Below are 54494 nucleotides of genomic sequence, written 5' to 3'. Positions count from 1 at the left end.
GCCCGCAACTCAGTTCGAGGACGGTGGATCCGGGCTCGATGTCCCAGCTCTCCACGAGTGAAGCGCGGTGGCGTGTCTGTATCAGCTGAGCATCCGGGCTGTGGTCGGCAGCGGCCATGGTCTTCACGAGCAACGGAATCCTGGCGTGGAGATCGAAGTGCTTCACACAATCCTCAGTGGCTATTCGGCGAACCGGTGAGGACGAGGGTACGAGAAGCCCCTTGGCGGCGCCTGCGATTTCTCGCTCGAGTCCTCGGCGGGGAAGAGGAGGTCCGGGCCGTCGGGGTCCTTGGAATCGCGGACGGGTGTCACGTTGGCGAAACCCTCGGCCACCTCGATGCATTCGCCGCCCTGGCCACTGTGCGGACTCTTGCGCCAGGTGGTTGCCATCGCGTTGCCTCCTGCGGGGGGAGTGGGAAGTCGATGGGGATGACTTTCCACTCCGGCGCCGGGTCAGGCTTCCCGGCCGCCGCCCCTGCGTAGGGGCGGCGGCGCGCGGGTGGTGAGTTGGGGTGCGGGGTTGGTGACTCGCGCTGGTCGGGGCGTGCGTGCGCGTAGTGTCGGGAGTATGGCGAGCGATCATCTTGGGGATCGGGTCAAGCGGCTGCGGCGCTTGGCCGGTCTGACGCAGGAGGGCCTGGCTGAGAAGTCGGGTGTGTCGGTGGATGTGGTTCGGAAGCTTGAGCAGCTGCGGAAGCATTCGGCGCGGCTTCCGACACTTCACGCGCTGGCCAAGGGGCTTGGTGTTGAGCTGACTGCGTTGCTGGGTGATCCGCCGGCGGTGCCGTCGACAGGTGATGCGGACCCGCCTGGCCTGGTCGCGGTGCGGCGGGCGATCATGCCGCCCTTGTTCACGCAGCTGCCGGTGGCGGACGGTGTGGAGAAGTTGTCGATTCCGCTGCTGCGTGGCGAGATCGCAGAGGCCTGGACCCTGTATCACGCGGCCGACTTCGGCAGGGTCATGGAGACATTGCCGACGATAATCGCGGATGCCCGCCTCGCCGCGGCCGTGGGCCGCGGTGAGGACCGCCTGGCCGGTAACCATGCGCTAGGCAAGGCTCTCCAACTGGGCGGGCATCTCGCGATCCGTCTCGGGAAGACGGATCTCGGCCTGTCCAGTCTCGAACGGGCAATAGCGGCAGCGGACTCGGCGGAAGACCCGCTGCTGGGGGCGATGATCTGCAACTCGGTGGCCTGGGCGTATCAGCGCCAGAACCGGCTCGGCGACGCGCAGACGCTGGCCATCCACGCAGCGGACGGAGTGGAGAACGAGCACTCGTCGAAGGCGGAGGGGCTCAAGGTGTGGGGCGGACTGATCATGTCCGCAGCGACCAGCGCGGCCCGAAGCGGCGACTATGACGGAGCATCCGAGATGATGCTGACCGCAGAGCAAGCGACCAGACGCCTTTCAAAGCTTCCTGCCTCGGCCGACGGCCGGATGGTCAGCGTGTTCAACAGTTCCTCGGTGCGCATCGAGCGGGTTCGGCTCGCGGTCCAATTCGCCCGGCCGGAGGAAGCCTTGGGGCTTGCGAAGGGAATCCGGCTCAGCAACGACACCCCGGTGTCCTGGCGGACCTGGCTGCTTCTGGACGTGGCACGCGCGTACACGGACATGGGGGACGCGGCGGGAGCGGTGTCGACCCTGGAGAAGCTCCAGCGAGTAGCGCCGGGCTGGGTGCGGCACCACACCCTCGCCGTGGCCATCGTCTCCGACCTCTGGGCAGGCCCGGCGCGCCCGCCCGGCCTGAAGAGGCTCGCCCGCTCCCTGGGGCTGGCTGACTAGATCCCAAAACTAGGACGTTCCGTCCCTGTTGATGTCGTGGCCGCCACGAGAACCTCTCCGTACGAATACAGAGAGGAGACGAAGGCCTGCCAGGCGTCGGCGGGGAAGACGAGGGCCGGGCCGTGGGGGTACTTGGAGTCGCGGACGGGCATGACGCTCGGGAAGCCGGGCGCGACCTCGATGCACTGACCCCCGTCGGTGCTGTGGGAGGACTTGACCCAGTGGGCAGAGGACAGGTCGGGGCGGGAGCTCATGGTGCCAGTTCCTTCCGGATGCTTGGGGTCCTGGGTTGTGCGGCGCAGCCATCCGCGATGGCTGCGCCGCATAGGTGGATCAGTTGGTGCTGAACTCCCCGGCTCGGATGGCGGTGATGAATGTCTGCCAAGCGGCTGGTGGGAAGTTGAGGCGGGGGCCGCCATCTCTCCTGGTTCCCTGCTGGCACGACCGAACTCCTGTGAGATGCGCCTGATCATCGCCCTGGGCCCCGGGGCGACAGGGCCATGGCCCTGAGGAGAGCACGACCTGCGGCAAGCGGCAACACCCTCTGCATCCTCGATGAGTTCACCGCTCCGTGCTCCTTCTTCCCATGCAAGCGAAGGGCTGCCGGATCCAGAGCGACACCGTCAGGCGCCGCCGCCCCGGCCCGGGTCGGCGGCACCATCGAGCAGCATCAGTTGGTGCCGAATTCTCCCGTGCGGACGGCGGTGACGAAGGCCTGCCAGGCGTCGGCGGGGAAGACGAGGGCCGGGCCGTGGGGGTCCTTGGAGTCGCGGACGGGCATGACGCTCGGGAAGCCGGGCGCGACCTCGATGCACTGACCCCCGTCGGAGCTGTGGGAGGACTTGACCCAGTGGGCAGAGGACAGGTCGGGGCGGGAGCTCATGGTGCCAGTTCCTTCCGGATGCTTCTGATCATGGCCAGGGACTCGGCCCTGGGCGGCGCGTCTACCTGAAGGCGATCGTATCTCCTGCGCCACGTCACGACAGTGGCCCGATCGCGTTCGAGGAAACCCCGGTGCAGTGTCTCGGTGTACCCGAACTGGGTGTTGTCCCCGACGGTCAGCAGCGTGACGGCTGAGCGGAACGACCGGTGGACCCCCATGGTGAAGGGGACGACCTGCACCAGGACGTTCGGCAGCCCTTCTGCCAGGTCTTCGAGCCGCTGGAGCTGTTCCGCCATGACGGCGGGACCACCGAGCTGCCATCGAAGAGCACTCTCGTCGAGGGCGACGAAGACCAGGGGCGGGGGCGTGCGCTCCAGGAACTTCTGCCGAGCCATCCGGAAGTTGAGACGTTCCTCGGCCTGGTCGGCGGTGACCTCGCCCAGATCCACGGCACCGGCCAACTCGGCCTCGGCATAGGCTCGGGTCTGGAACAACCCTGGGATGAGGCCGATTTCGAACAGCCTTATCTCCGTGGCCTGGGTCTCGTGCTTGGTGAACTCGGCGAATCCCTCGGCGAGACCGGCACTGTTGGAGGCCTGAAGCCACATCAGCGTCAGGGAGCCGTGGGTCCCGAGGACTTCGTCCGCCTTCTCGGCGAATCGTCTCGACACCTGCTTCGTGGCAGTTTCAGCGACCGAGATCGTGGACGGGTGGCACCCGATGCGCCTCGCAAGCTGGCCCTGGGTGAGGCCAGCCGCCACTCGTGACCTGCGAAGCAGCACTCCGAAGGGGGCCCAGCGGCTTGACTCTGGATCGATTTCCCTGATGTTCACCATGGGTGCTCCAACGTGGATGCCCTGGAAGACAAGTCCATCTTCGCTTCCGATGCTAGGTGATGTCGGGCCACCATGTGCACAGAACGTGAAACGTCGATCGCGGAGGGTTTCCTCATGGCCCATGACCAAGTGCCCCGCCTCCACGGCTACGGCGTCCGCTGGGACCCGGAGGCCCGGTGCTACCGGGTCCGCAACGAGGTCACCCGGGAGTGGCTGCGCCAACCGGACGGTGAGCTCAGCGGGTTCGGCTCCTTCTCCGACGCCTGGAGTACCTGGCGCGTCTTCGAGGTCCACAAGCGGCCGGGGGAGTGAGCGTGTCCTCGATGCTCTCCCGCGTGACCGCCGACCAGCGGCGCCAGGCGGCCGACGTCCTCGACGACCTGACGACCGTCCTCGCCCTGGGCGGCGTCACGTTGCCGTCCGTCGAGGTGGACTGGGAGCACGGCCGCAGGACGGGCTGCTACCTGATCAGCCTCGGCTGCGCCCACCCGTCCGCGCTCCTGCGGGTCGTCGACCTGCTCCGCAAGGGGCTGCGCTACGAGCGCCTGACGCATGACGACTGAACTCCTCGCCCGCCTGCTCTGGTGGGCCGGCTTCTCCCTCCTGCTCCTCGCCGCCCTCAGAAGGTGAACCGCCCGATGCAAGACCCCCGCCTCCTCGCCAAGCCGCCGGTGTGCCGGCTCGGCTGCCTCGTCCTCGTCCGAAACCCGCGCGGCGACGTCCTCCTCGTCGACCCGGACTACATGGACGGCCTGATCCTCCCGGGCGGCGCCGCCCAGCCCAACGAGTCCCCCAACCTCGCCGCCGCCCGCAACCTGCGCGCCGAGACCGGCCTCAACCTGCGCCTCGCCGACGTCCTGGCCGTCGACTTCACCCCCGCCGACCGCCACCTGGAGCGCCTCAACCTGGTCTTCGACGGCGGCACCGTGCGCGACGACACCCGCCTCACCGTCCCGCCGCAGCACCGCAGCGGCCTGTTCGGCGCCCGCTTCGTCCCCGTCCGCCGGCTCCCCGACGTCATGGCGCCCTCCCAAGCCGCCCGTGCCACCGAGGCGTTGGCGGGCCGCGCGCTGCCCGTCCTCCTCCACGGCCAGCGCGCGACCTGATCGGCACCGCCGGAAACCAGGTGGCCGACTCGGGGTCGGTGCGCACATCGGCAATGAGAAGGGGCGGGCGCCGGGGTCGGCGCCCGCCCTCCCCCGTCCGGGTGCGGTCAGCTCCAGGGGTTGGCCGACTGGTCGTTGACGGCGGTCCAGAAGCGGGTGCCGGCGGGCAGGGTGCCGTTGGCCCACAGGCCCCAGCCCGTGCCGTCGTGGAACTCGGCCATCCGGAAGCCGGTGCCGAAGTAGCCGGCGCAGAGCTGGTCGGCGGCGGCCCGGCTGGAGAGCTGGTTGCCGGAGGTGGGGACGGTGGCCTTCACCTCGCCGCCGGCCCAGCTGTGGTAGCCGCTGGTGGGCACGCCGGCGGGGGCGGGGCGGCCGTCCTGCTTGAGGCACAGCACGGGCAGCTGCGCGGAGGCGGGGGTGTCGCCGGTGTACGGGTTGCTGTTGTTGTCGTAGCCGACGTGCACGACGTTGTCGGCGCGCTGCTCAAGGGTGGCCCAGGTCATGCCGTTGTGGGTGGCGACGCGGCCGAACAGGGCCTCGTAGGTGCTGCGGTAGATGTCCCACTCCTGGTACCCGCCGTCGTTGCACGGGAACATGTAGAGCCGCCAGCCGCCGCCGCCGATCCTGTGCTCGGTGTTGTCCAGGCACTGGGAGGTGGAGATGTTCTGCAACCGTATCCCGACCAGGTCGTACCTCGACGTGCTGTCGGCCGCGGTCCACGGCGTGACCCGCCACATCTGCGAGGTTTCGTTGGCGACGCACCCGGAGCTGGAGGGGGTGTAGTCGGCGGTCAGGCAGTAGTGCTGGTCGTTGGTGTTGTTGAGGGTGTAGACGCTCGGCAGGCCCGGGACGGGCTTGAACGTCCACTGGCCCGGGCTGTCGGCCGGCGCGCAGGGGTGCAGGCGCGTGCCCGTCAGCACGCCGTCGGGACAGCGCTCGGACTTCTGGTTGAACAGGACCGTCGAGGGGGTGTCGGCCGAGGCCGCGCCGCCGGGGACCAGCACCAGGCCGGTCAGGGCGAGCGCGATGCCGAGGACGATACGCCGGACTAGCGAACGCACAGTGCTCTCCAAGGAGGGGAGACGACGAGGGGCGGCGGCCGGGCCGGAGGGCCCCCCGGGCCGCCCGGTCCGTCCGCCGCCGTCAGCCTGTCAGCGTCCGATCAATCGCCGGTATCCCAGCTTTCTGGGGGGCCGTCCGGCACCCCGCCCGGTCAGGGGCGCGGCCAGGGGCGGCCGTCGAGGTGCTCGATGTCGGTGTTGAAGCGGCGCAGGTAGGCGGCGAAGGCGGTGACGTCCTGGGCGGACCAGTCGGCCATCACCCGGTCCAGGGCCTCCACGTGGGCCTCGCGCTCCTCGTCGAGGCGGCGGTCGCCCTCGTCGGTGAGGCGGAACTTGCGGGCCATCCCGCCGTCGGGGTCGGCGATCCGCTCGACCAGGCCGGCGCGGGTCATGGCGGCGGTCTGCCGGTTGAGGGTGGAGGCGTCGAGGTTGAAGGCCTCGCTCAGCTCGCCGATGGACATCGGGCCCTGGATGCGGATGCGGCTGAGCAGGATGTACGCGCTGCGTTCCAGGGTGCTGCCGCGCGGGCGGGCGGCGGACTGGCTCAGGTAGTGGTGGCGGCCGAGCACCATGTACTCGAACTCGACCAGGTGCGTACGTTCGCCCATGCCGTCGTCCTTCGCCCTTCACCCTCATCACCGCAGCGCTGACCTGCGGGTTCGCGGGCCTTGCCCAGTATGGCAAAGGGGTGTGACCATCCGGCCATGTAGTGTGCTCGATGCACATGATGTGCACGATACACATCCCGTCCCCGAGGAGCCCCGCCATGGACGGCCCCCAGCCCGGCGGCACGACCGCCCCCGCCGCCCCCACCACCGGCATCGTCGCCACCCTCGCCTTCACCGGCACCGTGGCCGCGATCATGCAGACCCTGGTCACCCCGCTGATCGGCGAACTGCCCCGACTGCTGCACACCGCGCCGTCCAACGCCTCCTGGGCGATCACCGCGACCCTGCTCGCCGGCGCCGTCTTCGTCCCGATCAGCGGACGCCTGGGCGACCTGCTGGGCAAACGCCGCATGCTCCTGGCCTGCTGCGTACCGCTGTTCATCGGATCGGTCCTGTGCGCGCTCGCCTCCGCGGCCGTCCCGATGATCATCGGCCGCGGCCTCCAGGGCATGGGCATGGGCGTCGTCCCGCTCGGCATCAGCCTGCTGCGCGACGTCCTGCCACCCGAACGGCTCGGCTCCGCCATCGCCCTGGTCAGCGCCTCGATGGGGATCGGCGGCGGCCTCGGCCTGCCGATCGCCGCCGCCGTCGCCCAGTACGCCAGCTGGCGGGCCCTGTTCTGGGGCGCCGCCGCCCTCACCCTCGTCGTCGCCGCGATGATCGGCTTCCTCGTCCCCGCCCCCGCCCGGCGCCCAGCCGCCGGCCGCTTCGACCCCGTCGGCGCGGCCGGCCTGGGCGCCGGCCTGGTCTGCCTGCTGCTCCCCGTCTCCAAGGGCGCCGACTGGGGCTGGACCGACCCCCGCACCCTCGGCCTGTTCACCGCCGCCGCCGTCCTGCTCCTCGCCTGGGGCCGGTGGGAACTGTGCTGCGCCGAACCGCTGGTGGACCTTCGGGTCACGGCCCGCCCCCGGGTCCTGCTGACCAACGCGGCATCCGTCCTGGTCGGCTTCGGCATGTACGCGCAGGCGCTGATCATCCCGCAACTGCTCCAACTCCCCGAGGCCACCGGCTACGGCCTGGGCCGGTCGATGCTGGCGATGGGCCTGTGGATGGCGCCCTCCGGCCTGATGATGATGGCCGTCTCACCACTGGGCGCACGCCTGTCGGCCGCACGCGGCCCCAAGTTCACCCTGGTCGCCGGCGCCCTCGCGATCGCCGCCGGGTACGGACTCTCGATGGTGCTCATCGGCTCCACCTGGGGCGTCCTGGTCGTGACGCTGGTGTGCAACGGCGGCGTCGGCCTGGCCTACGGCGCGATGCCCGCACTGATCATGAGCGCGGTGCCGCTGTCCGAGACGGCGTCCGCGAACAGCTTCAACACCCTGATGCGCTCGCTCGGCACCTCCGTCTCCGCCGCCGTGGTCGGCGTGGTCCTCGCCCAGCTGACCACCACCCTCGGCGGCCACACCCTGCCCTCGGAGAGCGGCTTCAAGGTCGGCCTGCTGATCGGCTGCGGCGTGGCCCTGGCCGCTGCCGCGGTCGCCGCCACCATCCCGGCCCCACCCGCCGAGGCCGCACCCGCCGCCACCCGCCCGGCACCCGCCGTCCAGGACACCGCCACGACCTGACGACCCGCCGCCCAGGACACCGCCACGACCCGGCCACCCGCCGGGCCCGCCCCCGGCCACCCGCCGGGCCCGCCCCCGGCCACCCGCCGGGCCCGCCCCCGGCACCCGCCGGACCCGCTGCGCACCCGCCACATGACCGCCGGCGTGGTCTTCGCCCGGGGCGTGCCCGCCGGCTACCGCGGCTCCTACGCCCTCAAGCACTGACCGGCGCAGGGGCTCAACGCCCCTGCGCCCGCTCGCGCCACCACCGCACCGTCGCCTCGACCTGCTCCTCCAGCGGGGTCGCGCGCACCGCGAACGCGGCCTCGTAGGCGGCGGCGTCCACCACGAACGGGCGGTCGAACTGGTAACGGACCTCCCGCAGTTCACGCAGCAGCGGAGAGAACAGCCCCGCCGCGCCCAGCAGCGCCCGCGGCAGCCCGCGCACCGCGACCGGGCCGACGCCCGCCTGCGCGGCCAGCCGCTCCACCATCGCGCGCACCGGCAGCGCGGGGGCCGTCGGCACGTGCCAGGCCCGCCCCCAGGCCTGCTCCTCACCCGCGACCTCGGCCAACGCCCGCGCCACGTCCGGCAGGTACGTCCAGCTGTGCGGCGCGTCCGGGTCGCCGAGCACCGCGACGCTCCGGCCCTTCAGCAGGCCCGGCATCACCCGCGAGGCCAGGTGCCCGCCGTCCGTCACCCCGGGGCCGAAGAAGTCCGAGGCCCGCACCTCGACCGCCCGGATCCCTCCGACCACCTCGGGACCGTCCGAGGGCCTCGCCGGCCGCCCGGGCGCCCGGGCGGCCGGCGAGCCGGGGCTCGGCCCGTGGGTGATGCTCGGCAAGACCTTCAAGGGACTGACCGAGCGGACGCTCGCCTGGCAGACCGCCGAGTTGCTCGCCCGGGAGACTGGGCGGGACGCCCGGACGGTGCTGGTCCGGCCGGAACTGGTCGTCGAGGTCGCCTTCGACGGCCTCCAGCGCAGCCCCCGCTACCCCGCCGGGCTGGCCCTGCGGTTCGCCCGGGTGGTGCGCTACCGGCCGGACAAGAGCGCCGCCGAGGCCGACACGGTGGCCTCCGTACGGGAGTTGGCCACCGCCGAAGGCTTGTGAGGCCGTCCGCGCGGCCGGGTCCGCCGACCCGTCCGGCGAAGTACCGCTGGTTAAAACGCATTGCGCCGCAATGGGGGTTCACACACAGGGGCCGAGTCAGCCATTCTCGATCCGGCCATCGTATCCCTCCGTGAACGGACCAGCGACGGCTAGGTTGACCGTGACAACGAGAGGCGGCCGCCGGGCAGCCGGCGCCGCCCTGGCGAAAGGTGCCCGACATGCAGGTGAGCGTCGACCGGGACAGTTGCTGCAGCTCCGGCATGTGCGTGATGAACGCCCCCGCGGTCTTCGACCAGGACGACCGGGACAGTCTCGTGAGACTCCGTCAGACCGTCCTGCTGCCCGAGCAGTTCGACGACGTCAGACTCGCCTCCGAGCTCTGCCCGGGCCGGGCGATCACCGTCACCGGGGACGAGCCCGCGCGGACCGGGGCCTGACGGACCCCCGCCGCCGGCCCCGCAGGCCGCGCCGGGAACCTGCCCGGGCCCCCGAACCCCACGAGAACACCCGCGACGCGAGGAGACCCCCGCCGTGACCACCGCATCCACCACCCCCGTCCTCCCGCTGCCGGCCCGGCACTCCGGTGGCTGCCCGTTCGGCCCGCCGCCCGCGTACTCCGAGGCCGCCGCCACCGGGCCGGTGACCAGGGCCGAGCTGCCCGACGGAGACCTCTGCTGGCTGGTCACCGGCTTCGCCGAGGTCCGCACCGTGCTGTCCGACCGCCGGTTCAGTGCCGACATACGCCACCCGGCCTTCCCGCTGCTGGTCGCCGGCGCTCGCGAGCTGATCACCGACAATCCGGACTTCCTGCGGCTGGACGACCCCGAGCACGCCCGCCAGCGCCGCATGATCACCGGGGAATTCCTGGTCAAGCGGGTGGAGGCGCTGCGCCCGGAGATCCAGCGGATTGTGGACGAGGCACTGGACCGGATGACCGCGGGCCGGACCACGGCCGACCTGGTCACCGACTTCGCGCTGCCGGTGCCCTCGCTGGCGATCTGCCTGCTGCTCGGCGTGCCGTACGAGGACCACGACCGCTTCCAGGGCCTGAGCCGCACGATGCTCAGCCGGGAGAGCACCGTGGAGCAGCTCCGGGAGGCCCAGGAGGAGGTCCGGGACTACCTTCGCGACCTGACGGCCCGCAAGCGCGCACAACCGGAGGACGATGCCCTCAGCCGACTCGCGGCGCGGGACGACCTGACCCCGGACGACGTGGCCGGCATGGGCGTGCTGCTGCTGATCGCCGGGCACGAGACGACCGCGAACATGATCTCGCTGTCGACCGCGCTGCTGCTGGAGCACCCCGAGCAGATCCCCGGCCTGGCCGACCCGGCCACCCTGCCGGGCGCGGTGGAGGAGCTGTTGCGGCTGCTGACCATCGTGCACACCGGCCTGCCCCGGGTGGCGCTGGAGGACGTGGAGCTGGGCGGCGTCACCGTCCGGGCCGGGGAGGGCGTGATGGCGATGCTCTCCACCGCCAACCGGGACGAGGCGGTGTTCGGCGGCGCCGGCCATCGGGCGACGGACGAGCTGGACCTGGACCGGGACGCCCGGCGGCACCTGGCGTTCGGCTTCGGCGTACACCAGTGCCTGGGCCAGCCGCTGGCCCGCGTCGAACTCCAGATCGCCCTGGAGACGCTGTTCCGCCGGCTGCCGGGGCTGCGGCTGACCGGCGAGCGCGAGTTCCGTACCGAGTCGTTCATCTACGGGATGCGGTCACTGCCCGTGACCTGGTGAGCGGGGCCCAATGGAGAACTCTCACTGGAGTACCAAGCGGAGCTGTCCGGGCGATCATGTGCGGAGCCAGATGACGAGAGCGGCTGCGGCGACGGCGCCGAGGTAGACGTATCCGCGCTTGTCGTATCGGGTTGCGACCGCTCGGGCGTGCTTGAGCTTGTTGATGGCCCGTTCGACGGTGTTGCGCCTCTTGTACCGCTTCTCATCGAAGGCCGGTGGGCACCCGCCGCGTGAGCCTTTGCGCAGGCGGGCGGCCTGACTGTCCGCCTTCTCCGGGATCGTGTGCCGGATGCCGCGCCTGCGCAGGTAGGCGCGGCACGGGCCGCTGCTGTAGGCCTTGTCGGCGGCCACGCTGTCGGGCGTCTTCCGGGGCCTGCCCGGCCCTGTCCGCGGGACACGGATCTTCTCCAGTACCGGCTCGAACTGCGTGCAGTCCGCCCGCTGCCCCGGCGTGACGACCAGGGACAGCGGGCGGCACCGGCCGTCCGCGCTCAGGTGGACCTTGCTGGTGAACCCGCCCCGCGAGCGGCCAAGGCCCTCGCCTCCACCACCACCTTCACCAGGCGGGCGACGAGGCTCTGCCACGGCGTCTCGCCCTGGTGTTCCCCGGGCCCAGCCCCCTTTGAGGCCAGGGCCGGCGGCGGATCGGTCCGGTTCCCCATGTCCCGTCGGCCGACCACAGCCGGTGGCGTTCATGGACCGTTTTCCAGGGCCCGAACCGCTCGGGCAGATCACACCAGTGCACACCGGTCCGCGGCCGGTGCAGGATCCCGTCGATCACCTGCCGATGGTCCCGCCACCGGCCACAACGCCTGTTGCTGACCGGCAGGAACGGCCGCAGCCGTTCCCACTCGGCATCCGTCAGATCTCCCCGCCCCATGCCCGGAACAACGAGCAAAGCAGGTGCTCCTAGTCGCCGCCGTCGCCGCCCTCGCCGCTCCCCAGGCTCCGGCTCCGGCTCCGGCGCCTGCTGCGCTGGAAGCGGCGCAGCAGGGACCCCGAGGCGAGCGTCGCGGACGCCACGGCGCGCACCCAGCGGGGGCCGCCGTGTTCGGCCCACACCACGCACACGCATCCGCCGACCACGATCACCAGGACACCGACCAGTACGGTACCGACCACGCCCCACCCCTTTCCCGTCCATCCCGTTGCCGGGCCGATCCTCTCAACCCGCAGCTCCGGCCCGCACCCCCGACCCGCCCGAAACCGGGCCGATCCGCCATGCACGTGGACACCCGGCGTGTCCCGCAGGGGAGTCGGCGCCGCGCGGGATCCGTCCGACCGGCGTCCCAGGCCCGGCGCCCCGACCCGTGCCCCAGGCCCGGCGCCGGGTGCGATCGCGACCCCGCCGTGTGCCAGGATGCCGACACCGATCCCTCGACCGGAGACTTTTCTTGACGATCCGCCGCACCGCCGCACCGCCGCACCGCCGCACCGCCGCCCTGGCCGCCGCCGTGACCGTGCTCTCCCTCAGCTCGCCAGCGGGCTGCAACGACGACGACGCCGCCCCCGCCGCAACCTCAAGGGCATGGGCGTGACGTCCTTCCCGCTCGACCAGTGGATCGACGCCCAGGGCCGCATCGCGCGCTTCGACCAGCGCGTCGAGATCAGGGGCACCCCGACGCGCACCTACGGCACCTTCCGCGACTTCGGCCCCGTAGAGCCGGTTTCCGCCCCCAACTGACCATCCGAGCAAAGGAGTCCGCCATGGCCAAGGGCCTGTTCGCGACCCTGCACACCACCCTGGGCCCGATCCGGCTGGAGCTGTTCCAGTTCCACGCGCCGAAGACGGTCCGCAACTTCGTCGAACTCGCCGAGGGCTCCCGGGAGTACACCGACCCGCGCACCGGCGGGCCCGGTAGCGGCCCGTACTACGACGGCACGCTCTTCCACCGCGTGGTGGCCGGCTTCATGGTCCAGGGCGGCGACCCCACCGGCAGCGGCACCGGCGGTCCGGGCTACGCCTTCGCCGACGAGTTCCACCCCGAACTGCACTTCACCAAGCCCTACCTGCTCGCCATGGCCAACTCCGGCCCGGGCACCAACGGTTCGCAGTTCTTCATCACCGTCGGCACGCCCGCCCACCTGAACCGCCGCCACACCATCTTCGGCCAGGTCGCCGACGCCGATTCCCGGGCCGTGGTCGACGCGATCGCGGCCGTCCCCACCGACGGCGAACGCCCCCTGGAGGACGTCGTGATCACCAAGGTCACCGTCGAGCGGCTCTGACGCCCGCCTCCGGCAGCCCTGCGCCCGTCGCCCGGCGGTGTCAGAGCCAGCCGCGCTCGTCGGCGGTGCGCAGGGCCTCGGTGCGGTTGCGGGTGGCGGTCTTGGCGATGGCGGAGGAGAAGTAGTTGCGCACGGTGCCCTCCGAGAGGTAGAGCTTGCCGGCGATCTCGGCGACGCCGGCCCCGGAGCGGGAGGCGTTCAGCACGTCCCGTTCGCGGGCGGTGAGCGGGGAGGCGCCGGCGGCCAGGGTGGCCGCGGCCAGATCCGGGTCCACCACCCGTTCGCCCGCCGCGACCCGGCGGATGGCGTCGGCCAGGACCTCGGCCGGCGCGTCCTTGACGACGAAGCCCAGCGCGCCCGCCTCCATCGCCCGGCGCAGGTAGCCGGCGCGTCCGAAGGTGGTCAGGATGACGACCCGGCAGCCGGGCACCTGCTGGGCCAGGACGGCGGCGGCGGCCAGGCCGTCGAGGCCGGGCATCTCGATGTCCAGCAGGGCCACGTCGGGCCGGTGTTCGCGGGCCGCGTCGACGACCTGGTCACCGCGTCCGACGGCGGCGACCACCTCGAAGCCGTCCTCCAGGTCGAGCAGGGCGCACAGCGCGGTGCGGACCAGTTCCTGGTCCTCGGCGAGCAGCAGGCGGATCGTCATGTCGTCCCTTTCCGGGCGGGGTTGCGCCGCCCGCCGCGGGCGCCCGGCGGGACGGTGACCAGCAGCCGCCACCCGCGCGGGCCCAGCGGGCCGGCTTCGACGGTACCGCCGGCCGCCGCGACCCGTTCCCGCAGCCCCGTCAGGCCCCTCCCGACCCCGCTGCCCTCGCCGGTCCCGCCGGTCCCGCCTCCCGCTCCCACCCCGTCGTCGCGGATCTCCACCGAGGAGCCGGTGACGGTGACGGTGCAGCGGCCGGCCCGGGCGTGGCGGACCACGTTGGTCAGTCCCTCGCGCACCACCCAGCCGAACAGTTCCCCGTCCTGCGTGGCGACGGGGTCGGTGGACGTCGGCAGGTCGGCGACCACCCCGGCGGCGCGCAGCAGTTCGCGCCCGCGCGCCAGTTCGCCGGCCAGCGTGACGTCGCGGTAGCCGGTGACGGCGGCCCGGACGTCGGCCAGCGCCTGGCGGGACAGCGACTCCACCGCGGCCATCTCCGCCAGCGACTGGTCGGGGTCCTTGGCGGCGAGGCGCTGGGCCAGGCGGGATTTGACGGTGATCGCGGTGAGCGAGTGCCCGAGCAGGTCGTGCAGGTCGCGCGCGATCCGGTTGCGCTCCGCCTCCGAGGCCAGCCGGGCCACCTCGGCGCGGGCCGCCACCAGGGCCTGGTTGGTGGCGGCGATCTCCGCGAACGCCCCCGTGGTGAGTGCGGTGAACAGCAGCGCCAGCGCCTGGAACGTGCCGGGCCCGGTGTGCCAGGCGGGCACCGCCCAGGGCACCAGCAGCGCGGCCAGGGCGGCGGCGACGACCACCCGGGTGGCGTGGCGGCGCCACAGCACGGCGGCGTAGGAGGCGACGACGGTGGCGAGGTAGAAGGCGTTCTGGTGGGCGGACGGCAGCGCGGCCAGGCACAGCGCGCTCATCACCGCCAGCAGCAGGAGCACCTGCCGCCGCCGGCGGTGGATCATGGCGGTGGCGGCGAGGACGAAGCAGAGGCAGAACGCGGCGACGACCGCGTACCCGGCGACCAGGGCCGCCCCGGACACGGTGCCGCTCATGGCGACGGCGGTCAGGCACGGGTAGACCAGCATTCCGGCGCCCAGCGTGATCCGCCGCCAGCCCTGCGTCCACCGCTGCGGGGCGCGCTCCCCGGCGGCGCGTTCCGCAGCGGCGGGCCCGGGGCTGGCCGCTGGTGTGTCCTCGTCCTCCACCCTCGCCTGCCTCACGTCGCGTCGGATCGCGCGAACAGGGTACGCAGGTGGCGTCCGTTGACCACGGCGGCCACCCCCGCCAGCACCAGCCCGCACAGGGCCTGCTCGGCCTTCAACCAGAACGGGAAGGTCCCCGGCGCGCAGATGATCACGACGATCGCGGCGATCATGACGGCCGAGACGATCCGCAGCCGCCGGTACGCCCCGTGCGAGCCGCGGGCGGCCCGGGTGGTGAACAGGTACGTGACCACGGCGCTGGCCACGACGAGGGTGCCGCGGATCCACACGGCCGGGTTCACCAGGTCGGGGTGGTCGCGCAGGGCGTAGGCGGCGGCCAGGGTGACGACGCTGAGGCCCAGGTAGGCGAACACCAGCCGCCTGACGGTGCGGAAGGCCCGAACGGTGTCGGGGTGGCTCATCACATCGCTGGAGGTCATGCCCCCATGCTGTCCGCGCGCCGGCCCCGCCCGGCAGTGTGCTGCCGCACCGGTCACCCGTGACAATTGTCAGCAGGTCAGGGCGGGGAAGGGCCGGGGAAGGGCCGGGGAAGGGCCGGGGAAAGCGGGGCCGCCGCCCGGCGGTGCCGGGCGGCGGCTGGCTTTCGGTCGTGCGGTGGGGCTCAGGAGCAGGTGGTGAAGGTGGGGCTGGTGTTGGCGATGTAGAGGGTGGCGCCGCCGCTGGGGTCGGAGGTGAGGGGGACGGTGATGGTGTCCTCGGCGGTCCACGGGATGCCGCGGGCGTCGAAGGTCCAGGTGCCGGTGACCTTGCGGGCGAGCTCGGCCAGCGTCACCCAGCCGTACTGCTGCGGCGGGACGGAGACGGTGACGCTGTTGTTGACGCTGGTCGACCCGCTCCAGACGTTGTTGTAGTTGAGGCCGATCTTGACCGCCGCCTTGAAGACGTCCGCGGCCGAGCCGCCGATCTCCGTGCCCATCTCGCCGCCGATGCTGCTGGACCAGCCGCTCATGTTGGTGACCGCGAAGCTCTGCTGGGCGGCGCTGCTGGTGTTGTTGAACCAGACCGAGGAGACGCAGATCTTCGGCAGCGGCGCCGCGGGGGCCTCGCTCTTCAGCGCCCAGGAGCAGGAGGAGACGTCCTTCTGGCACTGCTTGGCGGCGTGGTCGATCGCCAGGCTGCGGGCGGCCTGCGGGAAGCCGGTGGACCACTGCTGGTTGGCGGTGCCGTTGCAGGTGTACTGGTCGGTCCAGGCGTCGTCGTACTGGGCGCCGAGCATCAGGTCCAGGCAGGTGTTGTCGCCCAGGTGGCGGATCATGAACGCGTCGTCGGACCCGGGGGCCGGCTGCAGGAACCACCGCTGGCTGGCCTGGCCGGCGCAGGTCTGCTGGCGCAGGGCCGGGGTGAGGAAGGCCAGGTCGATGCACTTGCCGGTGTCGTTGTTGACGATGGTGAAGGAGTAGTCGGACGGGTCGACGCTCAGCCGCCAGGACTGGTGGTAGCCGGGCGCGGAGTTGGTGACGATGTAGGCGCCGTCGCCCGTGTTGCCGTTCTGGACGTCGAGTTGGCGTCCGTTGCTGAGGGACTTGAGGGTCAGGCACTGCTGCGGGGAGGCGCAGGCGGCGGCCGGCGCCGTGGCGGCGTGGGCCCGCGCGGTCGCGAACGGGGCGGCGGTGAAGCCCAGGGCGGCGCAACAGGTCACCAGGACGGCCGCGATCAGGCGCAGCCAGGGAGCCGGGCGGCTCGGGGTCGTGGTGGAGGGCACTGGGTCAGGTCCTTTCATCGGGAACAGGGGAGAGGGAAGGGGAGAGTGAGGAGGGAGGAGCGGGCCGGTCAGGCGGCGGCGAAGGCCGCTTCCAGGCGCGGGACGTAGTCCACGAGGTCCTGTGCCCAGCAGCCCGGGCTGTGGCCGCCGTTGCAGGCGGTGCCCCAGCCGGCGCCGTTGCCGTAGTCGACGTAGTGGTAGCGGTAGTTGAGGGCGTCCAGGCGGTCCTTGAGGCGCTTGGCGGTGCCCTCGGCCCAGAACTCCATGTCGGAGGCGCTGCCGTTGCCGTTGCCGGTGTAGACGGCGATGCCGGTGTCGGCGAGTGCGCCCAGGCGGGAGACCGGGTCCGCGGCGTTCCAGCGCCAGTCGGCGTTGAACACCGGGTACGGCGAACCGAAGATCGCGTCGCTGGAGACCGTGGGGCCGAAGTCGAGGCCGCAGGGCTTCCCGTCGCTGGGCCCGCACAGCACGGTGCCGGCGTTGACCAGGGTGGCGACCACGGCGCCGCGGATGATCATCTCGTTCGTGGAGAGGTCGTTCGCGCCGGACATGGTGAGGACCTGGCCGAACAGCTGGGGCCGGTCCTGGGCGTAGTGCAGTGCGCCGAAGCCGCCCATCGACAGGCCGCCGACGGCCCGGCTCTTGCGGCCCGTCAGGGTGCGCAGGTTGGCGTCGATGAACGGGACGACCTGGTCGAGGTGGAAGGTCTCCCAGTTCTGCGCCCCGGCGGCGGTGTTCTGGTCGAGCCAGTCGGTGTACCAGCCGCGCAGGCCGCCGTCCGGGATGACGGTGATCATCGACTGCGCGGCGGTGAGGGCGGGGTAGGCCAGGGCCGGGTCGCTCGGGTTGTCCGAGGCGCCGTGCAGGAAGTACAGGACCGGGTAGCGCTTGGCCGGGCTGGTCGCGTAGTCGGCGGGCAGCAGGATCCGGATGGTGTGCTCCCCGGCGACCTGGGGTGTGGTGACGGTGAGCACGAAGTTGGTGGCGCTGCCGGTGGCGGCGCCGACCTGGGTGAGCCCGAAGCCGTCCTTCATCGGCGGCGGGGCGGGGGCCTCGGCGTGCGCGGCGGGCACGCCCAGCAGCAGGAGGCAGGCGGCCAGGGCGGCGACGGCCGTCCTGGCGTGCCGGAGCCGGGCGCGCAGGGGCCGTACGGGCGGGCGCCGGGCGGGCGGGGCTGGTGTCATGGGTCGTCCTTGGCCGTGAGGGTGCTGCCGTTCCCGGGGGAACCGCTGAGCTGTCTGGACACCGACAACTCCGGACAGCGACAACTCTTGCGAGATCACCTCGCGGTCCGCCAGAGCGCCCGGCGGCGCACCTGGGCCACTGGCGCATGTGCGCCACCGGTGCGGGTAGCCTCCGATGGCCCGTCCGGGTGGCACCGGCACAACGACAAGCCGACAAACCGACGAGCAGACGGGCCGACACCGCGACACCGCGACACTGCGACATAACGGCACAACGGCACAACGGCACAGCGATGAGCCGAGGAGCCGACGAGCCGACACACCGATACACCGACACGATGACGGGGGGCGTCGTGCACGACGTGCTGGATCCCGACTCCGAACGCGGCCGGGTCTACCGCTGCCTGGTCGGCCGCCCGCAGGCGCGGGCGGCGGAGCTGGCGGCCGGGGCCGGCCTCGGCGAGGGCGCCGTCCTGGCCGTGCTCAGGGAACTCGCCGACGAGGGCATCGTCGTGGCCTGCACCGGCGACGGCCCGCGCGGCGACGGCCCGCGCGGCGACGGCCCGCGCGGCGACGGCCACCGCGACCGCGCCTGGGAGGCGCTGCCGCCCGGCCGGGTGGTCGAGGCGGTGCTGCAGAGCGACGCCGTCCGGCAGGCCACGGCGCGCCGGGCCGGGGCGGAACTGGAACGCCTCTACCGCTTCGCCCGGCGCGACGCCGGCACCTACGGCGCCCTGGAGGTGGTCGAGGACGCCGCCCAGGTGCTGGCGGCCAGCCGGCGCCTCCAGCTGGCCGCCCGCCACCAGGTGCGGGTCATCGACGTGCCGCCCTACTCCGGCAGTTCGGCCTACTACCTCGACCAGGAGGTGCTGCAGCGCCAGCGGATGGCCGCCGGGGTCGTCTACCGCTCGATCTACCACGGCTGCGCCTTCGACGACCCGGTCGCGGGCCCCAACATGGCGCGCATGATGGAGGCGGGGGAGCAGGCCCGCACGCTGGACGATCCGCCGCTCAAGCTGGCCCTGGGCGACGACGACCTGGCGATCGTCACGCTGGCGGCCGACGGGCGCCCGGGCGTCGTCTCGCTGCTGATCCGGCCCTCGGGCCTGCTGCGGGCGCTGGCCGCGGTGTTCGAGACGCTCTGGCGGCTGGCCGTCCCGGCGTCGGTGTCCGCCGCCGACCTGCAGATCGGCGAGCGGGACCGCCGCATCCTGACCCTGATGGCCAGCGGTGCCACGGACGACGCCATCGCCCGGCGGCTGGGGCTGGGGCGGCGCACGGTGGTGCGCCGGGTCTCGGCGCTGCTGGCCCAGCTGGGGGCCACCACGCGGTTCCAGGCGGGCGTGCAGGCGGCCCGGCGCGGCTGGCTGTGAGCCGGTCGCGCCGGGCCGGACCCCTGGGGGGTGGGGGTCAGGGAAGGGTGGTCAGCAGGTGCCCGCCGCGCGGTCGCGCACGACCAGGTCGGTGCGGCCGGGGGTGGAGTCCAGCCAGACGACCCGGGTGCCCTGGTCGGCCGCGGGCTGGTCCTGGCCGCCCCGGTCGCAGGAGAGGCGCTGCGGGGTGCCGCCGCCGGTCGGGAGCTGCCAGAGCTTGGGCAGTGCGGCGTTGGTCCAGCCGCCGGCGGGCTTGGTGCTGTCGACCCTGTAGGTGACGGCCTGGTCGGAGGCGGCGAGGTTGCTGTAGCGCGTCGGGGCGTTCGGCGAGTCGGCGGAGAGCACCTCGTTCACGCCGGAGCCGTCCAGGGCGCCGGAGCGGAGGGAGGAGCGGGTGCCCGCGCCGTTGGGGGTGTCCAGCCACAGCAGCCGTCCGCCGGCGAGCCGGGCGGAGGAGGCGGTGCTCGCGGCGGCGCCGGGGGCGGCGTGCGCGGTGTACTGCGCGGTGACCTTGCCGGCGGCGATCGAGTAGACGGTCGGCGCGGTGACGCGCTGCTGTCCGTCCTGCCAGGACTCGGTCCAGGCGAGGTAGCCGTCCTTGAGGGTGAGGTCGTCCGGGTGGTGCCCGGCGGCCAGCGGCAGTTCGACCGCGGGGGCCCCGTCGTGGGACAGCCGGATGCCGGTGCGGCCGGCGGCGAAGTCGTTCACGGTGAAGGCGATGTCGCCGCCGGAGATCTGGGCGTTGCCGGGCTCCTGCCCGGGGGCGAGGAACAGGCTGCGGACCGGGCCGGCGCCGGACAGCGGCGCGGTCAGCAACTCCCGGCTGTGGTCCTGGGCGGTGTTGCCGATGGCCTTCCACACGGCGTTGGTGCCGTCGGTGGCGGGCCAGCTGTGGTAGCGGCCGTCGTCCGGGCTGAGCCGGACGGGAGTGCCGCGCCCGGTGGTGGAGCCGGTGTACAGCGCGGTGGTGGTGCTGCTGTTGCCGCCGCCCGTGCCCTTGACCGGGTCGGGGGCGGGGGCCATCGCCACCCAGTGCCCGCCGCCGGCGGCCGGGGGCGCCATCGAGTAGGAGAGGTTGCGCGCCAGCGTGCGGCTGTCCATGCCGATCCGGCTCTCCCAGCCGGGCTTGATCCCGTGCGCGTCGAACGCGGCTGCCACGGTGCGCAGTTGGGCGTGGCTGAGGCCGAGGTCGCGGCCGGCCGCCAGGGCCGCGTTGCGCCCGGCCACGAAGTCGTCGAGCGGGGTGAGGTAGGCGGTGAGCGCCCGGTAGACCACCCGGTCGGCGGTGAGCGGGTCGAGGGTGCGCCGGACGTCCCACAGGGCGCCGCTGAAGATGGTGGCGTTGAGGTGCTGTCCGCCGTTGTCGACCGTGCCGCCGAGGTAGTCGTCCACGGTGGTGCGGTGGTCGTCCATCCGGCGGTCCGCGCAGGCCTGCGGGGTGCCGGTGCGGCACTTGCTCTCGCCGAGCAGCGCGGCCGCCGGGTCGTTCATGGACATGCCGCGGGCGGTGACCTCGATGGCGTTGCCGAAGTAGTCGGCGATGCCCTCGTTCATCGCGCCGGCCTGGCCCATGCCGGCCAGGTCGGCGGTGTTCGATATGACGCCGTGGGTCATCTCGTGCCCGGCGATGTCGAGGGCGGCGGAGAACGGGTAGTAGTTGGGGCCCCCGCTGCCGTAGACCATCTTCTTCCCGTCCCAGTACGCGTTGGCGTAGGGGGCGCCGTCCTGGGTCACGTTGACGACGGAGGTGATCGCGCCGCCCTTGCCGTCCAGGCCGTTGCGGCCGAACCGGTCGTGGTAGAAGTCGTACACGATACCGGCGTTGACGCTGGCGTCGGTGGCGCCGCTGGTGCCGGCGGAGGCCGGGAAGTCCGGGCCGGGGGAGTGGGCCGGGGGGAGGTCGGCGGGGATGCCGCCGCCGAAGTCCATCTCGTCCCGGCCGCCCGCGTCGTAGGTGGTGATGGCGGCGGGCCGGGTGAGGTCGGTGAGCTGGTAACTGCCGTCCGGCAGGCGGGCGATGTTCACCTTGGCGGAGTTGCCGCGGGCGTCCGGCGCGGTCCCGGTGGCGGGTTCGAGGCCGTCCGCGGCGGGCGCGGCGGCGGCGCGCTGGTCGGTGCCGCCCGCCGGGAGCGGGGCGCGGGTGTCGTAGGCGAGGGCGACCACGCCGACGGTGGCGTCCACGAAGACCTCGCGGGCCGCCGGCCCCCCGGTCGCCGGGTCGGCGGCGTGCACGGTGAAGCGCTGGGCGAGCCGTCCGGCGCCGTCCGGCAGGACGACCAGGCCGTGGTCCTCGGCGGTGGCCGCGGCCCGGGCCTTCGGGTCCTGGACCGAGCCGAGCGCCAGCTCCCGCAGGGTGGCGGCCGGGACGGTGGCGGTGGTCGGCGCGGTCAGGCCGGTGAAGTACTTGCCGCCGACCGACTCGACGCGCTGCCCGGCGCCCTCGCCCGTCAGGTGCACCAGGTACTGCGCGCCGAACACGGGCACGCCGTCGTGGCGCTGCTCGAACCTGACGGTGCGCCGGCCGTCGGCGGTGCTCTCGGAGCCGACCTCGGCCAGCTCGCCGGGGTCGACGTGGTAGCGGTCGGCGTGGGCCGCGAGGTGGGCGCGGGCGGCGTCGGCGGGGCTGCCGACGGCCGGCTCGGACAGACCGGTGACCAGCTGCGGGGCGGCGGTGTCCTGACCGGCCACCAGCGCGGGCAGCGGGTCGGGGGCGGCCGCGGGCCCGGCCAGGGCGGGCGGCGCGGCCAGGGCCAGCGCCACCACGGCGGTGGCGCCGATGCCGAGCGCATGGGAGGTGCGGGAACGACGGGGCACGGAGGTCCTCTCGCAGGGGTCGGACAGGTGATCGCGGCAGGCCGGCCGCGCCGGACCACCGCGACGATCACGATAAGTCATCCAACGTCATATGTCGATAGACTTTCTATGCGGGCGGGGTCCCGTGGAAGGCCCCAACACCCGCTGCCCGGCGAGCGATTCGTTCAAGACGCCACCACACCCCCCGGCCGACACTGACCCCCATGACCGATCGCGCCTTCACCCCCGCCGCCGGCCGCCTCGGCCCCGTACGCCTCTACGACCCCATCGTGTCCCTCACCCGCGAACGCCTGTGGCGCAGCCTGCTCGCCATGCACGTGGCCCCCCGCCCCGACGACGTGATCCTCGACGTCGGCTGCGGCACCGGCTCACTGGCCGTCCTCCTCGGCCGCGTCGAACCCCGCGCCCGCGTCATCGGCGTCGACCCCGACCCCACCACCCTCGACGTGGCCCGCCGCAAGGCCGCCGCCGTCGGAGTGGCCCCCGAATGGCACATCGGCATGGGCGACGCCGTCGCCGACCTCGTGGGCGCCGAAACGGCCGACACCGTCGTCTCCAGCCTCGTCCTCCACCAGTGCCCGATCCCCATGAAGCAGGCGATCCTCGCCTCCATGTACGCGGCGCTGCGCCCTGGCGGGAAGCTCGTCATTGCCGACTTCGGGCGCCAGCGCACGGCGGCCATGCGCCTGGCGTTCCGCATCGTGCAACTGGCGGACGGCAAGGAGGACACCCAGCCCAACGCCGACGGCATCCTGCCCCGGCTGATCGCCGAGGCCGGATTCCACGGCGTGCGCGAGACCGAGACCGTCTCGACGCTCACCGGCTCGCTGTCGTTCTACGTCGCCCGCCGCGAGTGAGCCGATGGACAGGGCGGAACTCACCGCCAGGACACGGCAGTTCGGTCCGGTGCCGTTCGGGTCGGTGCCGTTCGGTCCGGTGCAGTTCGGTCCGGTGCCGTTCGGGTCGGTGCCGTTCGGTCCGGTGCCGTTCGGGTCGGGCCCGCCGCCGCGCGCGCGTCGCGCATCACCGGTAGCACCGCCGACGGCGTCAACCCCGTCATCTCCCGCATCTGCCGGCTGAAGTGCGCCTGGTCCGCGAAGCCGCCCGCCAGCGCCGCCTCGGCGAGCGTGCGCCCCTCACCCAGCGCGTCGGCCGCGCGGGCCAGCCGCCGCCAGATCCGCCAGCGCGCCAGCGGCACCCCCAACTGCCGCCGCGCCAGCGCCCGCAGACGCTGCGGCGAAAGTCCCACCCGCGCCGCCAGCCCCGCCAGCTCGACCCGGTGGTCCGTCAGCGCCTCCATCGCCGTCCACAGCCGCCCGTCCACCTCGGCCGACGGCAGCACCCCGGACGGACACAGGTCCTCCTCCACCAGGTCCCGCCACTGGGGTGCCACGGTGACGCCGTCGCCGCACCCCGCCCGCAGCCGGTCCGCGAACGCGCAGTGCGGATCGACGAAGAACGCCACCATCTCCCGCACCGGCGCCATCCGGTGCCACACCATCGGCGCCACCACCACCGCCGCGCCCCGGTGGCGGACCCCGGCCCCGTCCACGATCGTCACCGCGCCGCCCGCCGCCGCGACGGCGACCTGGAACGCGGCGTGCCGATGCGGCACGCTGTCCGCCAACGGCCCCCGGTACAGCGCGTACCCCGCGCCCACGACGAAGCGCGGCCCCGTCCCCTCCCACTGCCCCATCCGCCCGATGCTGCCAGAGCACGCCACCCGCCACCCCGGATTCCGGCCACCCCCTAGCGCCGCAGGCCCACCTCGCGGGCCTTCCAGGCCAGGGCCGCCGAGAACCGGACCGTGCCCACCAGCCCGGCCAGGGCGAGCGCGATCCACAACGGGATCCCGAGCAGGCTCGGCCGGCCCGTGATCATCCGCCCGCCGGCGAGCCACACCCTGGTCTCGTGGCCGTCCGGATACAGCTTCCCGGTGGGCCGCTCCTCGCTGAACTCCCGGCCGTCGGCGCTCCAGTGGTACGTGCAGCCGTAGATGTCGCGGCCGACGTTCTGGTCGTCCAGCTCCCGGCCCGTCGTCCGGCAGCCCGTCACGGTGGCCGTGACGCCGGGCGGCTCGTGCAGCCGGGTCCGCACGCCGTAGGCGGCCTGCGCCGCCGCGAACACCGTGCCCAGGGCGAGCACCAGCAGCAGCACCAGCGCCACCACGGCGGCGACGTATTCGACGGCGGCGACCCGACGCAGCAGCGGCAGCGAGGCGCCCACGGCCGCCACCAGCGCGACCCCGCACACCACCAGCCACCACCGCCGGTCGCCCGGCAGGTCCTGCGACCCCGCCCACACCACCGGCCCGGCCGCCACCCCCAGCACCGCCACCCCCGCCACCACACCCACCGCACACCGCCGGTGCAGCGCCCCCCACTCCACGGAAGCCTTGCGCACCACCCCGCCCCCTCTCCCCGCCGCCCACCCGCCCGATCCTCCCCCCTCCCGCCCCCCGACGCCGCCGCACCACCCGAGCGGTGACAGACCCGCGACATCGCCACACCCGCTGCTCTGGTCCAATTGCCCATTTTCACAAGGCTATTGACTGATCATCGGGCTGACCGGATGGCTGGTTGGAGGTGGACTACAGTGCTGGGACGGTCCTGAGCCGACGATGCCTTCGAGAACGGATGCGCGCCATGGACAACCCTGCTTCCCGTACGATCGCGGTCTTCGGCGCCGGCTACATCGGCCTGGTGACCGGGGCGTGCCTGGCCGAGCTCGGCCACCGCGTGGTGGTCCGCGACATCGTGCCCGCGAAGGTCGAGGCCCTGAGCCGCGGGGAGGTGCCGTTCCACGAGCCCGGGCTGAGCGAGTTGATCCTGGGCAACACGGAGCGGCTGCGTTTCACCCTGGACGCCCGGGAGGCGCTGGCCGGCGCCGAGGTGGCGTACGTGTGCGTGGACACCCCGCCCACCCCGGCCGGGGACGCCGACCTCTCGCGGGTACACGCGGTGGTGGACGACCTCGTGTCCGCGCCGCACCTGGCCGCCGTGGTGGTCAAGAGCACCGTGCCGATCGGCACCGGCGACCGCATCCGCGAGCGGCTCGACCGCGCAGGCCTGAGCCACGTCGGCTACGCCGCCAACCCGGAGTTCACCGCCGAGGGCAAGGCAGTCTCGGACTTCCTGCACCCGGACCGGATCATCGTCGGCGCCGACGACGACGCGACGGCCGACCTCGTCGCCGACCTGCACCGGGACGTGGACGGGCCGGTGGTGCGGATGGACGTGCACTCCGCCGAACTCGCGAAGCTCACCGCGAACGCCCTGCTGATGACCCGGATCTCCTTCGCCAACGAGATCGCGACGCTCTGCGAGGTCACCGGCGCCGACATCGAGAAGGTGATGGGGGCGGTCGGCATGGACCCCCGGATCGGACCGCAGTTCCTGCGCGCCGGACTGGGCTGGGGCGGATCCTGCTTCCCCAAGGACGGCGTCGCCCTCAAACAGCTGGCATCCAACGACGGCCTGTACCTGCAGCTGCTCACGGCCGTCATCGAGGTCAACAACCTCCAGCCCCGCCGTGCCCTGCAGCGGCTCAAGGACGAGCTGGGCGGGTTCGGCGGCAAGCGGGTGGTGATGCTCGGGATGGCCTTCAAGGCGGGCACGGACGACATGCGCCAGGCCCCCAGCGCGGTGGTGGCCTCGCGGCTGCTCGCCGAGGGCGCCGAGGTGCGGTGCTGGGACCCGCTGGCCCGGGTCACCGAGCCGGAACCGTGGGGCAGGACCACCCGGTACGACGACCCGCGGGAGGCACTGGCCGGGGCCCACGCGGCGATCGTGGTCACCGAGTGGCCGCAGCTGCGCGAACTGGACTGGGCGGACGTCGCCGACTCGATGGCCGCGCCGGTCCTGTTCGACGGGCGGAACCTGCTGGACCCGGCGGAGATGCGCGCGGCCGGCTTCACCTACCTGTCGGTGGGCCGCTCCTGACGGGCCCCTTGGAACAGTGCTGCCCCGACGGGAGGAACCCAGCAGGGGCAGCACCGTTCCCTGCCCCTGCGTCCTACGTGCGGCCGGCCCGCTCGGCGACGGTCCGGATGTGGTGGCCGAGCCGGTCCATCGCGGTGCCGGGCTGTCCGGCCCGGGTGCGCAGGTGGTCGACGGCGAGCAGCGCGGCGGTGGCGACGTCCAGGAGCTCGCGTTCCACGTCGGCGAGGTCGCCGACGGCGCCTTTGCGGGGGTTGGCGCCGGTGGCGCCGATCAGCGCGGCGACCGCCTCTCCCGCCTCCTCGCCGACCTTGCCGACCCTGCTCCACAGCAGGGCCTCCGCGTTGCGCCGCCGGTTGGCCGGGGAGGCGTCGATCCACGCGGAGACGGCATGCAGCACCTCGCCGAGGTCCCGCTCCCCGGTACTGCCCAGGCTCACGGCCGGCCCTCGCGGGCGGCCACGGCCGCGACCAGGACGTGCTCGGAGGTCCCCAGCACGCTGGGGCGGCCCTCCAACAGGCGCAGCAGGTAGAGGATCTCCTCGCGGCGGGCGGGGTCCTGCAGCATGCCGCCGATCCCGGGGATGAGTTTGGCCGGGCCCTCGACCGGGAGGAGGGCGCGCACGCCGAGGCGGGCGGCGGCGGCTTCGGCGGCGAGTTCGTGCGGGTCGTGGAAGTAGGCGGTGGTCCACAGCCTGGGGTCTCGGCCGGGGTTGTCGTGGCGCCCGGTGCGCAGGTGGCCGGTGGCGGTGTCGAGGGCGCCGGGCAGGTCGAGCTTGCCGGCGGCGAGCATCTCCCAGGCGGTGTAGTAGCGGCTGGCCCCGGCGGCGACGGCCACGCCGCCGGGGCGAAGGACGCGGGCGGCCTCCGTCCAGGCGCGGTGGCGGTCGCCGGCGTCGGGCAGGTGGTAGAGCGGGCCGAGCAGCAGCACCGCGTCGAAGGAGGCGTCCGGTTCGGGCAGGGCGCGGGCGTCGCCGACGGTCGCGGCCGCGAGCGGGCGGTCGGCGGTGCGGGAGGTGTCGGTTGCCTGCTGGACGTGCAGCGGGACGGCGTCGAGGAGGGTGACGTCGTAGCTGGTGGCGGCCAGGGCGAGGGCGTAGCGTCCGGGGCCGCCGCCGATGTCGAGGATCCGGGCGGGGGCGGGCGGCAGGTGGCGCTCCAGGATGTCCATGGTGCGCAGGTACTCGATCGAGCGGCGCGGGTCGGCCAGGCGCTGCTGCTCCTGGCCGAGCTGGTAGAAGTCGAGGACGGCGGGGTCGAGGTGCGGGTCGGGCGGGGTGGTCACGCGGGCCTCCTGCTGGTGGCGGTGAAGCCTGCGGTGGTGGCGTAGGCGGTTTGGAAGGCGTGGCGCATGCTGGCGTCGCCGGAGGTCATGGCGGGTCCGTGGGTGCGGTCGGCGGCGGAGGCGACGGCACCGCCGAGGGCCGGGCTGGAGCCGATGGAGCTGACCGTCTTGACCTGCATGACCAGGTAGAGCTCGCCGGTGTCGGAGATCGGGCGGTGGGTGGAGATCTGGTCGGGGGTGCACAGGGAGAGGTTGTAGCTCAGGCCGTCCAGGGTCAGGCAGCGGTTGGCCAGGTCGGAGCGGTGGCGCAGCAGCCGCATCTGCCGTTCGGGCAGGTCGCGCAGCACCGTGCGCAGCCGTAGCAGGAGGGTGCGGGACTCGGCGGTGAGCCAGGGCAGGGCGGCGAGTGCGGCTTCGACGTCTGCGATGGGGCGCAGGGCGGGCCGGTGCCAGGGGCCGGTGGGTGACTGGTCGTCGGTGAGGGCCGCGCGCAGCAGGCGGTAGGCGGCGGCCGCGGTGCCGTGGAGCATGCGCAGCAGGTCCCGGAACTGCGGGGTGGTGAGGTAGGCGAAGCCGGGCAGGCGGACCTTGAGGCCGACGGGCAGGTGCTGGTCGGCGTCGCGGGCGGCGTCCGGGTCCAGGAGGCGGCACGCGGCGGGGACGCGGTCGGTGCGGATGGCGTCGAGCAGCACGTGGTGGGCGAGGTAGGCGGTGGGGTCGACCAGGGAACGGCGCAGCGTCGGGTCGGCGACGGCGGCGAGCGGGATCGGTCGGATGGTGCGGCAGTTGCGCGGGTGCCAGGCGTTGCAGTGGATGTGCATGCGTTTGTCCCACCACTGTCCGTTGTCCCGGTCGCGGGTCGGGTCGTGGTTCCAGCCGATGCCGATCCGGCCCCGCTGCAGGCCGAAGGTGCGGACGGTGTCGGGGTCGGAGAGGTAGTCGACGAAGTCGGTGACGGCGTCGAGCAGCGCGGTCAGGACGGTGTCGGGCAGTTCGCCGACGCTGGTGCGCAGGATGTCGTCGCGGCCGATCAGCAGCATCAGGTCGTACAGGGTGTGCGGGAAGGCCTTGTCGATCAGGGCGATGCGCTCGGGCTCGGTGCCGACCGGCTTCTCGCCGAGCAGGAACGGGCCGTAGTGGTCGCGGTAGGCGCCCTGGTTCTCCCGCTCGGCCGGTGGGGTGGGCAGGCGGGGCGCGATGAGGGCGGTGTTGACCGGCAGGGCCAGCGCGGCGTTGGGGTAGAGGTCGTCCAGTGTCCTGGTCACGACGTTCCTCCGGTGCGCTCGGTGGCCGGTGCGCCGGTCTGGGCGGGGACGGCGGCCAGGCGGGTGCGGGCGATGTCGCGGCCGGCGGCGATGCCCGTCATGGCGGCCTGGACGATGCCCTGGGCGATGCCCGCGCTGTCGCCGACGACGTACACGGGCAGGCCGGGCACGCGGCAGGTGGTGTCGATGGCGGGTTTCTCCCAGAGGAATTCGAGTTCGGGGCCGACGACGAGGACCTGGTCGTCGAGGGCGGCCTCATTGGCGCTGTGTCCGGCGTGGTCGAGGATCGCGGCCATCAGCCGGGCCAGGCCGGCGGTGAGGCTGGCGTGCTCGTCGTCGGTGAACAACGCGTCGACCCGGGCACAGGTCAGGTCGGCGACGGAGGGCTGGAAGGGCATCGTGGCGGCGAGGCCGGGCCAGGGGGCGGTGTCGGCACGGCGGGCGCGGAACGCGCCGAGGCTCTGGGCGAAGGGGTGGCTGCCTGTCAGCTCCCGGTAGGTGGCGAGGAAGCTGTCGCGCGCCTGGTGGGCGTCGCCGCGGCCGGAGACCTGGCACAGCAGGCCGAAGTTGGCGGCCAGCGCCCGGCCGTCGGCGGGGGCGGGGCGCTCGGTGGTCTCGTGCCCGTCCAGGGTGATGACGTCCTCGCCGAAGGCGCCCTCGTAGTTGGTGAACTTGATTCGGCCGCCGTTGGGGCCGCCGCAGAAGCAGAACGTCTTGACCTTCCGGGCCCCGGCGTCGAGCTGGGTGATTTTGAGGTCCGGGTGTTCTTCGCCGATCGCGGCGAGCAGCGGGGCGGCCATCTCCAAGCGGATGCCGACCGAGATGTCCGGCTGCTCGGTCGCCACGCCGAGGGAGTGCAGCAGGCGGGTGGTGGAGGTGACGCCGCGTCGGCCGGTGGCGAGGACCAGGTGGTCGCAGGTGATGGTCCGCGCGGTGCGGTGGGTGTGGACGATGAGCTGCACGCCGGTGCCGGCGGGCTCGGCGGCGGTCAGTTCGCTGGTGTGCAGCAGGGCGATCCGGCCCGAGAGGCGGTCGTGGAACCCCTCGATCACGCGTGCGAGCTCGCTCTCGCTGAGGACGGCCACCGGGTACTCGCGGATCGCCAGGTGGTGGGCGTCGAAGGCCGCCACGGCGCGGTCGGTGAGGCCGACGCCTTGCAGCGAGGGCGCGTCGATGAGCGGTTCGGTCAGCCAGGAGAAGGCGGTGGCGCACAGGTCCTGGGCGGCGCGGGCGCCGAGGTGGTCGATCAGGCGGCGGCCGGACGGCAGGAGGCTGAGCTTGGCGCCGTCGCCGTAGTGCATGCTGCCGCCGAAGCCGGAGACGACGTTGCAGATCCCGGCGCAGCCGGTGCAGGCGAAGCCCTTGTCGACGGGGCAGGGGCGGCGCCGGTAGGAGCGGCCGGCTTCCAGGAGGAGGACGCGCAGGTCGGGGCGGCGTTCCAGGATGGCGCGGGCGCAGGCGAGTCCGGCGGGGCCGGCGCCGGCGATGACGACGTCCCAGTGGTCGGCGGCCGGTCGGGGCTGCGGGGCCCGGGTGCGGCCGGGAAGGTGACGGTTCATCGATGGTCCTCCATCGTGGCCGTTGGGTTGAGGGGCTTCCGGGCGTGGCTCAGCCTGTGGTGAGCTGGCATGGAAGACGTGAACTACAACGGGTGTCGCTAAGATCACACATCGTTAGTCCTAGCTCTTAATATCGGCCTCTTGTGGCGCGCAGTCAATAGAGCTAGGACTATTTTGGGGATCGGGCTAGGCCACCCCCAGTACCACCACGCCGACCGGAGAAGCCGATGGACACCCCCGCGTACCGCCAGCTCGCCGACGACCTGCGCACCGGCATCACCACCGGCCAGTACCCACCCGGCACCACGCTCCCGAAGATCACCGACCTCGCCGCGCAGTACGGCATCTCCAAGCAGACCGCCCGCGAGGCCGTCACCCTCCTTGAAGAGGAGGGCCTGGTCGAGGTCGTCCGCCGCCGCGGCACCGTCGTGCGGGCGCTGCCCGAACGGCGCCGGCTCTCCCGCAGCCGTCAGGTCCACCGCGACGAGCGCGGCTACTTCTTCGACCCCACCGCCCAGCCCTGGATCGCGCTGTTCAAGCCGACCGTCGGCTGGGGGCCCGTGCCGCGCGACATCGGCGCCGTCCTGGGTGTCCTGTCCCACGACGAGGTCCTGGTCCGCGACCGACTCATGGGCACCCCCGACACCCGGGAGCCCACCCAGATCGCCACCAGCTACCTGCCTGCCGCCGTCGCCCGCGGCACACGGCTGGCCGAGGCGGACACCGGCCCCGGCGGCATCTACGACATCCTGGAGCACGACCTCGGCCACGGCCCCCTCGCCTGGCACGAGACCATCACCTGCCGCATGCCGGCACCCGACGAGGCCGCCAGGCTCGAACTCTCCAAGGGTGTCCCGCTGCTGCGGATCGTCCGCGTCACCACCAGCCCGTCCGGAGCCGTCGTCGAGGTCAACGACACCCGGATGTCGGCGGAGAAGTTCGAGATCGGCTACCCGCTCACCCGTCACTCCGCCGCCGCATGGCCGGTGCAACACCTGGCCGGTCCCACGTCGCCGTCCTCGACGGCACCGTCACCACCGACCGCGCCGTCGACCTGCTCATGACCCGCACTCCCGAAGCCGAATGGTAGGCAGGCGGCATCGCCACCCCCGAGGACGCCCCCACCCGATGTCACGGTTTCGGTCCGCGCCCGGTCTTCATCGGTGAACAGGGCGCGGCCGACACCCGCGCCGCCCGGCTGGAGGAGAGGGACGAGCCATGGAGACCGTGACCGTGCGACGGGTCGTCGAGGCGCCGATCGCCGAGGTGTTCGACTGGTGCGCCACGAGCACCAACTACACCCGCTCCCCGTTCGTGCTCAGGGCGCGGCTGGCCCGGCCCGGGGCGGGCGCGCCCTACGGGGTGGGCGCCGTGCGGCTGCACACCTGGCTGATCGGCTGGTTCAACGAGCGGATCACCGCCTACAACGCCCCGCACGGCTTCGACTACACCGTCGACCGCAGCTTCCCGCCGGCCCGGCACGAGTTCGGCCGGATGACCTTCGAGGAGGTTCCCGAGGGCACCCTGGTCGTCTGGACGACCGGCTTCGCGATCCCCGTACCCCTCGTCGGCGCGGCCCTAGCCCGCCGGGTCGGCAAGCCCGTCATCGCCCACGTCTTCGGCGCCATCCTGGCCGCCGCCGCCACCGACCTCGAAGCCGCCCCGAAGAAGCGCCCCTGACACCGCACCCCCCGCGGCAGGAGCGGGCCGGTTCAGGCCGGCGGGTTGGGCCGGTTCAGGCCGCGGTCGTAGGCGAAGATCACGGCCTGCACCCGGTCCCGGGCGCCGATCTTCGCCAGCACCCGGCTGACGTGCGTCTTGACGGTCGACTCCGCGAGCACCAGGCGCTGGGCGATCTCCCCGTTGGTCCAGCCCCGGCCGACGGCGACCAGGATCTCGCGCTCACGCTCGGTCAGGGCGTTCAGCCGCGGGTCGTCCTCGGCGGCCGCGCCGGCCGGGCGCACGGGCAGGTGGTGGGCGTAGGCGTCCAGGAGGCGCCGGGTGACGGCGGGGGCGACGACGGCGTCGCCCTCGGAGACGGCGCGGATCCCGGCCAGCAGCTCCTCCGGGCGGGCGTCCTTGAGGAGGAAGCCGCTGGCACCGGCGCGCAGCGCGGCGTGGGCGTACTCGTCGAGGTCGAAGGTGGTCAGGACGAGGACGCGCGAGCGCCCGCCGGTGGCGACGATGCGCCGGGTGGCCTCGATGCCGTCCATGCCGGGCATCCGGATGTCCATCAGGACGACGTCGGGCCGCAGATCGGCCGCCAGGCGCACGGCCTCGGCACCGTGCGCGGCCTCGCCGACGACCTCCGTGCCGGGCTGGCTCTCCAGCAGCATCCGGAAGCCGTACCGCTGGAGCGGCTGGTCGTCGACGATGAGGACCGTGGTCACGTCAGGCCGCCTGTCGGATCGGGGGCGAGGTCGGGGGCGGGGCCGTCGGGCCCGTCGGGAGTGAGGTCGAGGACGGCCTCCACGGTCCATCCTGCCCCGGGCCCGGGCCCGGCGGTGACGGTGCCCCCGTACAGGGCCGCGCGCTCGCGCATGCCCGTGAGACCGTGCCCCTCCTCGCCCGCCGCACCGCCCCGCACCGCCCCGCCGGGCGGACCGCCGTCCCGCACCCGCACCCGCAGCCGGCCGCCCTCGGCGGCCAGCGTCACGTGCACCCGGGTGTCGGCCCCGGCGTGCTTGAGGGTGTTGGTGAGCGCCTCCTGGACGATCCGGTACGCCATCAGCTGCACCCCGCGGTCCAGCCCCTCCACCTCGCCCCGCGCCGTGTACACGACCTGCGGCCCGGCGGCCCGGATGCGCGCGCACAGCCCGTCGAGGTCGGCGATGCCCGGCTGCGGGGCGAACTCGGCCCCCTGCTCGCCCTGGTCGCGCAGGACACCGAGCATGCGCCGCAGCTCGCCCAGCGCCTGGCGGCTGGTCTCCCCGATCAGCAGCAGCGCCTCCCGGCCCCGCTCGGGGGAGGCCCCGGTCGCGTACGCGCCGCCGTCCGCCAGGGTGATGATCACCGACAGGTTGTGGCCGATGATGTCGTGCATCTCCCGGGCCACCCGGGTGCGCTCGGTGGCGGTGGCCAGCCGACTGCGCTGGTCGCGCTCGACCTCCAGACGCGCCGCCCGCTCGCGCAGCCCGGCGAGCTGCGCCCGGCGGATGCGCACCGCGATGCCGACGGCCACCGCCGCCGTCGCCGCGCTGAACAGGAAGAACAGCGCGTCCCCGACCGGCAGCCCGCCGGACAGCTCCACCGCGACCAGCGCCGCCGCGCCGGCCATCGCCGCGCACGCCCACGCCAGGTGCCGCAGGCTCCCGTGCAGGGCCAGGCTGTACAGGGCGACGAGCAGGGCGACGTCCGCGCGCAGCGCCACCCCCAGCGACCACTGCAGGACGAACACGGCCGCGACCGCCGCGAACGCCGCCGCCGGGCGCCGCCGGCGCCACAGCAGCGGCAGCAGCAGCCCCGCCTGCAGGGCCAGCATCGCCGCCAGCGGCGGACGGGTGAAGACGATCCGGTGCTCGCGCGCCCGCTCCCCGCCGTCGTGGAAGGGCAGCAGGTCCGGCAGGCAGAACAGCAGGAAGACCGCGGCCACCACGGCGGTGTCCAGCACCCACGGGTGGTCGCGGTCCGCCTGCCGCGCCCGCTGCCCGAGCCGGGCCAGGCGCGCGAACACCGGGTGCCCCGACAGCGGGTCGCCCCCCGGCCCCGGCCCCGGCCCCGCAGCCCAGGTGTCCTGCTCGCTCACGGCGTCACCTTCGTCCAGAACGGGTACGGAACGCCCCCGGTGCGGCACCCGGCTCAACGGGTACCGCACCGGGACGCCCACGGAGTCTGCCAGCCCTCAGGCGTCGCTGCGCACCAGGCGCACGGCCGCGCCGGCCAGGGCGAGCACCGTCCACAGCAGGAAGACCGCCAGCCCCGCGGCGGGCGACAGCGTGGCCGCGTCGTGGTGCAGGGCGAACATCGCCTCGCCCGCGTGGCTGGGCAGGTAGGGGCTGATGTGGTCCTGCCAGGACGAGGGCAGCAGCGAGATCAGGCCGGGGACCAGCATCAGCGAGGCCACCAGCACCGAGATGCCGCCCGCCACCGACCGCAGCAGCGCGCCCAGGGCGACACCGATCACGCCCACCAGGGCGAGGTAGAGCCCGGCCCCCAGCAGACCGCGCAGGACACCGGCGTCGGAGAAGGTCATCGCCGCGCGGGTGCCGGAGAGGATGCCGCTGTCGGCCGTGAAGGCGACGAACACCCCGGCGGTGCCGAGCAGCAGCACCACCAGGCCGTACACCGCCGCCTTGGACCACAGCACCGGCAGACGGCGCGGCACGGCGGCCAGGGTGGAGCGGATCATGCCGGTGGAGTACTCGCCCGCGGCGACCAGCACGCCGAGGACGCCGAACGCCAGCTGTGCGAAGTTGGTGCCGAACAGCGACAGGCTCAGGGCACTGGCGTCGGCGAAGTCCCCCCGGTCCATCGGACGGCCCGAGGTGATCCTCGACTTGAACTGGAACGCGGCGATCAGCCCGAAGGCGACCAGGAACAGCATGGCCAGGCCCAGCGTGATCCAGGTGGAGCGCAGCGACCACAGCTTGGCCCACTCCGAGCGCAGCACGCGCGCGGGCGTCACCCGGTAGGCGGGGCGCGCGGGCCGCCGGTCGGCGGCCGCGGGCGTCTGGCTCGGTGCGATGGTGCTCATGCCGCGCTCCTCGGGGACTCGGCGCCGGCACCCGCGCCGACGGCGGGCCCGGTCGCGGTGGTGGTGCCGTGGTACTCCACGGCGTCCCTGGTCAGCTCCATGAACGCCTCCTCCAGGGAGACCGTGCGGGTGGTGAGCTCGAACAGCGCGATGCCCTGCTCGGCGGCCCGCAGGCCGATCTCGCGCGCGGGCAGGCCGGTGACGAGCAGCTCCTCCGAGCCGGAACGGCCGGTGACCTCCACGCCGGGCCCGGCCAGCGCCGTGCGCAGCCGGGCCGGATCGGCGCTGGCCACCTTCACGACGTCGCCGCCGGCCTGGCGGACCAGGTCCTGCACGGTGGTGTCGGCCAGCAGCCGGCCCCGCCCGACGATGATCAGGTGGTCGGCGACGAGGGCGACCTCGCTCATCAGGTGCGAGGACACGAAGACGGTGCGGCCCTCGGCGGCCAGCGAGGTGAGGAGGTTGCGGATCCACAGCACGCCCTCCGGGTCGAGGCCGTTGACCGGCTCGTCCAGCATCACCGTGGCGGGGTCGCCCAGCAGCGCCGCCGCGATGCCCAGCCGCTGGCCCATGCCCAGCGAGAACGCCCCGGCGCGCTTCCCGGCCACCGACTGCAGCCCGGTCAGCTCGACGACCTCCTCCACCCGGGAGCGCGGGATGCCGTGGGTGTGGGCCTGGGCCATGAGGTGGTTGAACGCGGAGCGCCCCGGGTGGATCGACTTGGCCTCCAGCAGCGCCCCGACCTCCTGCAGGGGCGCCGCGTGCGCGGCGTAGCGGCGCCCGTTGACGCGCACCGAGCCGCTGGTGGGCGCGTCCAGTCCGACGATCATCCGCATGGTGGTGGACTTCCCGGCGCCGTTGGGCCCGAGGAAGCCGGTGACCGTGCCGGGCTTGACCGTGAAGTCGAGCCGGTCGACGGCGGTCTTCTCCCCGTACCGCTTCGTCAGCTGGTGTGCCTCGATCATCCGCTCACCCCTATGCTCCGGGGCCGGACCGTCCCGGCCTCCCTCACACTCCACGCTAGGTGCGGCGCCGGCGCGATTCGTGGTACCCCGGACCGATCATCGGAGCGGCCGCGGTACCGCGGTACCACGCCCGGTTCGCCTGTTGCGGTTGCATTACGACGTGTCCGATTCATCGAGTAATGGACCGGAGTGCGGCGATTAAATTTGTTGGCAGTGGTGCGGACGGTCTCTCATAATTCCTGCTGAGACGCGTGATGGACGGTCCGGAGAGCCGCTGGGGGAGCGGTTTGCGAGGGAGTCCGTGCGCGAGATCCCACATTTTCCCGGGGGAGTTCCTTGTCCGCGCCCGAAAACGAAATAGCCGCCGTTCCGGAGCAGCCCGCCGCCGTTCCGGAACCGGCCGCCGTACCGCAGCCCGACGCTGCGCCGCAGCACCCCGCCGTACCGCAGCCCGACGCTGCGCCGCAGCACGCCGTCGCACCCGAACCGGCCGCGCGCCGGCTGCCGCGCGCCGTCGGCGTCGCCCTGGCCACCGCCGGCCTGCTCGCCGTCACGGCGACCAGCACCGCGGTGACCGTCGCCGTCGGCAGGCCGGACGCCCGCCCGGCCGCCGCCGCACCCGCGCCGGCCACCACCACCGCCTCCAGCCCGAGCCCGACGGCCTCCGCGACCCCGCTCCCGGTGCCGACGCCCAGCGCCGCCCCGACCGCCCCCAAGCCGGCCAGCACCGTCAAGGGGACCGTCAACGGCGGCAAGCACGAGGGCGACCTGCGCTACTTCCTGCTCCCGATCCCGGACGGCGGCGAGTCGTACGGGCCCGCGGACGGGATGACCATGAGCGACGACGACGTCAGCGTCCTGTTCGGCAAGCAGGACGGCATCATGGACATCCTCGGTTCGTACGGCTACCAGGCGGGTGCCACCCGGATGTACCGGACGGCCGACGGCAAGGCCGAGGTGACCGTCACCCTGCTGCGCTTCGGCTCCACCGCGATGGCGGGCCGGTTCGTCCAGGGATACACCCTCAAGTCGCAGGACCCGATCGACATCGACGGCGACCCGGATGCCCACGGCTACCTGAACAAGCCCAAGCAGCAGGCGTACACCGGCTCGATGACCGGCATCTCCAGCCAGGGCGACGTCCAGTACACGATCGACGTCGAGGTGAAGGGGACCCCGGACAAGGCGCTGCTGAGCGGGCTGATGAAGCGCCAGCGCGAGTGGCTCGCCTCCGGCGGCTGAACCCGCGCCGCCGCCCGCCCGCCTGCCTCCGACGCCGTCCTCCTCCCTCCTCTGGAGCCACCCCGTGACCACCGAACCCGCGCTGCCCCCACCCGGCGCCGCGCCGGCGCCCGCCGCCCCGCCGCGGCCCCACACCGCGCCCGCCGAACCGCCTTCCGCCGAACCGCCCTTCACCGAACCGCCGTCCACCGCCGAGGCGTTCCCGCCCGCCGCGCCGGCTCCCGACCTGCTGTCGGCCGGCCCCGAGCGGGCGCCCCGCACCCCGCGCCGCCCGCGCCCGGTGCTGCTGGCGGTGTCCGGCCTGGTGCTGGGCGCCCTGGTCGGCGGCGGCGTCGGCTACGCCGTCCAGGCCCAGCGCCCGGCGACGCCGCTGCCGCCGATCCAGGTCGCGCGCCCGTCCTACCCGGCCGTGGCGGTCGACCCGACCGCCTTCGCCGCCCAGCAGCCCAAACCGCTGGCCATCGACGGCGACCTGCTCAAACTGCTGGTCAGCGCCCCGGACGGCAGCGCCGCCTGGGGTGACTTCCCGGACAAGCCGAGCTGGCTGTCGGTCGGCGAGCTCGCCGACCGCGGCGCCAGCGCGGCCAGCGACTTCAAGGACCTGAACGCACGCGGCTTCCGGCGCGCGGCCGAGGTGGACTGGAAGAAGGACGACGCCAGGTACCGCGTGTCGCTGATCCAGTACGCGCCGGATCACGCCGGCGAGGCCGCCAAGCACACCGCCGCCGTCCACCTCGGGGAGGCGTTCGCCGACGGCGCCAACGGCGGCTACCGGGTGTACGCGGAGCCGGACCACTGGGCCGACAGCGCCGATCAGTTCTACTACGGCCACGCCCTCGCCCAACGCGGCACGGTGGTGATGGTGGTGGAGGTCTTCGGCACCAAGCCGGTGAACCCCGACGTCGTGAAGGACCTCGCCAAGCAGCAGTGGGAGCGGCTGGTATGACCGACAACAGCATGACCGGGACCCCGGCCGCCACGCCGGCGCCGACCGCCCCCGAGGCGGCCCCGGCCGCCGTCGAACAGTCCGTCGCCGAGCAGCAGTCCGCCGCCGATCCCGCCGCGCCGACCGCCGCCGATCCCGCCGCCCCGCGCCCCGCCTCCCGCCGCCTGCTGCGCGCGGGTGCCGCGACGGCCGCGGCGGCGCTGGCCGGGGTGGCCATCGGCATCGGCATCGTCAAGACCCAGTACGACGACCCCGCCCCGGCCGTCGCCGCCGGGCCGTCCGCCGCGCCCGCGCCGACCGCCACCGCCACGCCGTTCGGCGCCAAGTCCAACGGCAACCACTTCGGTTCGCTGCGCGACCTGCTGCTGCCCGTCCCGGCCGGCTACGAACCCGGCCCGGACGACGGCGGCTACGGCAACGACACCGAACTCGGCGCCGAGTTCCTGTCCGCCGAGCTGGACGCCGAACTCCAGCAGATCCCCAAGGACAAGCGCGACAAGCTCCGCTCCTACTGGGAGGGCCTGCACGTCAAGGCCACCGGCGTGCGCACGTACCGCACCGGCGAGGGCGACCTGGTGGTCGGCCTGAAGCTGCGCCAGTTCAACCAGCAGGAAGTGCAGAAGCTCAACGAGTACACCGCGGTCTTCACCGGCGACACCGGCCTGTTCCGGATCGGCCCGGAGATCCCGGGCCACCCCGAGGCGCACTGCTACCTGATGCCGGCGCCGCCGTCCGCGCCGATCGACAACCTGGAGTGCTCGGCCGCCGAGGGCGACCTCCTGGTGGTCATGAACGTCGAGGGCGTGGCGCCGCTGCCCAAGGACCGGATCGTCGCCCTCTTCACCCTGCAGCTCGACCGCCTCGCCCGACCGGGAGCGTCCGTATGACCGACCACGCCACCCCGCACGAGTCCGCCGTCCCCGCCGAGGCCGTCGCCGAGACCCCCGCGGACACCCCCGCCGAGGCCGTCGCGCAGACCCCCGAGGAGCACGAGGCCCGCCTCGCCCGGCGCAGCGCCCGCCGCAGGGCGGCCGCGCGCTGGGCCACCGCCACCCTGGTGTTCGCCCTCGCGGGCACCGGCGCCGCACTGGCCGTCACCGCTCCCGAGCGCACCGACCTCCCCGGCCTGGCCACCCCGGGCGACGGCCGCTACACCTTCCCGCCGCTGACGCTGCCGCCCCTGCCGTCCGGCAGCAGCACGCCGGACCGGACGGGCAGGAACGCCCTGCACGCCGCGGACCTGCGCTACCTGCTGCTGCCCGCCCCCAAGGAGGCCGGCGGCGCCCTCACCCCGGCGCTCCACCCGACCCCGACCCCGACCCCCACCGCCACCCCGGCCGCGAGCCCGACCGCCTCCCCGTCGGCGAGCGCGAGCCCGTCCACGGCCCCCTCCGGCCAGGCCCCGGCCGAATGGGTCACCTGCGACGCGATCCTCGCCGAGCAGCAGGACCCGGCCGAGCTCCGCGAACTGCTCCTGCGGGACGCCTGCCGCGCGGCCACCGTCCGGGAGTGGACGGCCTCCGACGGCACCCGCACCCAGATCCGGCTGCTCCGCTTCGGCGCCTCCTACGAGTCCTGGGAGGTCTTCTCCGCCCTGCGCTCCAACGCCCGGCCCAAGGCCCTGCCCGGCGCGAAGAGCACCCCCCACGGCGTCTGGGACACCGTCGAGGGCATCCACCTGGACGCCCAGGAGGCCGCGGCGACGGGCGCCAAGGGCGCCCCGACCGCCCGCCTCGCCTACCTCGCGGCCTCCGACGTCGTCGCGGTCATCACCATGACCAACCCCGACGGCGTCCCGGCCGCCCCCTTCCGCCAGGTGGTCACCCTCCAGTCCGACCTCCTCGCCTGACACCGGCCCGCCGCCCGCCCCTCATGCCGCCAGCCGGGCGGCGGCGGGCCGGTGGTCGCTGGAGGTGGCGGGCAGGGTCCAGGCGGCGGTGGCGGGCAGGCCCCGGGTCAGGACGTGATCGATCCGGGCCAGCGGGAAGGCCGCCGGCCAGGTGAACCCGAAGCCGCCGCCCGCGGTGTCCTGCGCGGAGCTCAGCCGGCTGGTGACCGGGGCGAGCGCGTGGTCCCCGGCGGCGGTGTTGAGGTCGCCCAGCAGCAGCACCCTGTGCAGGGGCTCCTCGTCCAGCGCGGCGCCGAGCGCGGCGAGGTTGCGGTCGCGGTGGGCGGTGGCGAAGCCGGTGAGGTTGAGCCGGACGGAGGCGAGATGGACCACGTACACGGCCAACGGCCCACCGGGGCCCTGGACTTCGGCCCGCAGCGAGCGGCTCCAGCCCGGGTCGATGGTCAGCCGCCGTGAGTCGGTCACCGGGTAGCGGCTCCACAGCGCGACGGTGCCGATCCGCGTGTGGTGCGGCAGTTCGGCGTCCAGCACGTGCTGGTAGGCGGGCAGCGCGGCGTCGGTGACCTCCTCCAGGGCGACCAGGTCGGGGCGGGCGGCGAGCAGCGCGCGGGCCGTGCCGGCCGGGTCCGGGTTCTCCGCGCTCACGTTGTGGGTGACCACGGTCAGGCCCGCACCGCCCCCCGGCGGCGGGCCGCCGCTGACGAGCACCGGCCCGAACACGACGGCCCACACCGCGGCCAGCACCACCGCGGCGCACGCCGGCACCGGCGCGCGGCGCAGCGCGGCGGCGAGCAGCACGGCGGGCACCACGGCACCGGCCCAGGGCAGGGCGCTCTCCCACAGGCTCCCCAACTGGACGCCCAGGCTCGGCACCCGCCGGTGACCGGCCAGGGCGAGGGCGGTCAGCAGGGCCAGGGCGGCGGCCGGGTGGCCGCGCCGCCAGCGCCCGACCGGCGGACGCCGCTGCCCCCGCCGCCGGCGCCGACGGCCGGCCGGGCGGGCGGCACCCGCCGGGGCGCCCACCGCCCCCGCCTCCGGGCCCGGCGCGAGCTCCTCGTGCGATCGGGTCATGGACGCCCCCTACCCGGCGGCGTCGGGCAACTGGGCCGGACAGGTCCCGCCAGGGCTGGTGCGCAGCTCGAAGTGCCAGATCTCGTTGGCGTACACCTGGCAGAGCCCGTACCGGGCACCGTGCTGGATCAGCCAGTAGTCGGCGTTGGTCGGGCCGAGGTCCACCGCCTTGCCCGAGACGTGCGCCGACTTCTCCGGCGTGTTCACGAACTGCCTGGCCCGCTCCAGGCTCCCGTACTTGGCCACCCCCTTGTCGAGCAGCCGCTGCTGGTACTCCTTGCTGCGCCAGCCCGAGGTGACGGTCATCTCGATGCCCTGGGCGCGCGCGTCCCGGGCGGCCTGCTGGACGGCTTCGAGCAGTGGCCCGTCCAGGTTGCGCACCGCCGGAGCCCCGGTGTCGAACGGGGTCAGCGTCGTGCCGTCGGGAATGTCGCCGTCCGCCCCCGCCGAGGAGCCGGACCCCGGAACGAGGACGGAGGAGAACGGCGAGACGGTGCCCGCCAGGGTCCGCAGCGCCGCCTCGGTCGCCGGCGGATCGGCGGCCGCGCAGGCGCCGGCCAGCGCCAGCACCACCACCGCCCCGGCGCCCACCGACACCGCCCGCCGGCCACCCCCCACCGTCCGCCACCGCGTCGCCTCCTGGCGCGTCGTCCCGTCCATCCCTGCCTCCCGGCGCTCGTCACCTCACCGCGACGGGGAAACCCGGCGGCCACACCATGGGAGGAAAAGCGGTGTTACCAGGACGTCTGCACTAACCGATACGTTTTCGATAGGCCCCTTCGTGTCCAATGGACACCACGGCACAACGGCACAACGGCACAACAGCGGGACGGGAGAACAGCGCGTGCGGGTCCTGGTGGTGGAGGACGAGATCTACCTCGCCGAGGCGGTCCAGGCAGGCCTGCGCCTGGAGGCGATCGCCTGCGACATCGTCACGGACGGCGACGACGCCCTCGAACGCCTCGCCGTCCACACCTACGACGTCGTCGTCCTGGACCGCGACATCCCCGGCACCCACGGCGACGACGTCTGCCGCACCATCGTCGAGCGCCGCCTGGGCTGCCGCGTCCTCATGCTCACCGCCGCCGCCCGCCTGGGCGAGAAGATCGCCGGCTTCGAACTCGGCGCCGACGACTACCTGACCAAACCCTTCGACCTCGCCGAACTCGTCGTCCGGCTGCGCTCCCTGGCCCGCCGCCCCGCCCAGGCCGCGCCCCCCGTCCTCGAACACGCCGGACTGCGCCTGGACCCCTTCCGCCGCGAGGTCTACCGCGACGGCCGCTACGTCGCCCTCTCCCGCAAGCAGTTCGCCGTCCTGGAGGTCCTGATGACCGCACGCGGCGGCGTCATCAGCGCCGAGAACCTCCTCGAACGCGCCTGGGACGAGAACGCCGACCCGTTCACCAACGCCGTCCGCATCACCATCTCCGGCCTGCGCAAACGACTCGGCGAACCCTGGGTGATCCAGACCGTCCCCGGCGTCGGCTACCGCCTCACCGACGGCACCCCCACGTGAGCGCCCCGCCCCGCACCCGCCCCGGGCCGCGACCGCGCCGCCTGACCGCCCGCATGCGGCTCACCCTCAGCTACACCCTCTTCGCCGTCATCACCGGCACCCTCTGCCTGGCCGTCGTCTACGTCGGCATGCGTTACATCCCCAACTACCCCCTCACCTCCTCCAACCCCCGCGACCGCCTCTCCGCCCCCTCCCGCCAGGAGATCCTGCGCTCCCTGCTCACCATCTCCGGCTACGCCCTGGCCCTGCTCACCGCCGTCGGCACGATCGGCGGCTGGTTCATCGCCGGCCGCGTCCTGCGCCCCCTCCAGGACATCACCGGCGCCGCCCACCGCGCCGCGAGCGGAGCACTCGAACACCGCATCGCCCTCGCCGGCCCCCGCGACGAGTTCACCGACCTGTCCGACGCCTTCGACGAGATGCTCGAACGCCTCCAGCGCTCCTTCGACGCCCAGCAGCGCTTCGCCGCCAACGCCTCCCACGAACTGCGCACCCCCCTGGCCATCACCCGCACCATGCTCCAGGTCGCCGCCGCCGACCCGGCCGGCCAGGACTGGACCACCCTCGTCGCCCGCCTCCAGGACACCAACCAGCGCGGCATCGAGATCAGCGAAGCCCTCCTCCAACTCGCCGACCTCGGCCACACCGCCCCCGAACTCGAACCCCTCGACCTCGCCGACACCACCCGCGACGCCCTCGCCGCCGTCCAGGAGGAGGCCGCCGCCCTGGGCGTCACCGTCACCACCGACTGCCGGCCCGCCCCCGCCACCGGCAACCCGGTCCTGCTGCGCCAGGCCGCCGTCAACCTGCTGCAGAACGCGCTGCGCCACAACCTGCCCACCGGCGGATCCGTCACCGTCACCACCGGGACGGACCCCGCCGGCCCCGGCCGGGTCCGGCTCACCGTCACCAACACAGGCCCCCGCCTGGCCCCCGAGGCCGTCCCCACCCTCACCGAGCCCTTCCTGCGGGGCCGCGGCCGCACCGCCCAGTCCGACCCCGCCCGTCGCGGTCACGGCCTCGGCCTGGCCATCGTCGCGGCCGTCACCGACGCCCACCACGGCGACCTCGCTCTCAGCCCCGCCCCCGGCGGCGGCCTGCACGCCACGCTCAGCCTCCCCGCCCGCTGAGCCCGCCCGCTGAGCCCGCCCGTTGAGTCAGCCCGCTGAGCCGGACCGCCGGCTCACCCCGTCGGCTGCCCCGGCCGGCCCGGCACCCACAGCGGCACCGGGCCGCCGAGCGCCATGTACCGGGCCGCGTCCTCCTCCAGCCACCCGTCCACCCGGCCCGGATCGCCGCCGCACGACTCCACCAGCGCGGCGGCCGCGATCCGGGCACAGGCCAGCATCAGTGCCAGGGTGTCCTGGCGGCGGTGCCGCTCCCGGACGTACGCCTCGCCCCGCTCGTCGATGCGCCGGCCGTGGGACTTCCGCTCGCGCGACTCCCGGCCGTGGGACTCCCGGTCTGCCGCCGAAGCGCCCCCGCTCCCGCCGTCGGCGGTGACCGCCTGGACGCCGTGCCAGACCAGGGCGAGCGCGGCCGGTTCGGCCGGGTGGGCCACCTCCGCCCGGCCCGCCTGCTCGCGCGCCTCCGCCGACCGCCGGCCCAGCCACTCCAGCACCGCCGGCACATCCCTCTCGCGGGCCTGGAGCACCAGCTCCGCCGCCCGGTACGCGAGCGCCCGCAGGACCTCCCCGGCCGGCACCCGCAGCCCCGGCGCCGGCGGCTCGCCGAACGCCAGCCAGGTGTCCGCGAACGACGCCGCCCGCAGCCGCCCCAGCCACGCCGGAGCCCCGGCCGCCCCGCCCACCCACTCCTGCGCTCCCAACCGGACCAGGCCCGCCGCGGCAAGCCGCGCCGCGTCCCCGTCCAGCCCGAGCAGCCGTCCACCCCTCACCGCGCACCCCCGTCAGTGCCCCTCAATCCCGTGACGGGCACATCCCACCACACCAGGACGCGAACGAACTAGACAGGGACCCGACAAAAATCCCGGACGCCGGCCGGTCGGGCCCCGGCCGGTCCCGACCGCTCGCGCCGGGGTGCCGCTACGCGAGGTGGTACTGGACGGGGGTGGAGACCCGGCCGCCGAGTTCGGCGGCGGCGTGGCGCGCCCAGTACGGGTTGCGCAGCAGTTCGCGGCCGAGCAGGACGGCGTCGGCCCTGCCGGCGGCGAGGATGTCCTGGGCCTGGACGGGGTCGGTGATCAGGCCGACGGCCGCCACGGGCATGCCGGCCTCGTTGCGCACCGCCTCGGCGAAGGGCACCTGGTAGTCGGGCCCGGCGTTGATCGTGGCGTCGGGGACGAGGCCTCCGGTGGAGATGTCCATCAGGTCCACGCCGCGGGCCTGGAGTTCCTTGGCGAGGCGGACGGTGTCCTCCGACGTCCACCCGGTGCGGCCGTCCTGCGGGTTCTCCGTGAGCCAGTCGGTCGCGGAGATGCGGAAGAGGAGCGGCAGTTCCTCGGGCCACGCCGAGCGGACGGCCTCGACGACCTCCAAGGCGAAGCGGATCCGGCCCTCGAAGGAGCCGCCGTACGCGTCGGTGCGGTGGTTGCTGTGGGGGGAGAGGAACTCGTGGATCAGGTAGCCGTGGGCGCCGTGGATCTCGACGGCCTGGAAGCCGGCGTCGAGTGCGCGCCGGGCGGCGTCGGCGAACTGCCGGACGATCCCGCGGATCTGCTCCTCGGTGAGTTCGTCGGGCCTGGTCCGGGTGGGGGCGAAGGGGATGGCGCTGGGGGCGACCGGCGTCCATCCGTGGGCCTCGTCCGGGGCGATGGCGCGTCCGCGGTCGACCCAGGTGCGCTCGGTGGACGCCTTGCGGCCGGCGTGGGCGAGCTGGAGGGCCGGCACGGTGCCCTGCGCCTTCAGGAAGGAGGTGATCCGCTGGAAGGCCGCGACCTGGGTGTCGTTCCAGATCCCGAGGTCGTAGGGGGTGATGCGGCCTTCGGGGCTGACGGCCGTGGCCTCCATGATGATCAGCCCCGTGCCGCCGGTGGCGCGTGCCGCGGCGTGGGCGAAGTGCCAGTCCGTCGGTGCGCCGGCCGCCTCGCCGTCCGGGGCGGCGCTGTACTGGCACATCGCCGCCATCCAGACGCGGTTGGGGGCGGTCACCGTCCTCAGGGTGTAGGGGGTGAAGAGGGTGGTGCTCATGGGTGGACTCCTGTCGCGGGGGCCGGGGGCGCGAGAGGCGAGGGGGACACCTTCTCGAATGATTGCAGGTGCACTTTGTCTGACATCACAATAGTTGCATACGCCGACCACTTGCAAGCGCGGGCCATTTCACCCCGGCCCCGGTCCGGCCCCGGTCCGGCCCCGGTCCGGCATCACCCGGCGCCGCCGTCGGCGGTCGGACGCGTTCCCGCGCGATCCTGGTCCCCGCGGCCGGCGGCGCCCCGCCGCCCGCGTCCACCGTCCGTGTCCACCGTCCGGGCGGCGGATCCGACCATGCGTCACCAGGAGGTCCGATGAAGATCCCCGGTCCCGATCCCCGGCCGGACGGCGGGGTCGGCGCCATCGCGCAGGCGGGCGGGCTGCACGCCTACCAGCTGCGGCTGCACGCCGAGTACGGCCCCGTGGTGCGGTTCCAGCTGCCCGGCGCCGAGGCGGCCGTGTCGGTCGCCGACCCGGTGCTGCTGGAGGCCACGGCACACCTGGACCGGCGCCCGGAGCGCCTGTTCTCCTTCCTGGATCCGCTGTTCGAGGCCGGCAACCTCCAGGTGCTCCCGCCGGACGAACACGCCCCGTGGCGCCGCACCCTGCTCTCGGTCCTGGCCGGCCGCCCCTCGCACGAGCGGGCCTTCGCCCGGTTCACCGCGCTCGCGACCGACCTCGCGGACCGCTGGGCCGCGCGGGGCGACGCCGTCGCGCTGCAGCGGGACCTGACCGCCCTGTCCCTGCGGATGATCTGCGCGTACGCCCTGGGCGGCGAGGTCGAGGACCCGGACGTCGTCGTCGCCGCCTTCGAGGAGGTGCTCGCCGACTACCTGGAGCGGCTCTACCAGGTGCCCCCCGCCGTCGACCCGCAGGAGCGCGCCGAGCGGACCGCGCGGGCGCTCGCCCTCCTGCGCGCGACGGTCGACCGGGTGATCGCGGCCCACCGCGACGGCGGCCGTGCCGACCGCAGCGACCTGGTCGGCGCCCTGGTCGAGGCCGGCGAACGCCCCGCCCGGATCCGCGACACCGTCCTCGCGACGATGCTCGCCGCCCACCACACCACCGGCGTGGCCGTCTCCTGGACCCTGCACCTGCTGGGCCGCCACCCCGAGGCGGCCGCGCGCGTCACCGAGGAACTGGACCGCGTGCTCGGCGACCGCGCGGCCCCCGAGTACGCCGACCTGCGGCGGCTGCCGTACCTGGAGACGGTCCTCAAGGAGTCGATGCGCCTCTACCCGCCCGGCCCGTACGGCGCGCGGGAGACCACCGAAGCGCTCACCCTCGGCGCGTACGCGGTCCCGGCCGGGGCGGTGGTCTTCTACCCGTTCTGGGCCATCCACCTGAACCCCGACCACTGGCCCGAGCCCGAACGGTTCCGCCCCGAGCGCTTCACCCCGGAGCAGGCAGCCGGACGCGCGCGGCTGGCCTGGGTCCCCTTCGGGTTCGGCGCGCGCAGCTGCGAGGGCGCCGCCCTGGCCATGGTCGAGTGCGAACTGCTGCTGGCCGTCCTCCTCAAGCGCCTGCGCTTTCGGCCCGTGCCGGGCCACCGGGTGGTCCCGGCCGAACGGTTCGTCCTCTGGGCGGCCGACGACATCCGCATGCTCGTCAGCCCGCGCGGGGCCGGGTGAGCGCCGAGGGCCGACGGCCCCGCCCCGCACGATCGGCCCCGGACGTGCGGCTGCCCCGGGACGGGTGGTCCCGGGGCAGCCGGCACGGGGGAGCGGCGGGGAATCAGCCCGCGGTGCTGACGCCGGTCTCGGTGGCGTAGCCGGCGATGCCGTTGGGGCCGACCGCGACGGCGGCGTCGAGGAACGTGGCGCCGTCAGGACCGAACTGGACGTCGGTGATGTGCAGGGCACTGCCGTTCGGGCCGACGGAGAACGCCCCGTGGTCGTAGTTCAGGGAGGGGATGTTGTTGGGGGTGTCGGCGGAGGCGATGGTCGCCCCGCCGATCACGAGCGGGAGGCAGAGGGCGGAGACGGTCAGGACGCGGCGCGCAGTACGCATGGGGGAAGAGCCCTTCCAGATATGGGTGGTGATGGTCGATCGGACTGCCACGAAGTGGCGTCCTGTCACCATCCACACACATTCGTATGCGGAGCGCTACCGGGGATGGCTCTCCGGGGCTACCGGTTCACCCGGGCCCCCCATCGCCCCCCCCACCGCGGCCCGGGGCGAGCGCGCAGGCTCCGGCCCGCGACTTGACGGTCAAACAGGTGGTGCTGCGATAGTGGGCCGGTGCGTGTCGGCCTGCTCGGACCCCTGGTACTGGACGCCGGAGCGGGCCCGATGCCGATCGGTGGCGCGCGGCTGCGGGCACTGCTGGCCTACCTGGCTCTGGACGCCGGCCGCGCCGTCCGGCCGCAGGCCCTGGCCGAGGCGCTGTGGGCCGAGGCGCCGCCGGCCGACCAGGCGAACGCGCTGCAGTCGCTGGTGTCCCGGTTGCGGGGCGTACTGGGCGGCCCCGCGCTGCTCACCTTCGGACCGGCCGGGTACCGGCTGGCCGTCGAAGCCGGTGCGGTGGACGCCGTCCGCTTCGATCAACTGGCCCGCTCCGGTCGGCACTTGCACGCGCAGGGGCGGCCCGCCGAGGCCGCCGCCGCCTTGCGGGAGGCCCTGGGCCTGTGGCGCGGCCCCGCGCTCGCGGACGTGCGCGGGGCGCCGTTCGCCGATGCCGAGGCCCGCCGGCTGGAGCGGGCGCGGCTGGTCGCCCTGGAGGACCGGATCGAGGCCGACCTCGCGCTGGGCGCCGGACCCGAGCTGATCGCCGAACTCGAATCGCTGACGGCGCGGCACCCGCTGCACGAACGGCTGCACGCCCAGCTGATCCGGGCGCTGGCCGCCGGCGGCCGGGGCGCCGAGGCACTGGCCGCCTACCAGCGGTTGCGCGGCCGGCTGGCCGACACCTTCGGCAGCGACCCCGGCCCGCAGCTGCAGGCGGCCCATCTCGCGGTCCTGCGCGGCGAGCTCCCGCCGCCCGCCGACCACCGGCCGCGACGTGCCCAGCCTCCGCCCGCCGCCCAGCCACCACCACCCCAACAGCCGCCACACCAACGGCCGGAACCCCGCCGGCCGGAACCCCGCCGGCCGAGGCCGTCCGGCAACCTGGACGCGCCGCTGACCAGCTTCGTGGGCCGCGAGGACGACGTCCGCCGGGTGGTCGAGCTGCTGGGCCGAGCCCGCCTGGTCACCCTGGTCGGTCCCGGCGGAGCCGGCAAGACCCGGCTGGCCACCACCGCAGGCCGGCAGCTCACACCGTCCGGCGGGGTGTGGTCCGTCGCCCTGGCCCCGGCCGGCCCGGCGGACGTGCCCCGCGCGGTGCTCGACGCCCTGCGGGCGCGCGAGGCCGACGTGCTCAAGGGCGCCGCGGCCCCGGGCCGCCGGGCCGGTTCCCCCGGCGCCGCCGAGGAGATCCTGGACCGCCTGACCGAGGTGCTGACGGGCGACGACCTGGTGCTGGTACTGGACAACTGCGAGCACGTGATCGAGGCGGCGGCGACGCTGGCCGGGACCCTGCTCGGCCGGTGCCCCGGGCTGCGGGTGCTGGCCACCAGCCGGGAGCCGCTGCGGATCGACGGCGAGAACCTGCACCCGGTGCTCCCCCTGGAACTGCCCGAACCGGGCTCGACGGTCGAACAGGCCCGCGCCTGCGCGGCGGTCCGGCTGTTCCACGACCGGGCCGCCGCCGTGTGCCCCGGCTTCGCCGCGGCGGACGGCTCGCTGGCGGCGGCGGTCGAGATCTGCCGCCGCCTGGACGGCCTGCCACTGGCGATCGAACTGGCCGCGGCACAGGTGCGCACCCTGCCGGTCGAGGTGGTCGCCGCCCGGCTGGACGACCGGTTCCGCCTGCTCACCCGGGGCAGCCGCACCGCCCTGCCCCGGCACCAGACGCTGCGCGCCGTGGTGGCCTGGAGCTGGAGACTGCTGGCCGCCGACGAACGGGCGCTGCTGGAACGGTTGTCGGTGGTGCCCGGCGGCTTCACCGAGGACGCGGCACAGGCGGTCGGCGGGCTCGACACCCGGCGCACCGGCCAGCACCCCGCCGGCCACCACCCCGGCGACCTCGACGCCTGCAACGCCCCCGCCTGCGACGTCCCCGCCCGCGACGTCCGGGAGCTGCTGGCGGCGCTGGCCGACAAGTCGCTGCTGCACCCGCTCGGGGCCGGTGCCACGGGCGAGCCGCGCTACCGGATGCTGGAGACCATCCGGGAGTACGGCCTGGAGCAGCTCACCCGGCACGGGGAGGTCGGCGCCGCCCGCGAACGGCACTGCGGGTTCTTCCTCGCCCTGGCCGAGACCGCGGAACCGCGGCTGCGCACCCGCGACCAGCTGCGCTGGCTGGCCCGGCTGTCGGCCGAGCGGGACAACCTGCTGGCCGCGATCCGCTGGGCGGTGGAGTCCGGGGACGCCGGGACGGCGGTCCGGTTCGGTGCCGCGCTGTGCTGGTTCTGGTCCATGCGGGGCTATCCGCCGGAGTCGCTGGACCTGCTCGAACGGGTGCTGGAGGTCCCCGGGCCGGCCGATCCGGCGGCCCGCGCACTGGTGATCGTGACGTACGAGGTCGGCACCGAGTCCATCAGTCAGCCGGAGGACAGGACGGCCGCCTTCGGCCGGATCGAAGAGGCGATGGCGGGCGTCGACCCCGGTGTCCATCCCCTGCTGGAGCTGGCCCGGCTGGCCGCGGCCGTCGCCGGCCCGCCGCAGCCGCCGCCGCAGGCCCGGGACACCGCGACCGGGCCGCCCCCCGGCACGCCCCACCCCCCGGACCCTCCGGACCCTCCGGACCCTCCGGACCCCCCGGGCTCCCCGGGCTCCCCGGATTCCCTGGATTCCCTGGACGGCGAGCGCAAGGACCCCTCCAGCCGGCCGTTCACCCTGCTGGTGCGGGGCCTGCTGACCCTGCACACCGGGGACGTCACCGAAGCGACGGGCTTCCTCTCCCACGCGCTGACCGGTTTCGAGGCGCTCGGCGAGCGGTGGGGCATGGCGACCGCGCTGAGCACCCTCGGTTCGCTGCGGCGGCGCTCCGGTGACGTGGCCGACGCGCTGGCGATGAACGAGCGGGCCACCCGGTACTTCCAGGAGCTCGGGATGCAGGAGGACACGGTTGAGAACGATGTCCAGGCCGCCCTGATGCGCGCTCAGGCCGGGGACGTGGAGGGCGCGCGGCGGCAGCTGGCGGGCCTGCTCGACCAGGTGGCGCAGGCCGGATGGGCTGAGCCCTGGGCCCTGGTGCGCCTGGGCCTGGCCCAGCTGGAGTGGCGGGCCGGGCAGTTGGAACCGGCCCGCGCACACACCCTGGCCGCCCTGGCCGGGGCTCCCGGCAGCCAGCCGGCGCCCTCGCACCTCACCGCCCTGCTGCTGGGCGTGCTCGCACAGCTGGACGCGGCGGACGGCCTGCCCGACGCGGCGGTGCGCCGGCTCGACCACCCGGCGGTGCACCTGGTGCTGACCTGGAACTCGGCGGTCACCGCCCGGATCGCGGTCGTGGCCGCCGACATCGAGCTGTGCCGCGGCCGGCCGGGGGAGGCGGCGCTCCTGCTCGGCGCCGCCGACCTGCTGCGGGGTTCGGACGACCTCGGTGACACCGACGTGCGCAGGATCGCCGAGCGGGTCACGGCCGCCGTGGGAGCCGCCGGGTTCGCGGCGGCGCACGCCGCGGGTGCGGCGATGCCGCGGACCGAGGCCAAGGACCTGCTGTCCGGGATCATCACCGCACCCGTGGCCGCACCCGCACCCGCGCCCGTGGCCCGGCCGGGCCGCTCCGGTCAGTGAGCCCGGGCCGGAACCTGAACCGGAACCTGAACCGGAACCTGAGCCGAGGCGGCCGGCGCCGGCGCCGGCTTGCCGAACATGGCACAGGTCACCGCACTCTGCAGGGCCTGGCCGGCCGCGGTGAGCTTCGCGTCGGCCCCGAACTCGAACAGGAACTCGGTCGAGATCAGCACGGTGGCCGTACGGCTGCCGGTGCTGTCGGTGAGGTTGGTGCTGAGGTAGCCGGTGATTCCCCCGTCGTGGGCCCAGACGGTGCCGCAGGGGGTGCGGACCGTCCCGATGCCCAGGCCGGAGCCGGGCCCGTCCACCGGGTTCTGTGGGTCCATCGGGACGGTGGTGCGCAGCTGTGCCAGCTGGGCCGCGGGCAGCAGCCGGCCGGACATCAGCGCGTTGTAGAAGCGGGACCAGTCCTGCGCGGTGGACACCACGGCCCCGGCCGCCCCGCCCCAGCCCGGGTCGTTGCCGGAGACGTTCACGCGGCCGTCGCGGTGCACCCCGGCCACGTCCTGGAACGCGGCGGGCACCTCCGCCGGCATGTGGGCGGAGTCCGGCTCGTAGCCGCGGACGTACCGGCCGCGCCAGCTGCCGTCGGTGGCGAGGTAGGTGTGCTTCAGGTTCAGCGGCCGGGCGATCCGGTCCCGGACCAGGTCGGCGAGGCTCGCCCCGGTGACCCGCTCCAGGACGGCGCCGACCGCCGCGTAGTCGGTGTTGCTGTAGGACCACCGGGTGCCCGGCGGGAACAGCGCCGGGCGCTTGAGGCCCACGGCGAGCAACTCGTCGGAGGTCCACCGGTGCGGGTCCTTGCCGAGGATCGACGGCAGGACGGCGGGGTCCTCGGTGTAGTCGGGCAGGCCGCTGGTGTGGTTCAGCAGCATCCGCAGCGTGATCGCCCGGCCGTTCGGCACCTGGCCCGGCAGCCACGTCTCCACCGGGTCGGTCAGCGCGAGCCGCCCCTCGGCGACCAGTTGCAGGACGATCGTGGCCATCATGGTCTTGGTGTTGGAGCCCATCCGGAACTCGTCCCCCACCGAGAGCCGCTGGTCCGCCACGGTCCAGGGGGCCTGCTCGGCGATCTCGACGGGCCGGCCCTGGCCGTCGTCCACCCGCACGATCACCCCCGGCGCCCCGGCATCCACCAACTGCCGCGCCAATGTCTCCAGTTGAGCCCGCTGCGCATCGGCCCCGACCCGGGCCGCAACGGACGCGGAGCCCGCGGCCGCGGGAAGGGGGGCCGGGAACGCCGTACCGGCGGCCAGCCCCACGGCAAGGGCCGACGCCGTCAGCACGACCGGCGCCAGCCGCAGGCGGCGCGACCACACCGCCCGGGACGGCGAAGGGGCGGCGGAAGAAGTGGAAGAAGTGGAAGTAGTTGGCGACATGGATCCGTTCCCTCTGGTTGCCGGGTGACCTGGACGGACCCAGCCTCCGGCCCGCCGCTGGCAAACCGCGCACAGCGCGCTGTCAGACGCCCGCCGTCCACCCCGGCGCCCGCTCCGGACCCGCCGTTCGCTGCGCAACGGCGTTCGCCCCGGCGCCGGCGGGTGCCGGTACCGGGGCGAACGGGTGAGTGGCGTTCGGGTCAGCAGGTCCCGGCCGGGCGGTCGCGGACCACGAGGTCGTTGCGCCCGGCGGTGGCGTCCAGCCAGACCACCCGGGTGCCCTGGTCGGCGGCGGCGTGGAACTGGCTGCCCCGGTTGCAGGAGACCCGCACGGGGGCGCCGCCGGCGAGCGGCAGCTGGTACAGCTTGGGCAGCGTGGCGTTGGACCAGCCGCCGTTCGGCTGGGCACTGCGGTGCATGAAGGTGACGGCCTGGTCGGTGGCGGTGAGCTCCATGTCCGCCGGGGTGTACGGCGAGTCGGCGGGCAGCAGGTCGCGCACGCCGGAGCCGTCCACGGCGCCGGAGCGCAGGGCGGTCGCGCGGGTGTGGTCGGCCGGGGCCGCCAGCCAGAGCAGCCGGTCGCCCGCGAGCAGCGGGGAGGCGAGGTAGGGCGGGTCGGTGCCGTTCGGGGTGCTCACCGGGTACTGGGCGGTGACCTTGCCGGTGGCGGTCGAGAAGACCGTCGGCGCCTGGACGGTGGCCCCGTCCGCCGTCCAGGACTCGATCCAGCCGAGCAGGCCGTCCTTGAACGCGAGGGACGTGAGGTTGTGGCCCTCGGGCAGCGGGAGTTCGACGGACGGGGCGCCGTCGTGGGAGAGCTGGACCCGGGTGCGGCCGGTGTCGTTGTCGCTCACCGTGAAGGCGATGTCCCCGCCGGATATCTGCACGCTGCCGGGCGACTGCTGCTGGGAGGAGTGGAACACGCTGCGGACCGGGCCGCCGGAGAGCGGACGGGTCAGTACCTCGGTCGCCCAGGTGCCGGTGGCGTCGGGCCCGACCGCCAGCCAGACGGCGGACCTGCCGTCGGTGGCGGCCCAGCCGTGGATCCGTCCGTCGTCCGGGCTGAGCCGGGTCGGGGTGCCGGAGGCGGTGGTGGAGCCGGTGTACAGGGCGATCCCGCCCTTGCCGTCCGCCGGGGTGTCGCCCATCACCCAGTGGCCGCCGCCGGTGGCCGGGCCGGTCGGGCCGGTGGCGCCGCGCAGCAGCGGGCGGCTGTCCGTCCCGAGCCGGCTCTGCCAGCCGGCCTTGATCCCGTGCGCGTCGAACGCGGCCGCCACCTTGCGCAGTTCGGCCCCGCTGAGCTTGAGCGCCCGGCCGGCGGCGAGCACCGCGTTGCGCCCGGCCACGAAGTCGTCCAGCGGGGTGAGGTACTCGGCCATCGCCCGGTAGACGAGGCGGTCGGCGGTGAGCGGGTCGAGGGTGCGCCGGATGTCCCACAGCGCGCCGCTGAAGATGGTGGAGTTGAGGTGCGCGCCGCCGTTGTCCAGGTCGAGTCCGGCGCCGAGGTAGTCGTCCACGGTGGTGCGGTGGTCGTCCAGGCGGCGGTTCGCGCAGTCCTCGGGGGTGCCGGTGCGGCACAGGCTCTCGCCCATCAGCGGGGCCCTCGGGTCGTCCATGGCTATGCCGCGGGCGGTGACCTCGATGGCGTTGCCGAAGTAGTCGGCGAGCCCCTCGTTCATCGCGCCGGACTGGCCGTCGCTGACCAGGTTGGCGGTGTGCGAGATGACGCCGTGGGTCATCTCGTGCCCGGCCACGTCCAGTGCCGCGGAGAACGGCAGGAACCTGGCGTTGCCGTTGCCGTAGAGCATCTTCTGCCCGTCCCAGGCGGCGTTCGGGAAGGGCTTGCCGCGGTTGCTCAGGTTCACCACGGAGACGATCGGGCCGCCCTTGCCGTCCAGGCCGTCGCGGCCGAGCCGGTCGTGGTAGAAGCCGTACACGGCGGCGGCGTTG

The 54494-nt window shown here is 74.1% G+C and carries 55 protein-coding genes and 2 pseudogenes (1 of these 57 running past the window's edge); 24 read left to right on the top strand and 33 right to left on the bottom strand.

Going from position 1 to position 54494, the window contains the following annotated elements:
• Window positions 1-118, bottom strand: partial view of a class I SAM-dependent methyltransferase gene (locus tag ACIPLC_RS32470; RefSeq protein WP_400476619.1) — the beginning only. The gene continues 689 nt to the left of window position 1, outside the view; 118 of the gene's 807 nt are visible here — the first part of the coding sequence; it begins with the start codon at window positions 116-118; its stop codon lies beyond the left edge, outside the window.
• A gap of 62 nt (window positions 119-180) precedes the next feature.
• Window positions 181-390 carry a DUF397 domain-containing protein gene (locus ACIPLC_RS32465; protein ID WP_400476618.1) on the bottom strand — a complete coding sequence of 70 codons (210 nt, stop codon included), beginning with the start codon at window positions 388-390 and terminating at the stop codon, window positions 181-183.
• 178 nt (window positions 391-568) lie between these two features.
• On the opposite strand from ACIPLC_RS32465, the gene ACIPLC_RS32460 reads away from it, so the two are divergent.
• Entirely contained in the window at window positions 569-1783 is a 1215-nt protein-coding gene (locus ACIPLC_RS32460) for a helix-turn-helix domain-containing protein (protein WP_400476617.1), read from the top strand.
• Here ACIPLC_RS32460 and ACIPLC_RS32455 read toward each other — a convergent pair.
• The 3 genes from ACIPLC_RS32455 to ACIPLC_RS32445 form a co-directional block, all read right to left on the bottom strand.
• Window positions 1780-2037, bottom strand: a complete 258-nt coding sequence (locus tag ACIPLC_RS32455) for a DUF397 domain-containing protein (protein WP_400476616.1) — start codon at window positions 2035-2037, stop codon at window positions 1780-1782. The two genes, ACIPLC_RS32460 and ACIPLC_RS32455, sit on opposite strands and share 4 nt — an antisense overlap.
• 416 nt (window positions 2038-2453) lie before the next feature.
• A complete protein-coding gene (locus ACIPLC_RS32450; RefSeq protein ID WP_400476615.1) occupies window positions 2454-2666 on the bottom strand; it encodes a DUF397 domain-containing protein in 213 nt (70 codons plus the stop codon).
• Window positions 2663-3502, bottom strand: a complete 840-nt coding sequence (locus ACIPLC_RS32445) for a helix-turn-helix transcriptional regulator (RefSeq protein WP_400476614.1) — start codon at window positions 3500-3502, stop codon at window positions 2663-2665. The genes ACIPLC_RS32450 and ACIPLC_RS32445 overlap by 4 nt, the downstream gene beginning before the upstream one ends.
• 114 nt (window positions 3503-3616) lie before the next feature.
• Between ACIPLC_RS32445 and ACIPLC_RS32440 the strand changes: the two genes are divergently transcribed.
• The 3 genes from ACIPLC_RS32440 to ACIPLC_RS32430 all read left to right on the top strand — a co-directional run bounded on the left by ACIPLC_RS32440 (window position 3617) and on the right by ACIPLC_RS32430 (window position 4608).
• Window positions 3617-3814 (top strand): hypothetical protein, encoded by a 198-nt coding sequence (locus ACIPLC_RS32440; protein WP_400476613.1) that lies wholly within the window; start codon window positions 3617-3619, stop codon window positions 3812-3814.
• A gap of 11 nt (window positions 3815-3825) precedes the next feature.
• Window positions 3826-4065, top strand: a complete 240-nt coding sequence (locus tag ACIPLC_RS32435; protein WP_400476612.1) for a hypothetical protein — start codon at window positions 3826-3828, stop codon at window positions 4063-4065.
• 75 nt (window positions 4066-4140) lie between these two features.
• Window positions 4141-4608: an NUDIX domain-containing protein gene (locus ACIPLC_RS32430; protein WP_400476611.1), complete on the top strand. Its 468-nt coding sequence runs from the start codon at window positions 4141-4143 to the stop codon at window positions 4606-4608.
• Window positions 4609-4715: 107 nt separating this feature from the next.
• Here ACIPLC_RS32430 and ACIPLC_RS32425 read toward each other — a convergent pair whose 3' ends face one another.
• Together ACIPLC_RS32425 and ACIPLC_RS32420 are read right to left on the bottom strand one after the other, a co-directional pair.
• A complete protein-coding gene (locus ACIPLC_RS32425; RefSeq protein ID WP_400476610.1) occupies window positions 4716-5669 on the bottom strand; it encodes a hypothetical protein in 954 nt (317 codons plus the stop codon).
• 152 nt (window positions 5670-5821) lie between these two features.
• Window positions 5822-6277, bottom strand: coding sequence for a MarR family winged helix-turn-helix transcriptional regulator (locus ACIPLC_RS32420; RefSeq protein WP_400476609.1), 456 nt, complete (start codon window positions 6275-6277; stop codon window positions 5822-5824).
• Between the two features lie 158 nt (window positions 6278-6435).
• On the opposite strand from ACIPLC_RS32420, the gene ACIPLC_RS32415 reads away from it, so the two are divergent.
• A complete protein-coding gene (locus ACIPLC_RS32415) occupies window positions 6436-7905 on the top strand; it encodes an MFS transporter (RefSeq protein ID WP_400476608.1) in 1470 nt (489 codons plus the stop codon).
• 217 nt (window positions 7906-8122) lie between these two features.
• Here ACIPLC_RS32415 and ACIPLC_RS32410 read toward each other — a convergent pair.
• Window positions 8123-8635: pseudogene (locus ACIPLC_RS32410) on the bottom strand (NAD-dependent epimerase/dehydratase family protein); the annotation flags it as partial.
• A 40-nt stretch (window positions 8636-8675) separates the two neighbouring features.
• Here ACIPLC_RS32410 and ACIPLC_RS32405 point away from each other — a divergent pair.
• The 3 genes and pseudogenes from ACIPLC_RS32405 to ACIPLC_RS32395 all read left to right on the top strand — a co-directional run.
• Window positions 8676-8996 (top strand): annotated as a pseudogene (locus ACIPLC_RS32405) (ATP-dependent DNA ligase); the annotation flags it as partial.
• 218 nt (window positions 8997-9214) lie between these two features.
• The gene (locus tag ACIPLC_RS32400) at window positions 9215-9433 is read left to right on the top strand and encodes a ferredoxin (RefSeq protein ID WP_400476607.1); all 219 of its coding nucleotides are present in this window, start codon (window positions 9215-9217) and stop codon (window positions 9431-9433) included.
• 94 nt (window positions 9434-9527) lie between these two features.
• The gene (locus ACIPLC_RS32395; protein ID WP_400476606.1) at window positions 9528-10733 is read left to right on the top strand and encodes a cytochrome P450; all 1206 of its coding nucleotides are present in this window, start codon (window positions 9528-9530) and stop codon (window positions 10731-10733) included.
• A gap of 54 nt (window positions 10734-10787) precedes the next feature.
• Here the strand turns inward: ACIPLC_RS32395 and ACIPLC_RS32390 are convergent.
• Together ACIPLC_RS32390 and ACIPLC_RS32385 are read right to left on the bottom strand one after the other, a co-directional pair.
• Window positions 10788-11613 (bottom strand): IS5 family transposase gene (locus tag ACIPLC_RS32390; protein ID WP_400476623.1). Its coding sequence is split into 2 segments (ribosomal slippage): window positions 10788-11367 and window positions 11366-11613, totalling 828 coding nucleotides; the frame shifts between segments, so codons are not numbered across the junction.
• A gap of 29 nt (window positions 11614-11642) precedes the next feature.
• Window positions 11643-11855, bottom strand: a complete 213-nt coding sequence (locus tag ACIPLC_RS32385) for a hypothetical protein (RefSeq protein WP_400476605.1) — start codon at window positions 11853-11855, stop codon at window positions 11643-11645.
• Window positions 11856-12127: 272 nt separating this feature from the next.
• Between ACIPLC_RS32385 and ACIPLC_RS32380 the strand changes: the two genes are divergently transcribed.
• From ACIPLC_RS32380 to ACIPLC_RS32370, 3 genes are read left to right on the top strand one after another with little or no spacing between them, the layout of a single operon-like run.
• Window positions 12128-12271: a hypothetical protein gene (locus ACIPLC_RS32380; protein WP_400476604.1), complete on the top strand. Its 144-nt coding sequence runs from the start codon at window positions 12128-12130 to the stop codon at window positions 12269-12271.
• Window positions 12262-12417: a hypothetical protein gene (locus ACIPLC_RS32375; protein WP_400476603.1), complete on the top strand. Its 156-nt coding sequence runs from the start codon at window positions 12262-12264 to the stop codon at window positions 12415-12417. The genes ACIPLC_RS32380 and ACIPLC_RS32375 overlap by 10 nt, the downstream gene beginning before the upstream one ends.
• 23 nt (window positions 12418-12440) lie before the next feature.
• On the top strand, window positions 12441-12962 hold the full coding sequence (locus tag ACIPLC_RS32370) for a peptidylprolyl isomerase (RefSeq protein ID WP_400476602.1): 522 nt from the start codon (window positions 12441-12443) through the stop codon (window positions 12960-12962).
• Between the two features lie 40 nt (window positions 12963-13002).
• Here ACIPLC_RS32370 and ACIPLC_RS32365 read toward each other — a convergent pair whose 3' ends face one another.
• From ACIPLC_RS32365 to ACIPLC_RS32345, 5 genes are all read right to left on the bottom strand, one after another.
• Window positions 13003-13611, bottom strand: coding sequence for a response regulator (locus ACIPLC_RS32365; protein ID WP_400476601.1), 609 nt, complete (start codon window positions 13609-13611; stop codon window positions 13003-13005).
• On the bottom strand, window positions 13608-14834 hold the full coding sequence (locus tag ACIPLC_RS32360; RefSeq protein ID WP_400476600.1) for a sensor histidine kinase: 1227 nt from the start codon (window positions 14832-14834) through the stop codon (window positions 13608-13610). Before ACIPLC_RS32360 ends, ACIPLC_RS32365 begins: the two co-directional genes overlap by 4 nt.
• Window positions 14831-15256, bottom strand: coding sequence for a hypothetical protein (locus ACIPLC_RS32355; protein WP_400476599.1), 426 nt, complete (start codon window positions 15254-15256; stop codon window positions 14831-14833). Before ACIPLC_RS32355 ends, ACIPLC_RS32360 begins: the two co-directional genes overlap by 4 nt.
• A gap of 182 nt (window positions 15257-15438) precedes the next feature.
• Window positions 15439-16539 carry an RICIN domain-containing protein gene (locus ACIPLC_RS32350; RefSeq protein WP_400476598.1) on the bottom strand — a complete coding sequence of 367 codons (1101 nt, stop codon included), beginning with the start codon at window positions 16537-16539 and terminating at the stop codon, window positions 15439-15441.
• Window positions 16540-16607: 68 nt separating this feature from the next.
• Complete coding sequence (locus ACIPLC_RS32345; RefSeq protein WP_400476597.1) at window positions 16608-17723, bottom strand: alpha/beta hydrolase; 1116 nt, start codon at window positions 17721-17723, stop codon at window positions 16608-16610.
• A 338-nt stretch (window positions 17724-18061) separates the two neighbouring features.
• On the opposite strand from ACIPLC_RS32345, the gene ACIPLC_RS32340 reads away from it, so the two are divergent.
• Window positions 18062-19096 carry a LuxR C-terminal-related transcriptional regulator gene (locus tag ACIPLC_RS32340; RefSeq protein WP_400476596.1) on the top strand — a complete coding sequence of 345 codons (1035 nt, stop codon included), beginning with the start codon at window positions 18062-18064 and terminating at the stop codon, window positions 19094-19096.
• A 51-nt stretch (window positions 19097-19147) separates the two neighbouring features.
• On the opposite strand, the gene ACIPLC_RS32335 is transcribed toward ACIPLC_RS32340, so the two are convergent.
• Complete coding sequence (locus ACIPLC_RS32335) at window positions 19148-21910, bottom strand: M4 family metallopeptidase (RefSeq protein WP_400476595.1); 2763 nt, start codon at window positions 21908-21910, stop codon at window positions 19148-19150.
• Between the two features lie 203 nt (window positions 21911-22113).
• On the opposite strand from ACIPLC_RS32335, the gene ACIPLC_RS32330 reads away from it, so the two are divergent.
• Window positions 22114-22767, top strand: coding sequence for a class I SAM-dependent methyltransferase (locus tag ACIPLC_RS32330; protein WP_400476594.1), 654 nt, complete (start codon window positions 22114-22116; stop codon window positions 22765-22767).
• A 20-nt stretch (window positions 22768-22787) separates the two neighbouring features.
• Here the strand turns inward: ACIPLC_RS32330 and ACIPLC_RS32325 are convergent, their stop codons facing one another.
• On the bottom strand, window positions 22788-23606 hold the full coding sequence (locus ACIPLC_RS32325; RefSeq protein ID WP_400476593.1) for a helix-turn-helix domain-containing protein: 819 nt from the start codon (window positions 23604-23606) through the stop codon (window positions 22788-22790).
• A gap of 53 nt (window positions 23607-23659) precedes the next feature.
• A complete protein-coding gene (locus tag ACIPLC_RS32320) occupies window positions 23660-24313 on the bottom strand; it encodes a hypothetical protein (RefSeq protein WP_400476592.1) in 654 nt (217 codons plus the stop codon).
• Window positions 24314-24555: 242 nt separating this feature from the next.
• Here ACIPLC_RS32320 and ACIPLC_RS32315 point away from each other — a divergent pair, with 242 nt between their 5' ends.
• Window positions 24556-25851, top strand: coding sequence for a UDP-glucose dehydrogenase family protein (locus ACIPLC_RS32315; RefSeq protein WP_400476591.1), 1296 nt, complete (start codon window positions 24556-24558; stop codon window positions 25849-25851).
• A gap of 73 nt (window positions 25852-25924) precedes the next feature.
• Here ACIPLC_RS32315 and ACIPLC_RS32310 read toward each other — a convergent pair whose 3' ends face one another.
• From ACIPLC_RS32310 to ACIPLC_RS32295, 4 genes are read right to left on the bottom strand one after another with little or no spacing between them, the layout of a single operon-like run.
• Complete coding sequence (locus tag ACIPLC_RS32310; protein WP_400476590.1) at window positions 25925-26287, bottom strand: MazG-like family protein; 363 nt, start codon at window positions 26285-26287, stop codon at window positions 25925-25927.
• Window positions 26284-27132, bottom strand: a complete 849-nt coding sequence (locus ACIPLC_RS32305; protein WP_400476589.1) for a class I SAM-dependent methyltransferase — start codon at window positions 27130-27132, stop codon at window positions 26284-26286. The genes ACIPLC_RS32310 and ACIPLC_RS32305 overlap by 4 nt, the downstream gene beginning before the upstream one ends.
• On the bottom strand, window positions 27129-28397 hold the full coding sequence (locus ACIPLC_RS32300; protein WP_400476588.1) for a hypothetical protein: 1269 nt from the start codon (window positions 28395-28397) through the stop codon (window positions 27129-27131). Before ACIPLC_RS32300 ends, ACIPLC_RS32305 begins: the two co-directional genes overlap by 4 nt.
• Window positions 28394-29956 (bottom strand): DNA polymerase subunit beta, encoded by a 1563-nt coding sequence (locus ACIPLC_RS32295; RefSeq protein WP_400476587.1) that lies wholly within the window; start codon window positions 29954-29956, stop codon window positions 28394-28396. Before ACIPLC_RS32295 ends, ACIPLC_RS32300 begins: the two co-directional genes overlap by 4 nt.
• A gap of 227 nt (window positions 29957-30183) precedes the next feature.
• Here ACIPLC_RS32295 and ACIPLC_RS32290 point away from each other — a divergent pair, with 227 nt between their 5' ends.
• The gene (locus tag ACIPLC_RS32290; protein ID WP_400476586.1) at window positions 30184-31020 is read left to right on the top strand and encodes a GntR family transcriptional regulator; all 837 of its coding nucleotides are present in this window, start codon (window positions 30184-30186) and stop codon (window positions 31018-31020) included.
• Window positions 31021-31174: 154 nt separating this feature from the next.
• Window positions 31175-31636: an SRPBCC family protein gene (locus ACIPLC_RS32285; RefSeq protein ID WP_400476585.1), complete on the top strand. Its 462-nt coding sequence runs from the start codon at window positions 31175-31177 to the stop codon at window positions 31634-31636.
• Window positions 31637-31668: 32 nt separating this feature from the next.
• Here the strand turns inward: ACIPLC_RS32285 and ACIPLC_RS32280 are convergent, their stop codons facing one another.
• The 4 genes from ACIPLC_RS32280 to ACIPLC_RS32265 all read right to left on the bottom strand — a co-directional run bounded on the left by ACIPLC_RS32280 (window position 31669) and on the right by ACIPLC_RS32265 (window position 35614).
• Window positions 31669-32346, bottom strand: a complete 678-nt coding sequence (locus ACIPLC_RS32280; protein WP_400476584.1) for a response regulator — start codon at window positions 32344-32346, stop codon at window positions 31669-31671.
• A complete protein-coding gene (locus ACIPLC_RS32275; RefSeq protein WP_400476583.1) occupies window positions 32343-33701 on the bottom strand; it encodes a sensor histidine kinase in 1359 nt (452 codons plus the stop codon). Before ACIPLC_RS32275 ends, ACIPLC_RS32280 begins: the two co-directional genes overlap by 4 nt.
• Window positions 33702-33797: 96 nt before the next feature.
• Window positions 33798-34649, bottom strand: a complete 852-nt coding sequence (locus ACIPLC_RS32270) for an ABC transporter permease (RefSeq protein ID WP_400476582.1) — start codon at window positions 34647-34649, stop codon at window positions 33798-33800.
• Window positions 34646-35614 (bottom strand): ATP-binding cassette domain-containing protein, encoded by a 969-nt coding sequence (locus ACIPLC_RS32265; protein WP_400476581.1) that lies wholly within the window; start codon window positions 35612-35614, stop codon window positions 34646-34648. The genes ACIPLC_RS32270 and ACIPLC_RS32265 overlap by 4 nt, the downstream gene beginning before the upstream one ends.
• A 336-nt stretch (window positions 35615-35950) precedes the next feature.
• On the opposite strand from ACIPLC_RS32265, the gene ACIPLC_RS32260 reads away from it, so the two are divergent.
• The 4 genes from ACIPLC_RS32260 to ACIPLC_RS32245 all read left to right on the top strand — a co-directional run bounded on the left by ACIPLC_RS32260 (window position 35951) and on the right by ACIPLC_RS32245 (window position 39651).
• Window positions 35951-36856, top strand: a complete 906-nt coding sequence (locus ACIPLC_RS32260; protein ID WP_400476580.1) for a hypothetical protein — start codon at window positions 35951-35953, stop codon at window positions 36854-36856.
• 64 nt (window positions 36857-36920) lie between these two features.
• A complete protein-coding gene (locus ACIPLC_RS32255; protein ID WP_400476579.1) occupies window positions 36921-37802 on the top strand; it encodes a hypothetical protein in 882 nt (293 codons plus the stop codon).
• Window positions 37799-38689: a hypothetical protein gene (locus tag ACIPLC_RS32250; protein WP_400476578.1), complete on the top strand. Its 891-nt coding sequence runs from the start codon at window positions 37799-37801 to the stop codon at window positions 38687-38689. The genes ACIPLC_RS32255 and ACIPLC_RS32250 overlap by 4 nt, the downstream gene beginning before the upstream one ends.
• A complete protein-coding gene (locus ACIPLC_RS32245) occupies window positions 38686-39651 on the top strand; it encodes a hypothetical protein (RefSeq protein WP_400476577.1) in 966 nt (321 codons plus the stop codon). Before ACIPLC_RS32250 ends, ACIPLC_RS32245 begins: the two co-directional genes overlap by 4 nt.
• Before the next feature lie 21 nt (window positions 39652-39672).
• On the opposite strand, the gene ACIPLC_RS32240 is transcribed toward ACIPLC_RS32245, so the two are convergent.
• Window positions 39673-40722 carry an endonuclease/exonuclease/phosphatase family protein gene (locus tag ACIPLC_RS32240; RefSeq protein ID WP_400476576.1) on the bottom strand — a complete coding sequence of 350 codons (1050 nt, stop codon included), beginning with the start codon at window positions 40720-40722 and terminating at the stop codon, window positions 39673-39675.
• 9 nt (window positions 40723-40731) lie between these two features.
• Window positions 40732-41382 (bottom strand): M15 family metallopeptidase, encoded by a 651-nt coding sequence (locus tag ACIPLC_RS32235; RefSeq protein WP_400476575.1) that lies wholly within the window; start codon window positions 41380-41382, stop codon window positions 40732-40734.
• Between the two features lie 184 nt (window positions 41383-41566).
• Between ACIPLC_RS32235 and ACIPLC_RS32230 the strand changes: the two genes are divergently transcribed.
• Together ACIPLC_RS32230 and ACIPLC_RS32225 are read left to right on the top strand one after the other, a co-directional pair.
• A complete protein-coding gene (locus ACIPLC_RS32230; protein WP_400476574.1) occupies window positions 41567-42238 on the top strand; it encodes a response regulator transcription factor in 672 nt (223 codons plus the stop codon).
• Window positions 42235-43368 (top strand): sensor histidine kinase, encoded by a 1134-nt coding sequence (locus tag ACIPLC_RS32225; RefSeq protein WP_400476573.1) that lies wholly within the window; start codon window positions 42235-42237, stop codon window positions 43366-43368. The genes ACIPLC_RS32230 and ACIPLC_RS32225 overlap by 4 nt, the downstream gene beginning before the upstream one ends.
• Before the next feature lie 53 nt (window positions 43369-43421).
• Here ACIPLC_RS32225 and ACIPLC_RS32220 read toward each other — a convergent pair whose 3' ends face one another.
• Together ACIPLC_RS32220 and ACIPLC_RS32215 are read right to left on the bottom strand one after the other, a co-directional pair.
• On the bottom strand, window positions 43422-44135 hold the full coding sequence (locus ACIPLC_RS32220) for a hypothetical protein (RefSeq protein ID WP_400476572.1): 714 nt from the start codon (window positions 44133-44135) through the stop codon (window positions 43422-43424).
• A gap of 148 nt (window positions 44136-44283) precedes the next feature.
• Complete coding sequence (locus ACIPLC_RS32215) at window positions 44284-45387, bottom strand: NADH:flavin oxidoreductase/NADH oxidase (protein ID WP_400476571.1); 1104 nt, start codon at window positions 45385-45387, stop codon at window positions 44284-44286.
• Window positions 45388-45701: 314 nt separating this feature from the next.
• On the opposite strand from ACIPLC_RS32215, the gene ACIPLC_RS32210 reads away from it, so the two are divergent.
• Entirely contained in the window at window positions 45702-47018 is a 1317-nt protein-coding gene (locus tag ACIPLC_RS32210; protein WP_400476570.1) for a cytochrome P450, read from the top strand.
• 103 nt (window positions 47019-47121) lie between these two features.
• On the opposite strand, the gene ACIPLC_RS32205 is transcribed toward ACIPLC_RS32210, so the two are convergent.
• A complete protein-coding gene (locus ACIPLC_RS32205) occupies window positions 47122-47397 on the bottom strand; it encodes a hypothetical protein (protein WP_400476569.1) in 276 nt (91 codons plus the stop codon).
• Between the two features lie 231 nt (window positions 47398-47628).
• Here ACIPLC_RS32205 and ACIPLC_RS32200 point away from each other — a divergent pair, with 231 nt between their 5' ends.
• Window positions 47629-51165, top strand: a complete 3537-nt coding sequence (locus ACIPLC_RS32200; protein ID WP_400476568.1) for an AfsR/SARP family transcriptional regulator — start codon at window positions 47629-47631, stop codon at window positions 51163-51165.
• On the opposite strand, the gene ACIPLC_RS32195 is transcribed toward ACIPLC_RS32200, so the two are convergent.
• Window positions 51159-52301 carry a serine hydrolase domain-containing protein gene (locus ACIPLC_RS32195; protein ID WP_400476622.1) on the bottom strand — a complete coding sequence of 381 codons (1143 nt, stop codon included), beginning with the start codon at window positions 52299-52301 and terminating at the stop codon, window positions 51159-51161. The genes ACIPLC_RS32200 and ACIPLC_RS32195 overlap by 7 nt on opposite strands.
• Window positions 52302-52744: 443 nt before the next feature.
• Window positions 52745-54494 (bottom strand): M4 family metallopeptidase (locus ACIPLC_RS32190; protein ID WP_400476567.1); only part of this gene is annotated, 1750 nt, incomplete at its 5' end.

It is taken from the genome of Kitasatospora sp. NPDC086801 (genome assembly GCF_044745805.1).
Classification (GTDB): domain Bacteria; phylum Actinomycetota; class Actinomycetes; order Streptomycetales; family Streptomycetaceae; genus Kitasatospora.
The sequence above is the reverse complement of the archived record's forward strand: the minus strand, read 5'-3'. Positions and strand labels throughout refer to the sequence as shown.

Bases quoted from the DNA above. Each gene is read 5' to 3' on its own strand.
- ACIPLC_RS32465 (WP_400476618.1), bottom strand. From the start codon at position 390: ATGGCAACCACCTGGCGCAAGAGTCCGCACAGTGGCCAGGGCGGCGAA.
- ACIPLC_RS32460 (WP_400476617.1), top strand. From the start codon at position 569: ATGGCGAGCGATCATCTTGGGGATCGGGTCAAGCGGCTGCGGCGCTTG.
- ACIPLC_RS32455 (WP_400476616.1), bottom strand. From the start codon at position 2,037: ATGAGCTCCCGCCCCGACCTGTCCTCTGCCCACTGGGTCAAGTCCTCC.
- ACIPLC_RS32450 (WP_400476615.1), bottom strand. From the start codon at position 2,666: ATGAGCTCCCGCCCCGACCTGTCCTCTGCCCACTGGGTCAAGTCCTCC.
- ACIPLC_RS32445 (WP_400476614.1), bottom strand. From the start codon at position 3,502: ATGGTGAACATCAGGGAAATCGATCCAGAGTCAAGCCGCTGGGCCCCC.
- ACIPLC_RS32440 (WP_400476613.1), top strand. From the start codon at position 3,617: ATGGCCCATGACCAAGTGCCCCGCCTCCACGGCTACGGCGTCCGCTGG.
- ACIPLC_RS32435 (WP_400476612.1), top strand. From the start codon at position 3,826: ATGCTCTCCCGCGTGACCGCCGACCAGCGGCGCCAGGCGGCCGACGTC.
- ACIPLC_RS32430 (WP_400476611.1), top strand. From the start codon at position 4,141: ATGCAAGACCCCCGCCTCCTCGCCAAGCCGCCGGTGTGCCGGCTCGGC.
- ACIPLC_RS32420 (WP_400476609.1), bottom strand. From the start codon at position 6,277: ATGGGCGAACGTACGCACCTGGTCGAGTTCGAGTACATGGTGCTCGGC.
- ACIPLC_RS32415 (WP_400476608.1), top strand. From the start codon at position 6,436: ATGGACGGCCCCCAGCCCGGCGGCACGACCGCCCCCGCCGCCCCCACC.
- ACIPLC_RS32400 (WP_400476607.1), top strand. From the start codon at position 9,215: ATGCAGGTGAGCGTCGACCGGGACAGTTGCTGCAGCTCCGGCATGTGC.
- ACIPLC_RS32375 (WP_400476603.1), top strand. From the start codon at position 12,262: ATGGGCGTGACGTCCTTCCCGCTCGACCAGTGGATCGACGCCCAGGGC.
- ACIPLC_RS32370 (WP_400476602.1), top strand. From the start codon at position 12,441: ATGGCCAAGGGCCTGTTCGCGACCCTGCACACCACCCTGGGCCCGATC.
- ACIPLC_RS32365 (WP_400476601.1), bottom strand. From the start codon at position 13,611: ATGACGATCCGCCTGCTGCTCGCCGAGGACCAGGAACTGGTCCGCACC.
- ACIPLC_RS32355 (WP_400476599.1), bottom strand. From the start codon at position 15,256: ATGACCTCCAGCGATGTGATGAGCCACCCCGACACCGTTCGGGCCTTC.
- ACIPLC_RS32345 (WP_400476597.1), bottom strand. From the start codon at position 17,723: ATGACACCAGCCCCGCCCGCCCGGCGCCCGCCCGTACGGCCCCTGCGC.
- ACIPLC_RS32340 (WP_400476596.1), top strand. From the start codon at position 18,062: ATGACGGGGGGCGTCGTGCACGACGTGCTGGATCCCGACTCCGAACGC.
- ACIPLC_RS32330 (WP_400476594.1), top strand. From the start codon at position 22,114: ATGACCGATCGCGCCTTCACCCCCGCCGCCGGCCGCCTCGGCCCCGTA.
- ACIPLC_RS32325 (WP_400476593.1), bottom strand. From the start codon at position 23,606: ATGGGGCAGTGGGAGGGGACGGGGCCGCGCTTCGTCGTGGGCGCGGGG.
- ACIPLC_RS32315 (WP_400476591.1), top strand. From the start codon at position 24,556: ATGGACAACCCTGCTTCCCGTACGATCGCGGTCTTCGGCGCCGGCTAC.
- ACIPLC_RS32295 (WP_400476587.1), bottom strand. From the start codon at position 29,956: ATGAACCGTCACCTTCCCGGCCGCACCCGGGCCCCGCAGCCCCGACCG.
- ACIPLC_RS32290 (WP_400476586.1), top strand. From the start codon at position 30,184: ATGGACACCCCCGCGTACCGCCAGCTCGCCGACGACCTGCGCACCGGC.
- ACIPLC_RS32285 (WP_400476585.1), top strand. From the start codon at position 31,175: ATGGAGACCGTGACCGTGCGACGGGTCGTCGAGGCGCCGATCGCCGAG.
- ACIPLC_RS32270 (WP_400476582.1), bottom strand. From the start codon at position 34,649: ATGAGCACCATCGCACCGAGCCAGACGCCCGCGGCCGCCGACCGGCGG.
- ACIPLC_RS32265 (WP_400476581.1), bottom strand. From the start codon at position 35,614: ATGATCGAGGCACACCAGCTGACGAAGCGGTACGGGGAGAAGACCGCC.
- ACIPLC_RS32250 (WP_400476578.1), top strand. From the start codon at position 37,799: ATGACCGACAACAGCATGACCGGGACCCCGGCCGCCACGCCGGCGCCG.
- ACIPLC_RS32245 (WP_400476577.1), top strand. From the start codon at position 38,686: ATGACCGACCACGCCACCCCGCACGAGTCCGCCGTCCCCGCCGAGGCC.
- ACIPLC_RS32240 (WP_400476576.1), bottom strand. From the start codon at position 40,722: ATGACCCGATCGCACGAGGAGCTCGCGCCGGGCCCGGAGGCGGGGGCG.
- ACIPLC_RS32235 (WP_400476575.1), bottom strand. From the start codon at position 41,382: ATGGACGGGACGACGCGCCAGGAGGCGACGCGGTGGCGGACGGTGGGG.
- ACIPLC_RS32215 (WP_400476571.1), bottom strand. From the start codon at position 45,387: ATGAGCACCACCCTCTTCACCCCCTACACCCTGAGGACGGTGACCGCC.
- ACIPLC_RS32210 (WP_400476570.1), top strand. From the start codon at position 45,702: ATGAAGATCCCCGGTCCCGATCCCCGGCCGGACGGCGGGGTCGGCGCC.
- ACIPLC_RS32205 (WP_400476569.1), bottom strand. From the start codon at position 47,397: ATGCGTACTGCGCGCCGCGTCCTGACCGTCTCCGCCCTCTGCCTCCCG.